The organism is Limnohabitans lacus (genome assembly GCF_030053395.1).
Lineage (GTDB): Bacteria > Pseudomonadota > Gammaproteobacteria > Burkholderiales > Burkholderiaceae_C > Limnohabitans_A > Limnohabitans_A lacus.
In genome coordinates this window covers 111094-167733 of sequence record NZ_JASGBH010000003.1, presented here as the reverse complement: position 1 = coordinate 167733, position 56640 = coordinate 111094, and the positions used below count along the sequence as shown (strand labels likewise).

Here is a 56640-nt window from a genome sequence, read left to right as displayed (position 1 = left end):
GTTTTTACACCAGCCTGGTGGGGCCACAAAACCAGTTTGTGCACCTGTGGGGCTACGACGATTTGACGGACTATGAACGCCGTGGCCGTGCACGTGACACCCATCCCGACTTCCCTGCGTATTTGCAAGCATCGGCGCACCTGATCACGGCGCAAGAGACCCGCCTGATCCGTTCAGCCCCCATGCCCTGCTGGAGCACTGCATGAGCAGCAGCCCATTGGCCATCGTGACCGGCGCTGCCGAGGGCATTGGCTGGGCCACGGCCCAGCAGCTGGCCCAGGCGGGGTGGACGGTGGCCTTGTTCGACATGAACGGCCCACGGGTGGCCGAGCGGGCACGCGCCTTGGGCGCCCAGCACTCGGGCTGGGCCTGCGATGTGACCAACGCGGACGAGGTGAAAGCACGTGTGAGCGATGTGGTGGCCCAGCATGGCCGCATCGATGGACTGGTCAACAACGCCGGGATCGCTGACCAAACCGCGCCGACATTGCAGCAAGACATCCAAGCCTTTGACCAAGTGTTGGCGGTGCATTTGCGAGGGGCCTTTTTGATGTCTCAGCAAGTGATCGCGCAGATGGTCCAGCAGCCGCGTGATGCACACGGCAACCGTGGGGCCCTTGTGAACATCGGCTCTATCGCCAGCTTTGGCGGTATCCCAGGGCGCAATGCCTATTGCGCAGCCAAAGCCGGTGTGCTTGGCATGACCCGGGCACTGGCCAGCGAGTGGGCGCGCCAGGGCATCCGCGTGAATGCCGTGGCCCCTGGTTACGTGAAGACCGCCTTGGTGGCCAGCTTGGTCGATCGCGGCGCGATCGACGCACAGGCCATTGCCCGCCGAACGCCCATGGGTCGCATGGCCGCCCCCAAAGAAATTGCTCAGGTGATCGCCTTTTTGGCATCCCCCATGGCCAGCTACATCACCGGTGCGGTGTTGCCGGTGGACGGTGGCTGGACCGCCTTGGGTGCGCCAGAGGCGGCTCTGGGCCCCCTTGAAGAAAATTAAAAGGAGACAACACAGATGTTGACGATCAACTTGTTCAACGGCCTGGTCTACGGTGCTTTGCTCATCGTGATGTGCTCGGGACTGGCCCTGATTTATGGCTTGCGGCGGGTGGTGAACTTTGCCCATGGCTCGCTTTACATGCTGGGCGCTTACTTGGGTTATTCCATTTCCCTGCACAGCAACTTCTGGGTGGCTTTGGTGGCGGCACCCGCCATCATGGCTTTGTTCGGTGTGCTGCTGGACCGCTATGGCTTTCGCCTGCTGCAAGACCGCGATCCGCTGACGGTGGTGCTGGTCACTTTTGGCCTGCTGCTGGTGATTGAAGACCTGGTGCAAACCACCTGGGGCAAAAGCAATCTGTCGGTGCCCGTGCCCGAGGCGCTGGCCTTCAGTGTGGACTTGTTCGGCACCCCCGTTCCGGCCTACCGCTTGTCGGTGATCGTGATCGGCTTGATGGTGGCGCTGGGCTTGAGCCTGTGGTTGCGCTTTTCCAAAGTGGGTTTGTTCGTGCGGGCGGCCAGCACCGACCCGGTGACCACCTCCATGCAAGGCGTGAACACCGACTTTCTGAGCGCCGGCGTGGTGGGCTTGGGCACTGCGCTAGCGGGCCTGGCCGGTGTGGTGGCAGCGCCCTTCCTGTCCTTGTCACCGGCCATGAGTTCTGACGTGATCATCGACTCGTTTGTGGTGGTCGTGATCGGTGGCTTGGGCTCTTTGGCAGGCGCTTTCATCGCGGCCTTGGTGTTGGGCATGGTGCAGGCCATCGGTGCGGTGTACCTGCCCGATGCCGCCGTCTTGCTGCCCTTTGTTTTCATGATCGGCATCCTGATCTGGAAGCCCTCCGGCTTTGCCGGCAGCCGCACTTGAGTGTCGGGAGTAGATGCTGATGAACTTGAAATTTTCTTCTCTGGGCGCCGTACTGGCCCTGATCTTGGGCGCGGCAGTTGCCTTTGGCGTGAGCTCGAGCACCCTGTTGTCGCTGCTCACGCAATCCATCATCTATGCGGTGTTTGCCCTGGGTGTGGGCGTGCTGCTCAAGCAAAACGGCATGGTCAGCTTTGGGCATGCCCTGTTCTTTGGGGGTGCCAGTTACTTGGTGGGCATCTTGCTGCAGTTGCAGATCGTGTCGGCAGAGTTGGCCATTTTGGTGGCCTTGCTGGGCGTCACGGTGGCGGCCTTTCTGATCGGACTGGTCATCGTGCGCGTGCCTGGCGTGGCTTTTGGCATGTTGACCTTGGCCATTGGCCAAATGTTTTTTCTCACGGCCTCACGCGCCAGGGGTTTGACGGGCGGGGCCGACGGCATGAACATCGATTGGCCTTCGCGTCTGTTCGGCTTCCCGATGTCGCAGATGCTCAAACCGGCCACCATGTTCTTGATTTGCTGGACCACTTTGGTGGTGGTGATGTTCCTGTTGGCTTGGCTGATGCGCACACGTTTTGGCGCCATCACCGAGGCGGTTCGCGACAACGAGGAACGGGCCCGTTTCATCGGCATCACCACATTGCTACCACGCGCTGCGGTGTACGCCCTGTCGGCCCTGGTGACTTCGGTGGCAGGCGTTTTGTCTGCGCTGAACACCGGATTCGTCTCCCCTGAAAGCCTGCACTGGAGCTTGTCGGGCGTGGCTTTGATGATGGTCGTCGTCGGGGGCTTCAAAGCACTGTGGGGGCCTGCCGTGGGTGCGGTGGTGTATTTCATGTTCAAAGACATCTTGGGTGAGCACGCCACGCACTGGATGACGATCTTTGGCATGGCGCTGATCACGGTCATCGTCTTCTCCCCCACCGGGGTGGCTGGGCTGTTTGACCGTTGGGTCTTGGGCAAAAAGCCCTCGGTCAAGGTCGGTGGCCACTGAGCGGGAGAACAAGATGACACATTACGTATTGCAAGCAGAAGACGTGGCCATCCACTACGGCGGGGTCAAAGCCGTGGACGGCGTGGCCCTGACTTTGGAAAAAGGACAAATCCGCGGACTGATCGGCCCGAACGGGGCGGGCAAGTCCACGGTGATCGACGCTATCACCGGACGGCGCAGGCTCACGCGCGGCAAAGTCCAGTTGCTCGGCGAAGACGTTTCGGCCCTGGGTGTGGTCGAGCGGCGCATGCGGGGCTTGTCCCGCAGCTTTCAACGCACCAGCATCTTCGGCCAGATGACCGTGTACCGACAGATCGAACTGGCGTCCCACAAGATGGGCGTGAAGGACTCTGCCGCCGATGCGGAAGCGGTGCTCAAAGAGCTGGACCTGTGGCCCATGCGTGACACCGCCGCCGATGACCTGGGCTATGGCGAGCAACGCCGTCTGGATCTGGGACTGGCTTTGGTGGGGCGCCCCACGGTGCTGCTGTTGGACGAACCCATGGCGGGCTTGTCGGTCAAGGAATCGCTGGACCTGGCGCAGCACTTGAAAAAACTCACCTCCAGCTGGGATGTTTCGGTGTTGCTGGTGGAGCACGACATGGACGTGGTGTTTGGCATCTCCGATGTGGTGACCGTGTTCGAGTTAGGGCGCGTCATTGCCAGCGGGTCGCCGGCCGAGGTGCGCGCCAATCCACGCGTGCGTGAAGCTTATTTGGGGAGCGCAGCATGAGCGCCTTGTTGAATCTGAAAAACGTCCACGCCTACTACGGTGCGGCGCACATCCTGCACGGTCTTGACCTGCATGTGAACCCTGGCGAGCGCGTGGCGCTCATCGGGCGCAACGGGGTGGGCAAGACCACGGTGGTCAACACCATCTTGGGCCTGGCCAGTCTGCAAGATGGGCATGTGGCTTTTGGTGGCAAAGCACACACCAAGCTGCGCGCCTACATGGCCGCCCAGCATGGCATTGCCGTGATTCCCCAAGGCCGGCGGATTGTGGCCAACCTGAGCGTCGAAGAAAACCTGATCCTGGGCGCTGCCGTGGGGCGCAAAGGCCCGTGGACGGTGGCCGAAATTTACAAGCTCTTTCCCATCCTGCAAGAGCGTGCCCACACACCGGGCACAGCCCTGTCGGGGGGGCAGCAGCAAATGCTGGCTGTGGGCCGGGCCTTGATGGCCAACCCCGAGCTGATCTTGCTGGACGAGCCCACAGAGGGTTTGGCGCCGGTCATCGTGGACCAACTGGCCGTCATCTTCAACCAGGTCGCTGAGCAGGGCACCGCGCTTTTGCTGATCGAACAGAACATGAGTCTGGTCGTGCGTGTGGCCAAGCGTTACATGGCCATGGCCAAAGGCGCCATCGTGGCGCAAGGCGAGGTGGTCAATTCACGCGATGGTTTGCACGACCTTGAGCGCCACGTCATGGTCTGAATTTTTTCTCAAACCGATGTCCGGACGGTTTCCGGCAACTTTCCAACAAAAGGAGACAAGCATGTTCAAACTCAAAACCATCCAGCGTTCCCTCGCCGCTGCGGCGCTGATGGCTGCACTGCCCATGGCAGCTGTGGCCCAAGGCAAAGAGCCGGTCAAGGTCGGCTTGGTGTCGTCCAAGTCGGGCGTTTTTGCGCAGCAAGGCGAAGAGGTCATGCGCGCCATCAAGTTCGCCATCGATGAAGCCAACGCCAAAGGTGGCGTGGACGGTCGCAAGATCGAAGTAAAGGAAGCCGACGACGAAGGCACACCGGATGCCGGTCGCCGCGAGGCTGAAAAACTCGCCCGCGAAGGCTACAACCTCTTGATCGGTGCGATCCCCTCGTCCATTTCCCTGGCCATTGCACAGAACCTGGACCGTTGGGACGCGGCTTACTTTGTGGTCGCCAGCAAGTCTGACAAGTTGACCGGCGACACCTGCAAGCCACGGAGCTTCCGCACCAACCACTCGGATGCGATGGACATCGCGATGATCAACGCTTGGGCCAAGAACATCAAAGGCAACAAATTTGCCGTGATCGCCGCCGACTATGTGTGGGGCCGCGACTCTGGCGAGTCCTTCAAAAAAGCCGCTGAAGCTTCTGGCAAAACCGTTCCGCTGAGCCTGTACGTGCCCATGGGCACCAAGGACTTCTCGCCTTACATTGCCCAGCTCAAGGCCGCCAACGTGGATGGCATTTGGGTGGCCGAGGTCGGTCGTGACGCCATCGCCTTCGTCAAGCAAGCCGAAGAATTTGGCCTGATCCCCAAAACGCCGCTGATTGGCCACTCGCTGATCTTGAACTTCATGATCAATGCCACCGGCAAGGCCCTGGAAGGCACGCCCGGCACCACCGGCTACACGCCCGACATCGACACGCCCAAGAGCAAGGCCTTTGTGGCCGCCTGGAAAGCCAAGTTCAACCGTCTGCCCACCGACAACGAAGGTCAGGCCTACAACGGTGCGCAGGTCATGCTGGAAGGCGTCAAGCTGTCCAAGAGCAACAAACCTGAAGAGGTCAGCAAGGCCCTGCGTGGCGCTCAGCTCGACACCATTTATGGCAACGTGACCATGCGTGCCGCCGACAACCAATTGGTCTTGCCCAACTACGTGGGCCGCGCCAAGATGGCCGATGGTGTGTTGCGCCCCGTGGTGGAGCAAACCTTCCCAGCGTCCATCGTTCCCGCACCTTCGCCACTGTGCAAGATGTGAAGCGCTGAAGATGTGAAGACCAAGCCGCCTGCGCTTCATGCCCAGGCGGCTTTTTTACGGGAGATCCGTCATGCATATTTTGGTGACCGGCGCGACCGGGGGCATTGGCCGAGGCATCTGCGAGGTGCTGGCATTGCAAGCAATGCCCGAACTGCAGCTGACCGTGGCCAGCACTCAAAACGGCGAACGCCTGGAAGCCTTGCTTCAGGCCCTGCGTGACCTGGGCGTTCAGGCCCATGGCGTGGTGGGTGATGTGACCCGCCCCGAAGATGCGCAAGGCCTGGTGCACGAAGCGCTGGACCGGGGCGGCGACTTGGACGCCCTGGTCTGCGTGGCTGGTGCATCAGGGCCCGGCAAGCTGGCCGATTTATCGGTGGCGCAGTGGGATCAGACCTTCAACCTCAACACCCGCTCGGTGTTCCTGATGGCACAAGCGGCTTACCCTTCGCTCAAGCGCACAAGCGGCAGCATCACGGCCATCGCGTCCATGTCGGGTTTGCATCCGCATCCGGGCTACGGCGCTTACTCACCGGCCAAAGCCGCCCTCATCATGCTGTGCCGTCAACTGGCCCAAGAGTGGGGTCCCGAAGGCATTCGAACCAACACGGTGTGCCCCGGCATGGTCCGAACCCCACTCACCGAATCGGTCTACCAGGACGTTGACACCAAGGCGCGGCGTGAAGCGCTGGTGCCCATGGGGCGCATTGGCCGACCCGATGACATCGGGCACGCCGTGCATTACTTGATCAGCGCCCATGCAAGCTACGTCAACGGTCAAAACCTCGTGGTCGATGGCGGCGTCGCCGACCACATGCTGAGCATGATCCCGGGCCGCCCCGGAAAAGCACCCTTGAAAGCCTGACATGAATCCCCAATACCTCACCCAATCATTTGGCCTGCAAAGCCGCACCGCCTTGGTCACCGGCTCGGCCAGTGGCATTGGCTTGGCGATTGCCACCGCCTTGGGTCACGCCGGTGCGCGTGTGCTGATCAATGACCTTCGCACGCAAGCCGCAGACGAAGCCGTGCAATCACTCCGCGCCCAAGGCATCCAGGCGCGAGCCGTGTGTTTTGATGTCGCCGATATGGCGGCGGTTCAGGCTGCGGCACACCGCCTGGAACAGGACGCTTGGTCGGTCGACATCTTGGTGAGCAATGCCGGCAACCAAAACCGCAAAGCGCTGGTAGAGATGAGCCGGGAAGAATGGCAACAGATCCAGGATGTGCATGTGGGCGGTGCGTTCAACTGCTCAAGGGTGTTTTTGCCCGGCATGTGCGCGCGCGGTTTTGGCCGGGTCGTCATGACGTCCTCGGTCTCAGGTCAGTCGACCATGCCGCTCATTGGTGCGTACTCCACAGCCAAAGCGGCCTTGGGCGCCATGGCCCGCGCGATCGCGGTGGAATACGGCGCCCGCGGCATCACGGCCAATGCGATTGCTCCTGGCTTTGTCCGCACCGAATTCACAGCCGGTCTGCAACAACGCGAAGGTTTCGAGGATTTCTTGCGCCAAGAAGTGCCCCAAGCGCGTTGGGCCACACCCGAAGACATTGCCCCTGTGGTCTTGTTTCTGGTGTCTCCAGCCGCCTCGTATGTGAATGGTCAGACGCTGGCGATCGATGGCGGCTTGCTCGCCCAGATGTGAGCCCCACCCCAATTCGACCCTCCCTGCGTCAGAGGTGACAGGGCTTGCCCTCGGTATATTCGACACTCGAAGACTATCCCTTGGAGCAAGCATGAAAACAATCGGCATGATCGGCATCGGCATGATGGGCCACGGCATCGCGAGCAATTTGCTCAAGCACGGGCAAAGCCTGTCGGTGCTGGAGCACCCCGGCAACCAGCCTCTGGATGCGCTGTTGGCGGCGGGTGCTCGCACCTGCGCCACACCCCAGGCCCTGGCTGCGCAGTCGGATGTGGTCATTTTGTGCGTGACCGGCACGCCCCAGGTCGAAGCGGTTTTGCTGGGCGATGAAGGTGTTTTAAAGGGCATGCGCCCGGGCACCATCGTCATCGACTGCTCCACGGCCGTGCCCGCCTCGACCGAAAAAGTCGCGGCCCTGGTGATCGCCCAAGGCGGACAGTTTTTGGATTCGCCCATGACGCGCACCCCCAAAGAGGCCGCCGAAGGCCGATTGAACTTGCTGGTGGGTGGCGATGCGGCTTTGTTTGAAACCTGCAAACCCATTTTGGCCTGCTTTGCAGAGAACATCGTGCACACCGGCCCGATTGGTTCGGGCCACCGCATGAAGCTCTTGCACAACTACGTGTCGCTGGGCACCGTGACCTTGTTGGCCGAAGCGGCCGCCTGCGCCCAACTCGCGGGCGTGGATGCGGGCACCTTTGTGGAAGTCTTGTCCAAAGGCGGCGGCTGGGGCGCAGCGCTCGACCGCATCAAGCCCACGTTGGCCACGGGCGACACCTCGGGCCTGCGCTTTTCAATGAGCAATGCGCTCAAAGACCTGAGCTACTACAACCAAATGGCCCGTGACACCCAGGCCGACCACACCGTGGCGCAAGCGGTCAAAAGCACGCTGGAAGCCGCCTGCCAAGCGGGCGATCCGAACGCGCTGGTGCCCGAGTTGATTGGGCTGCTGGTCAAGCGCCAGGCCCACTGAAAAAAACCCCTCTCGAGGGGCTGGCGTCAGACCAATGGCACGGTGAGTTTGTCGATCACCGCTGCGGTGTCCGGGCGCACGCCACGCCACCATTCAAAAGCCTCGGCCGCTTGCTCGGCCAACATGCCCACACCGTCGGCCAAACGCGTCACGCCCGCTTGCTGCGCCAGCTTGAGGAATGGCGTCAAACCCTTGCCATAGGCCAACTCATAAGCCAGGCAGCCCGGCGCAAAAGCCGATGCGCTCAAGGGAGGCAACTCGGCCGAGAGGCTGGCCGATGTGGCGTTGAACACCACATCAAAGGACTGCGCACCCAGATCGGCATAGCCCACACCGCGCACCGGCACGCTGGCGCTTTGGTGCTTTCGGGCCAAAGCCGCCAGTTCTTGGGCCTTGGCCACCGTGCGGTTGACAATCACCACCTCGGCAGGGCCCTGCGCCAACATGGGCAACAAGGCACCGCGCGTGGCACCGCCTGCACCCAAAATCAAAACCCTGCGGCCTTGCAGCGGGCAGCCCAGGTTGTGCACCACATCGCGCACCAGGCCCACGCCGTCAAAGTTCTCGGCATAGACCTTGCCCCCCTCAAACTTCATGGCGTTGACGGCACCGGCCATCTGCGCGCTGGGCGCCAAGTCGGTCGCATAGGCAAACGCATCCAGCTTGAACGGCGCCGTCACATTCATGCCCCGGCCACCGGCCGCACGGAAAGCGTCCACCGTCTGGGCGAACGCACCCAAAGGGCTGAGCACCTTGGTGTATTCAATGTCCTGCCCGGTCACCTGGGCAAAAGCGGTGTGGATGAGCGGCGATTTGCTCTGCTCGATGGGGTTGCCGATCACGGCGTAGCGGTCTGTCATGGCATCGGTCCGAAAAACACTTGCGTCAAGGCCTGAATCTTAGCCGCCCGGGAATTCGCGCTTGTGCCCCACCCTGTGGCGGTCGATGCGCTGACACCCCCGCGTCAGCCCCAAGCGGCCAGACGCCGTAGATTGTCTCCTTCCCCTTTGGAGACAAACCATGACCATTGCCCAATCCCTTCGCCGCAGCCTGTGGGCGGTGACCTTGTGCACCGGCCTGAACGCCACGGCCCAAGAAACCCCGCAAAGCGGCAGCTGGGTCGTCAAAGACTTCAAGTTCCACACCGGCGAGGTGCTGCCCGAGCTGCGGCTGAACTACACCACCTTGGGCGATCCCAAAAACGAAGCGGTGCTGATCCTGCACGGCACCACCGGCTCGGGCGCGGGCATGCTGGGCGCCAATTTTGGTGGCGAGTTGTTTGGGCCCGGTCAAATCCTGGACGCCAAGCGCTACTTTGTGATCCTGCCGGATGCGATTGGCACCGGCAAATCCAGCAAGCCTTCGGACGGCTTGCGCGCCAAGTTCCCGGCCTACAACTACACTGACATGGTCTCGGCCCAACACCGCTTGGTGACCGAACACTTGGGCATTCGCCATTTGCGCCTCGTCTTGGGCAACTCCATGGGCGGCATGCAGACGTGGATGTGGGCCATGAACTACCCCGACATGATGGACATTGCGGTGCCCATGGCCTCCCTGCCCTCGGCCATGTCGGGCCGCAACTGGATGTTGCGCCGCATGCTGACCGAGTCGATCCGCAAAGACCCGCTGTGGATGGGTGGCAACTACAAAGAGCAGCCGCCCAGCTGGCAGTTCGCTTCGGTGTTTTATTCCACGGCCACCAGTGGCGGCAACCAGGGCCTGCAAAAAGTCGCGCCCAGCAGCGACAAGGGCGACGCCTTGCTCAAGCAACGCCTGACACCGCCCCTGGCCGGCGATGCCAATGACCACCTCTTCCAGTGGGAATCGTCCAAAGACTACGACCCTTCTGCAGGCCTTGAAAAAATCAAGGCCACGGTGCTGGTGATCAACTCGGCCGACGACGAGCGCAACCCGCCTGAGCTGGGTATTCTCGAAAAAGCTTTGCCCCGCATCGCCAAGGCCAAGGCGCTGATCATCCCCGGCAGCCCCGACACCTTCGGTCACGGCACCACCGGCAATGCCCGTTTCTGGAAAAAAGAAGTGGGCGAGCTGTTGCTATCCGCCCCCAAACTGGCCCGTTGAAAGGCCTCACCCGTTCGGAGCCCAGGCTCCGAACGGTCAAGCCCTGATCAGGGGCACGATGTTGTCGCCGCCTGTGGCACCGAAAGCCTGCTCCTTGAGAACGGTCAGCTGATCGCGCACCTGGGCGGCTTTTTCGAACTCCAGATTGCGGGCGTGTTCCATCATTTGCTTTTCCAGCTGTTTGATGGCCTTGGCGATGTCTTTTTCGCTCATGTCCTCGACCTTGGCCTTTTGCAGCGCCGCTTGCTCCAAGCGCTCGGCCTCTTTGCCTGACTTTTCGCTGTACACGCCGTCGATCAGATCGCGCACTTTCTTGACGATGCTCTTGGGCGTGATGCCGTTTTCTTCGTTGAACGCGATCTGCTTGGCGCGGCGGCGCTCGGTCTCGCCCATGGCTTTTTTCATGGACTCGGTGATGCGGTCGGCATACAAGATGGCCTTGCCGTTCAGGTTACGCGCGGCGCGGCCAATGGTCTGGATCAAGCTGCGCTCGGCCCGCAAGAAGCCTTCTTTGTCAGCGTCCAAAATCGCCACCAACGACACCTCGGGGATGTCGATGCCTTCGCGCAGCAGGTTGATGCCCACCAGCACATCGAAAACGCCCAAGCGCAAATCGCGCAAGATTTCCACCCGCTCCACCGTGTCCACATCGCTGTGCAGGTAGCGCACTTTGACGCCGTTGTCTGACAAGTAGTCGGTCAGCTGCTCGGCCATGCGTTTGGTGAGCGTCGTGATCAACACGCGTTCACTCTTGTCCACCCGGATGCGGATCTCTTGCAGCACATCGTCCACCTGGTGCGTGGCGGGGCGCACTTCCACCAGCGGGTCCACCAAGCCCGTGGGCCTCACCACCTGCTCGACCACCTGACCGGCGTGGGTCTTTTCGTAGTCAGCCGGCGTGGCCGACACGAAGATGCATTGGCGCATGCGCTTTTCAAACTCTTCGAACTTGAGCGGGCGGTTGTCCAGCGCGCTGGGCAAGCGAAAACCATACTCCACCAAGGTGGTCTTGCGCGCCTTGTCGCCGTTGTACATGGCGTTGAGCTGGCCGATCATCTGGTGGCTTTCGTCCAGAAACATGATGGCGTCGGGCGGCATGTAGTCGGTGAGCGTGCTGGGCGGATCGCCGGGCGCTGCGCCCGACAGATGCCGGGTGTAGTTTTCAATGCCCTTGCAGTGGCCCACTTCGGACAGCATTTCCAAATCAAACCGGGTGCGCTGCTCCAGGCGCTGGGCTTCCACCAGCTTGCCCATGCCCACCAGCTCTTTGAGGCGCTGGTCCAACTCGATCTTGATGGTCTCGACCGCGGCCAAAACCTTGTCTCGGGGCGTCACATAGTGGCTCGAAGGGTAGACCGTGAAACGGGGGATCTTCTGGCGAATGCGGCCGGTGAGCGGGTCGAACAATTGCAGGCTTTCGATCTCGTCGTCGAACAACTCGATGCGGATGGCCAATTCAGAATGTTCTGCTGGAAAAACGTCGATGGTGTCGCCGCGCACCCGAAACTTGCCGCGCGAGAACTCCATGTCGTTGCGCTGGTACTGCATGCGGATCAGCTGCGCGATCACATCGCGCTGGCCCAGCTTGTCGCCCGAGCGCAGCGTCATGATCATGCGGTGGTAGCTCTCGGGCTCGCCAATGCCGTAGATGGCCGACACGGTGGCCACGATCACCACATCGCGCCGCTCCATGATGCTTTTGGTGCACGACAGGCGCATTTGCTCGATGTGCTCGTTGATCGCAGAGTCTTTCTCGATGAACAAATCGCGCTGGGGCACGTAGGCCTCGGGCTGGTAGTAGTCGTAGTAGCTGACGAAATACTCGACCGCGTTCTTGGGGAAGAACTCGCGGAACTCGCTGTACAGCTGCGCCGCCAACGTCTTGTTGGGCGCAAACACGATGGCCGGGCGGCCCAGCTGCGCGATCACATTGGCCATGGTGAAGGTCTTGCCCGAGCCGGTCACACCCAACAGGGTCTGGAACACTTCACCGTCGTGCACACCTTCGACCAGCTGGGCAATGGCCGTGGGCTGATCGCCCGCCGGTGGGTAGGGCTGGAACAGCTCGAACGGCGAGTCTGGGTAGTGGACAAACAGGCCGGCGGCGGGTTCGGTGGAAACTTCAGTGAGCTCGGTCATCGGAGGGGCCGTGCAGGCCGTTAAAATCAGGGACAACCCGAAAGCCTAACCGAGGATCGGGATTCCCGCCACCACTGAACAATTCCGAGGACTTTTCATGTCTCTGTTTTCTGCCGTCGAAATGGCCCCCCGCGACCCGATCCTGGGTCTGAACGAGCAATACAACGCCGACACCAACCCCAACAAGGTCAACCTGGGCGTGGGTGTGTATTTCGACGACAACGGCAAACTGCCCCTGCTGCAGTGCGTGCAAGCCGCCGAAAAAACCATGATGGCCACCCCTTCGGCCCGTGGTTACCTGCCGATTGACGGCATCGTGGCCTACGACAACGCCGTCAAGGCCTTGGTGTTTGGCGCCGACTCCGACGTGGTCAAGTCGGGCCGCGTCTCCACCGTGCAAGCCATCGGCGGCACCGGCGGCCTGAAAATCGGCGCCGACTTCCTGAAGAAAGTCAGCCCCAACGCCAAGGTGATGATCTCCGACCCCAGCTGGGAGAACCACCGCGCGATTTTTGTAAACGCCGGTTTTGAAGTCGAGAGCTACGCCTACTACGACGCGGCCAAGCGCGGCGTGAACTTCGAAGGCATGCTGGCCAGCCTGAACGCCGCCGCTGCAGGCACCATCGTGGTGTTGCACGCCTGCTGCCACAACCCCACCGGCTACGACATCACCGACGCGCAGTGGGACCAGGTCATTGCCGTCGTCAAGGCCAAGGGCCTGACGGCTTTCCTGGACATGGCTTACCAAGGCTTTGGCCACGGCATTGCCGAAGACGGCGCCGTGATCGGCAAGTTCGTGGCTGCGGGCCTGAACATCTTCGTGTCCACGTCTTTTTCCAAGAGCTTCAGCCTGTACGGCGAGCGCGTGGGCGCCCTGTCGGTGGTGGCCTCTGACAAGGAAGAAGCGGCCCGCGTGTTGTCGCAACTGAAAATCGCGATCCGCACCAACTACTCCAACCCACCTATCCACGGCGGCGCTGTGGTGGCAGCCGTGTTGAACAACCCCGAGCTGCGCGCCCAGTGGGAAAGCGAATTGGCCGAAATGCGTGTGCGCATCAAAGCCATGCGCCAAAAACTGGTCGACGGCCTCAAGGCCGCAGGTGTGCAGCAAGACATGGGCTTCATCACCAGCCAAATCGGCATGTTCAGCTACTCGGGCCTGACCAAAGACCAAATGGTGCGCCTGCGCAGCGAGTTTGGCGTGTACGGCACCGACACCGGCCGGATGTGCGTGGCCGCCCTGAACAGCAAGAACATCGACTACGTTTGCCAGGCTATTGCCAAAGTGGTTTAAAAACCGTCAAAACCACCCCAAAAACCGCCCTCGTGGCGGTTTTTTCATGGGGTCTCTCACATGACACGTGATTAGGGTCAACTCTCGAAAATTTTCGAGCCAAGTCCTGTAGCATTGCTGCACCGCACCATATTTGGTCACGTCACCAGGGAAATCGCCACATGCTTTACCAGATCTTCGAAACACAGCGCTCGATCATGGAACCTTTTTCCGATCTCGCGCAGGCCGCAGCCAAGCTCTACAGCAACCCGCTGAGCCCCATTTCGCAGACCCCATTGGCGCAACGCGTCTCTGCCGCGTATGCCCTGATGCACCGCCTGGGCAAAGACTACGAGAAACCCGAATTCGGCATCCAAACCGTCAAGGTCAACAACACCGACGTGGCCATCCACGAGCGCATCGAGATCGACAAGCCCTTTTGCGAGCTGCGCCGCTTCAAGCGTTTCTCGGACGACCCGGCCACCCTGACCCAGCTCAAGGCTCAGCCTGCTGTGCTGATCGTGGCGCCGCTGTCGGGCCACTACGCCACCTTGCTGCGCGACACCGTCAAGACCATGTTGCAGGACCACAAGGTCTACATCACCGACTGGAAGAATGCCCGCTTGGTGCCCATGTCCGAAGGTGAATTCCACCTGGACGACTACATCAACTACGTGCAGGAATTCATCCGCCACCTGCAGTCCATCTATGGCAACTGCCACATCGTGAGCGTTTGCCAGCCCACCGTGCCGGTGATGGCCGCTGTGTCGCTGATGGCCAGCCGTGGCGAAAAGACCCCGCTGACCATGACCATGATGGGCGGCCCGATCGATGCACGCAAGTCGCCCACCTCGGTGAACAACTTGGCCACCAACAAGAGCTTTGAGTGGTTCGAGAACAACGTGATCTACCGCGTGCCAGCGAACTTCCCTGGCGCCGGTCGCCGCGTGTACCCCGGCTTCTTGCAATACACCGGCTTTGTGGCGATGAACCCCGACCGCCATGCCAACAGCCACTACGATTACTTCAAAGACCTGATCAAGGGTGACGACGCCAGCGCCGAAGCCCACCGCAAGTTTTACGACGAGTACAACGCGGTGCTCGACATGGATGCCGATTACTACCTGGAGACCATTCAGACCGTGTTCCAGGACTTCAAGCTGGTCAACGGCACCTGGGACGTCAAGGGTGTGGACGGCAAAGTCGAACGTGTGCGCCCACAAGACATCAAAGGCACCGCCTTGATGACCGTGGAAGGCGAGTTGGACGACATCTCTGGTTCGGGTCAAACCCGCGCGGCACAAGACATGTGCACCGGCGTGTCGGACAAAGACCGCCTGCACCTGGAAGTGCCCGGCGCAGGCCACTACGGCATTTTCAGCGGCAGCCGCTGGCGCAAGATTGTGTACCCGCAAGTGGTGCAGTTCATCCAAAGCCATGCAGCCCCCGGGGCCAAAGCGTCCTTGTCCGCTGCCGCGCCTGCCAAGGCTGCATCGGTTAAAGCCGCAACGGCCAAGACAGCGCCCGTCAAAGCCAAGGCCGTTGCCAAGCCCGTGAAGGCGCCCGCCAAAGTGGTTACGCAGTCCACAGCCAAAGCGGCGGTCAAGCCCGTAGCGAAAAAAGCAGCGCCTGCGCAAGCCAAGGCACAGGCAAAGCCTGCAGCCAAGGCCAGTGCGCCCGTCAAAACCACCTGGGTTCAAGCCCAGAAAAAAGCCTGAGGCCCATGCCCGCTTTGCCAGAAACAGCGCCTGAGACCCAGGCGCTTTTTCAATGCCTGAACGATGCACTGCCGCAAACGCAGTGCACGCGCTGTGGCTACCCCGACTGCGCCAGCTACGCAATGGCCATGGCCCGTGGAGAAGCGGCCATCAACCAATGCCCGCCAGGCGGCCAAGCTGGCATCGAACGTTTGGCGGCGCTGACCGGCCAAGCCGCCCTGCCCCTGAACCCAGAGCACGGGGTTGAAGGTCCACGCCAAATTGCCATCATCGACGAGGCCTGGTGCATCGGCTGCACCTTGTGCATCAAGGCCTGCCCCACCGACGCCATTTTGGGGGCCAACAAACTCATGCACACCGTGATCGAGCCCTGGTGCACCGGCTGCGAGTTGTGCATCCCGGTGTGCCCTGTCGATTGCATCCAACTCGACAACGTGACGGGCCAGCAAACCGGCTGGGCAGCTTGGTCAGCCGAACAAGCGGGCACCGCACGCCAGCGGTATGAATCGCGCCAAAAACGCCTGGTGCGCGAAGAGCAGGCGCATCAACAGCAGCTGCAAGCCAAAGCCGAGCACAAACTGGCCGATTTGGCAGCGCACACCCACGGCACAGCATACGCCCCCGAGGTGGACCGCAAACGCGCCATCATCGAAGCGGCATTGGCCAAAGCAAAAGCCCGCCAAGCAGGAGCCTGACGGGCTTTTTGACAGAAATATCGGAGCTCAAGCGCCGACCTACGAGGACCCAGTCATGGGCATGGGCAGGTCGGTGGCTTCAGACCCTGCAGGTCGGACCTTCAGGTCCGACAAAGATCAATGCGCGTTGGCCGCCAAAGCCGCAAAGGCCTTGACCACTTCAGCAGGCGCCTGCACCAACTCGATCAACACGCCTTCGCCACCGATGGGGAACTCTTCGTTCGCCTTGGGGTGCAAAAACGTGATGTCAAAACCGGCCGCACCCTTGCGGATGCCGCCTGGCGCAAAGCGCACGCCTTGCGCTGTGAGCCAGTCGACGGCAACCGGCAGATCATCGATCCACAAGCCGATGTGGTTCAGCGGCGTGGTGTGCACGGCAGGCTTTTTCTCGGGGTCCAGCGGCTGCATCAAATCGACCTCGACCTTGAAGGGGCCAGTGCCGATGGCGCAGATGTCTTCGTCCACGTTCTCGCGTTCGCTTTTGAAGGTGCCGGTCACTTCCAGGCCAAACATGTCGACCCAGAGTTTTTGCAGGCGGGCCTTGTCAGGTCCGCCAATGGCGATTTGCTGAACGCCCAAGACCTTGAAGGGACGAGTCATTTATTCGAACTCCACGATCATCTGGTCCACCGTGAGCGATTCACCTTTGGCAGCGACCACTTTCTTGACCACGCCGTCTGCAGCAGCGAACAGCACGTTTTCCATCTTCATGGCTTCGATCACGGCCACGCGCTCACCGGCTTGAACCTTCTGGCCTGGTTGCACCGACACCTCGACCAACAGGCCAGGCATGGGCGAGAGCACAAAGCGGCTCAGGTCTGGAGGTGCCTTGAAAGGCATGAGCTTGTGCAGCTCGGCCATGCGGGGCGACATGACCAGCGCTTCGATGCGGGTGCCGTTGTGCTGCACTTGCAAAGCCAAGGGGTTCTTCAAAGTGCCGCGCTCGACCTGGGCCGTGAAAGGCTGACCATTGCAGGTGCCTTCGATGCGGATGTCGTTCAAGCGGGAGTTGCTTTGGATCGCGTAGGTTTTGCCTGCGACGGTGATCTGGGCTTCGCCATGCTTGCCGGCCAACTCGGCCACATGCACTGGCACATAGCGGTTGTTGCCGCCTTGGCCCAACTCGACCACGGCGTAATCCTGGCCGACCTTGACGTCATAGCCTGGCAGCTGACCGCTCAGGCCGGCCGCACGTTCACGCGACTTGCGGCGCACGAAGGCGGCCAATGCGGCCAAAAAGTCGTGGTCGTCGTGGGGCACGTCTTCGGCACGGAAACCGTGGGCGTAGTGCTCAGCGATGAAGCCGGTGTTGAACTGGCCAGACACAAACTTGGGGTGGGCCAGCAAAGCGGCTTGGAATGGGATATTGGAGCTGATGCCACGGATGACAAAGCCGTTCAAGGCTTCACGCATTTTGGCGATCGCTTCGTTGCGGTCTTTGCCGTGCACGATGAGCTTGGCGATCATCGAGTCGTAGAACATCGGGATCTCGCCGCCGTCTTGCACGCCAGTGTCCACACGCACGCCTTGCAGGTCGGCGGTGTTGCCTTGGAACATGGTTTGCTTGGGCGTCTGAAAACGCACCAAACGACCGGTGGAGGGCAGGAAATTGCGGAAGGGGTCTTCGGCGTTGATGCGGCACTCGATGGCCCAGCCGTCGCGCTTGACGTCGGCTTGTGTGAACGAGAGCTTCTCGCCTGCAGCCACGCGGATCATCTGCTCCACCAAGTCCAAGCCGGTGATGGCTTCGGTCACAGGGTGTTCCACCTGCAAGCGGGTGTTCATCTCGAGGAAGTAGAAGTCCTGGTCTTTGCCGACCACGAACTCGACCGTGCCGGCCGATTGGTATTGCACCGCTTTGGCCAAGGCCACGGCTTGCTCGCCCATGGCTTTGCGGGTGGCCTCAGAGATGAAAGGCGATGGCGCTTCTTCGATCACTTTTTGGTGACGGCGCTGGATCGAGCACTCGCGCTCGTTCAGGTACACCACGTTGCCGTGGCTGTCGCCCAAGATCTGGATCTCGATGTGGCGGGGCTCGAGCACGTATTTTTCGATGAAGACGCGGTCGTCGCCAAAGCTGTTGCGCGCTTCGTTGCGGCAAGAGGTGAAGCCTTCGAAAGCTTCCTTGTCGTTGAAGGCCACGCGCAGGCCTTTGCCACCGCCACCGGCCGAAGCCTTGATCATGACGGGGTAGCCAATGCCCTTGGCGATCTCGACCGCTTGCTCAGCGGTGTCGATGGCGTCGTTGTAACCAGGGATGGTGTTGACCTTGGCTTCGTTGGCCAATTTCTTCGATGCGATCTTGTCGCCCATCGCCGCGATGGAGAAGTGGCGTGGACCGATGAAGGCGATGCCTTCGTCTTCGCAGCGCTTGGCGAACTCGGTGTTCTCGCTCAAGAAACCGTAGCCAGGGTGAATGGCTTGCGCACCGGTGGCCTTGGCGGCCGCGATGATCTTGTCAGCCACCAGATAAGACTCACGCGAAGGCGCGGGGCCGAGCAACACAGCTTCGTCGGCCAGCTGCACGTGGCGTGCTTCTTTGTCGGCTTCGGAGTAAACAGCCACGGTTTGGATGCCCATTTTGTGGGCGGTGGCGATGACACGGCAGGCGATTTCGCCGCGGTTGGCAATCAGGATTTTGGTAAACATCTTGTTCTTCTCCTTGGCAATCACAGTGGAATGTTCCCGTGCTTGCGCCATGGGTTTTCAATCTTCTTGTCTTTGAGCATGACCAGCGAGCGGGCAATGCGCTTGCGGGTTTCGTGGGGCTGGATGACGTCGTCAATGAAGCCACGGGCACCGGCCACAAAGGGGTTGGCAAAGCGGGCTTTGTATTCGGCTTCTTTGGCGGCCAGCTTTTCAGGGTCGCCCTTGTCTTCGCGGAAGATGATCTCCACCGCGCCCTTGGCACCCATCACCGCGATTTCGGCATTGGGCCAAGAGAAGTTCACGTCACCGCGCAGGTGCTTGGAGGCCATCACGTCGTACGCGCCGCCGTAGGCCTTGCGGGTGATGACGGTGATTTTGGGCACGGTGCACTCGGCGTATGCATACAAGAGCTTGGCGCCGTGCTTGATGATGCCGCCGTATTCTTGCGAGGTCCCGGGCATGAAGCCGGGCACGTCCACGAAGGTGATGACGGGGATGTTGAACGCATCGCAAAAACGCACAAAACGCGCGGCCTTGATGGAACTCTTGATGTCGAGGCAGCCGGCCAGCACCAAAGGCTGGTTGGCCACGATGCCGACGGTCTGGCCGTCCACACGGGCAAAACCGATCAAGATGTTCTTGGCGTAGTCGGGCTGCAGCTCGAAGAAGTCACCGTCATCCACCGTCTTGAGGATGAGTTCCTTCATGTCATAAGCCTTGTTGGGGTTCTCGGGCACCAAGGTGTCCAGGCTCATGTCCATGCGGTCGGTCGGGTCACCGCTCTTGCGAACAGGGGCTTTTTCCTTGTTGTTCAGAGGCAGGTAGTTGTAGAGGCGGCGCAGCATCAGCAGCGCTTCCACATCGTTTTCAAAGGCCATGTCGGCCACACCGCTCTTGGTGGTGTGGGTCACGGCGCCGCCCAGTTCTTCGGCGGTCACTTCTTCGTGGGTCACGGTTTTGACCACGTCAGGGCCGGTCACGAACATGTAGGACGTGTCTTTCACCATGAAGATGAAGTCGGTCAGGGCTGGCGAATACACCGCACCACCGGCCGAAGGGCCCATGATCATGCTGATCTGGGGCACCACACCGCTGGCCATCACGTTGCGCTGAAACACCTCGGCATAACCGCCGAGCGAGGCCACGCCTTCTTGAATGCGGGCACCGCCCGAGTCGTTCAGGCCGATCACGGGGGCGCCGACCTTCATGGCCTGGTCCATGACCTTGCAGATTTTCTCGGCATGGGTTTCGGACAAAGCGCCGCCGTAGACGGTGAAGTCTTGGCTGTACACAAACACCAAGCGGCCGTTGATCATGCCGTAGCCGGTGACCACGCCGTCGCCGGGGATCTTGTTGTCAGCCATACCGAAGTCGGTGCAACGGTGTTCCACGAACATGTCCCACTCTTCGAAGGTGCCCTCGTCCAGCAAGACTTCGATGCGCTCACGGGCCGTGAGCTTGCCTTTGGCGTGCTGCGCGTCAATGCGCTTTTGCCCGCCACCCAAGCGGGCCGCAGCGCGCTTTTGTTCCAGTTGTTCGATGATGTCTTGCATGGTTGCTCTCTCTTTTCTCCAGGAAGATTCAGGTTAACTCTGCGCTTGGTAAGCGCTGAGCAGTTGACGGGCAGCAGTCGATGCGGCCAGCTGGCCCGCTCCGACTTGTTGACTCAGTTGGGGCAGCAGGCTTTGCACACGCAGCTGCGCTCGGAAGTTTTGTTTCAGGCCGGCGTCGATGCGCTCCCACATCCACGACAAGGCTTGCTGTTGGCGACGGATGCCAAAGCGGCCGTTCTTGTTTTGTATCGCTTTGAATTCGCTCACCGCGGCCCAGAAGGTGTCCACGCCTTGGTTCAGCAAGGCACTGATTTGAACGACCTTGGGGTGCCAGACGCTGTCGTCGCCGTGCATGTGGCCAGAAGACGCGTGCATGCCCAACAATTGCAGGGCGCTGGTGATTTGCAGCTGCGCACGGGTGGCGGCGATGGCATCGATGTCGGCCTTGTTGATGACCACCAGATCGGCGATTTCCATCACGCCTTTTTTGATGGCCTGCAAATCGTCGCCTGCATTGGGCAGTTGCAAGAGCACAAACATGTCGCTCATATTGGCCACGGCGGTTTCGCTCTGGCCCACGCCCACGGTCTCAACGATCACCACGTCGTAACCAGCGGCCTCGCACACCAGCATGGACTCGCGGGTTTTCTCGGCCACGCCGCCCAGTGTTCCGCTGCTGGGGCTAGGGCGGATGTAGGCCTGCGGATGCACACTCAAATGCTCCATGCGGGTCTTGTCGCCCAAGATGGAGCCGCCCGACACGGTGCTGGACGGATCGACCGCGAGCACCGCCACGCGGTGGCCTTGGCCAATCAAATACAGGCCCAAGGCCTCGATGAAAGTGGACTTGCCCACACCGGGCACACCGCTGATGCCTAAGCGAAACGACTGGCCCGTGTGCGGCAGCATGGCCGTGAGCAGCTCGTCGGCCAAGGCGCGGTGGTCAGCGCGGGTGGACTCGAGCAACGTGATCGATTTGGCCATGGCTCGGCGCTGCACCGGCGCAGTGCCATGCAGCAAACCTTGCAACAACTGATCAGGCGTCACGCTGGCGTTCCGCTGCGACCGCTCAGGCCACGGCCTTCTTGATCTGCTCCAGCACGTCCTTGGCGCTGGCCGGAATCGGGGTGCCGGGGCCGTAGATGCCCTTGACGCCAGCGTCGTACAGCATCTCGTAGTCTTGGCGCGGGATCACGCCGCCCACAAACACGATGATGTCGTCCGCACCTTGCTTTTTCAGCTCGGCGATGATGGCGGGCACCAGTGTTTTGTGACCGGCGGCGAGTGTGGACACGCCCACGGCGTGCACGTCGTTTTCGATGGCTTGGCGAGCGCACTCTTCGGGGGTCTGGAACAAGGGGCCCATGTCCACGTCAAAGCCCAGGTCGGCATAGGCGGTGGCGACCACTTTGGCGCCACGGTCGTGGCCGTCTTGGCCCAGCTTGGCGATCATCACGCGGGGGCGACGGCCGTGCTGGTCGGCAAAACCAGCGATTTCTTTTTGCAGTTGTTCCCAGCCTTCGGCAGAGTCGTAGGCAGCGGCATACACGCCGGTCACCTTTTGGGTGTCGGCGCGGTGGCGGCCATAGGCTTTTTCCAGCGCATCGGACACTTCACCCACGGTGGCGCGCAGGCGGATGGCTTTGATCGACAGGTCCAGCAAGTTGCCCTGGCCGGATTCGGCCGAGGCGGTCAAAGCGTCCAATGCGGCTTGCACCGCAGCGCTGTCGCGGCTGGCGCGGATGGCTTTGAGGCGTTCGATCTGGCCGTCGCGCACCTTGACGTTGTCGATCGACAAGGTGTCCACCAGGTCTTCTTTGGCCAGCTTGTACTTGTTCACGCCCACGATGACGTCTTTGCCGGAGTCGATGCGGGCTTGCTTTTCAGCGGCGGCGGCTTCGATCTTGAGCTTGGCCCAGCCGCTGTCCACGGCCTTGGTCATGCCGCCCATGGCTTCGACTTCTTCGATGATGGCCCAGGCCTTGTCGGCCATCTCTTGCGTCAGGCTCTCCATCATGTAAGAACCGGCCCAGGGGTCGATCACGTTGGTGATGTGGGTTTCTTCCTGGATGATCAACTGGGTGTTGCGGGCAATGCGCGAGCTGAATTCGGTGGGCAGCGCAATCGCTTCGTCCAGCGAATTGGTGTGCAGCGACTGGGTACCGCCAAAGACGGCCGCCATGGCCTCAATGGTGGTGCGCACCACGTTGTTGTAGGGGTCTTGCTCGGTGAGCGACCAGCCAGAGGTCTGGCTGTGCGTGCGCAGCATGAGGCTCTTGGGGTTCTTGGCGTCGAAACCCTTCATGATGCGGCACCACAGCAAACGGGCTGCGCGCATCTTGGCGATTTCCAAGTAGAAGTTCATGCCCACCGCCCAGAAGAAGGACAGGCGGCCCGCGAAATCGTCCACGTCCATGCCCTTGGCAATGGCGGTCTTCACGTATTCCTTGCCGTCGGCCAAGGTGAAGGCCATCTCCAGCGCCTGGTTGGCACCGGCTTCTTGCATGTGGTAACCCGAGATCGAGATCGAGTTGAACTTGGGCATGTTCTTGGCCGTGTACTCGATGATGTCGCCAATGATCTTCATCGACGGCTCGGGCGGGTAGATGTAGGTGTTGCGCACCATGAACTCTTTCAGAATGTCGTTCTGAATCGTTCCGGAGAGTTTGTCCTGGCTCACGCCCTGCTCTTCAGCGGCCACCACATAACCGGCCAGCACGGGCAGCACCGCGCCGTTCATGGTCATGGAGACGCTGACTTTGTCGAGCGGGATTTCGTTGAACAAAATCTTCATGTCTTCGACCGAGTCGATCGCGACACCGGCCTTGCCCACATCGCCCTCGACACGGGGGTGGTCGGAGTCGTAGCCGCGGTGGGTGGCCAAGTCGAATGCCACCGACACACCTTGACCGCCAGCGGCCAGCGCCTTGCGGTAGAAGGCGTTGGATTCCTCGGCAGTCGAGAAACCGGCGTACTGGCGGATTGTCCAGGGGCGCACCGAATACATGGTCGCTTGTGGGCCGCGCAAGAAAGGCTCAAAGCCCGGCAGCGTGTTGGCGTAGGGCAAGTTGGCCGTGTCTTCGGCGGTGTAGAGCGGCTTGACGATGATGCCGTCAGGCGTCTTCCAGTTCAGGGCCGACACATCGCCACCGGGGGCAGATTTGGTCGCTGCTTTTTGCCAGGCTTCCAGGTTGGAGGCGTTGAATTCAAAGGATTGGGACGACATGGCTCACCACTTTCGAGACAAAAATAACTTGCACTGATTTTGGCAGCCTGATGCTGCAAAAGCCCTTACAAGCTTCGTGATTCATAATTATTGATGCAGAATATTTTAACCGGCTTACAATCCAAAGCCAGAATCTGACCTCCATTTGTCCATGTCCGCCTTGTCCCTCGCCCCTCGCGCCCTGTATGAAGAAGTTGCCGAACTGCTGAGGCAGCGCATCTTTGCCCGCGAGCTGGAGCCGGGCAGCTGGATAGACGAGCTGCGCATTGCCGAGGCTTTGGGCATCAGCCGCACGCCTTTGCGCGAGGCCCTGAAGGTGCTGGCAGCCGAAGGCTTGGTCACCATGAAGGTGCGGCGCGGCGCTTATGTGACCGAAGTCAGCGAAAAAGACCTGCGCGACGTGTACCACCTGCTGGCGCTGCTGGAGTCAGACGCTGCCCGTGTGGTGGCCACCCGCGCCAGCGACGCCCAAATGGACCAGATCCAAAAGCTGCAAAAAGACTTGGAAAACGCCACAGGCGACCGCGATCGCTTTTTTGAGATCAACGAAGCCTTCCACATGCTGCTGCTGGAGATCGCCGACAACCGCTGGCGCGACCAGATGGTGGCCGATCTGCGCAAGGTGATGAAGCTCAACCGCCACAGCTCGCTGTTCAAAGAGGGCCGCATCGAGCAGTCTTTGGCCGAACACCGCGCGATCGTTCAGGCTCTGGCCGACCACCAGCCCGAAGTGGCCGCCGAGCGCATGTCGGACCACTTCATGAGCGGATTGCAAGCGGCGCAATAAAGCTTCCCGAACCTGAGCCCGCGCAAGGGCTCATCGCCAGCCGGGCTGGCTCCTACTTCACAGCGTGTGCGCAGGTCGGCTGCTACAGACCCAACATCAGTCCGCAGCTCGGTGGCTGCAGCCCCGACTAGAAGCCTGCTCCAAAGCCGGTATCGTCGGCGCTGAAGTGCCGACCGTACACGGCGTCCTATTTCAGTCGCTCACCGCCGCGCCTCGGGCCAAGGCCTCACGCGCTTGCTGCCAAACCTCTCGCGGTGGCAAGGGCTTGAGCTTGTGGTTGCTCCAGACCTGACGCCAGTAGCGACCACCCCGCTGGCCGTGGTAAAGGCCCAGCATGTGGCGGGCGATGGCGTACCAAGGACAACCGTCTTCGGCAAAGGCGCGCTCCATGTAGGCCACCATGGTCTCCTCCACCGCTTCGCGGCTGGGGACCTCATGCGTGTCGCCATAAAACTCGGCATCCCAGGTGCTCAGCAACCAAGGGTTGTAATAGGCTTCACGCCCGATCATCACCCCATCGGCGTGCTGCAAATGCGCCGCGATTTCGGTGTTGGTTTTGATGCCGCCGTTCACGGCGATCAACAACCCCGGAAAGTCTTTTTTGAGCTGATAAGCCAGCTCGTAACGCAGCGGCGGGATTTCGCGGTTTTCTTTCGGGCTCAAACCATCGAGCCAGGCATTGCGAGCATGGACGATGAACACCTTGCAGCCTGCCTCACTCACGGTGCCCACAAAGTCACGCACAAAGTCGTAACTCTCGATCTTGTCGATGCCGATGCGGTGTTTAACGGTGACAGGCACATCCACCACATCGAGCATGGCCTTGACACCATCGGCCACGGTGCGCGGCTCGTTCATCAGGCAAGCGCCAAAAGCCCCGCGCTGCACGCGGTCTGAAGGGCAACCGCAGTTGAGGTTGATCTCGTCATAGCCCCATTCTTGGCCCAGCTTGGCCGCATAGGCCAGATCGGCCGCATCGCTGCCGCCCAGTTGCAGGGCCACAGGGTGCTCTTCGGCGTTGAAGCGCAAATGCCGTTGCACACTGCCGTGACGCAAAGCGCCCGTGGTCACCATCTCGGTGTACAGCAAAGTGTGCCGCGTCAGCAGGCGGTGGAAAAAACGGCAATGGCGATCGGTCCAATCCATCATCGGGGCCACGGACAGGCGCCAAGGATTGAACCGGGGTTGCGGCGGAGAAACTTCAGACATGGGTGAGATTATCCCAGTCACTGACACTGTCCCAAGCCCCAAAGACAAACCCCGCCGAAGCGGGGTTGGAGTCAGGACATCCGAGTGGAATTAGCCCATGTGCAAACCACCGTTGACCGAGAAGTCAGCGCCGGTGGCGTAACCGCCCTCTTCGCTGGCCAGCCAGGCGATGATGGAAGCGATCTCGCTGGGCTTGCCCAAACGCTTGACGGGCACGGTAGCCACGATTTTTTCCAGCACGTCAGGACGGATGGCGTTGACCATGTCGGTGCCGATGTAGCCAGGCGAGACGGTGTTCACGGTCACGCCTTTGGTGGCCATTTCTTGCGCCAAGGCCATCGAAAAACCGTGCATACCGGCTTTGGCGGCCGAGTAGTTGGTTTGACCGGCTTGGCCTTTTTCACCGTTGACCGACGAGATGTTGATGATGCGGCCCCAGCCACGTTCGACCATGTCGGGCACGACTTGTTTGGTCACATTGAACATGGAGTCCAGGTTGGTGTTCATCACCGCGTCCCAGTCTTCGCGGCTCATCTTCAAGAACATGCGGTCCTTGGTGATGCCAGCGTTGTTCACCAACACATCGATCGGGCCGTGTTCGGCCTTGGCTTTGCTGAAAGCTTCGACGGTGGAATCCCAATCGCCTACGTTGCCCACGGACGCGTAGAAGGTGTAGCCCAGCACTTTTTGCTCGTCGAGCCATTTGTTGAAGTCACGGGTTGGGCCGCAACCGGCGATGACTTTGAAACCCTCTTTGTGAAGGCGTTGGCAGATGGCGGTTCCGATGCCGCCCATGCCACCTGTGACGTAAGCTACTTTTTGACTCATGTTTGTCTCCTGAAGATGAGTGTTGTGGGATCAATGAAGTCCGCACTGAATGCACCGATGGGCTGCCCTTATACAGCTGGGCGATGTGCCCCTCGATGCGGCCAATGCGGCGCAGGTTTTTAAACGCGTTCGATGGCCAAGGACACGCCCATGCCACCGCCGATGCACAAAGCGGCCAGACCTTTCTTGGCCTGTGTGCGCTGCATTTCGTGCAGCAAGGTCACCAAAATGCGGCAACCGGATGCACCAATCGGATGACCGATGGCGATCGCACCGCCGTTGACGTTGACCTTGGCGGGATCGATGTCCAGCGCCTGATTCACGGCGCAAGCTTGCGCGGCAAAGGCTTCGTTCAATTCGAACAGGTCCACGTCTTGGGCTTTCCAGCCGGCGCGAGCCAAAGCTTTTTGCGAAGCGGGCACCGGGCCCATGCCCATGGTGGCCGGATCCAGGCCGCTGGTGCCAAAGGCTGCAATGCGTGCCAGAGGCTTGAGACCCAAAGCGGCCGCTTTCTTGGCGCTCATGACCATCACGGCAGCGGCGCCATCGTTGATGCCCGAGGCGTTGCCAGCGGTCACGCTGCCGGTCTTGTCAAAGGCGGGGCGCAGACCGGCCAAAGCTTCGGCGCTGGTTTTCTTGTTGATGAATTCGTCGGTGTTGAACACCAGCGGATCGCCTTTGCGCTGGGGGATCAGCACGTCCACGATCTCGTCCTTGAACTTGCCCGCGTCTTGTGCGGCAGAGGCTTTTTGCTGGCTGCCCAGCGCCAGGGCGTCTTGCATGTCGCGGGTGATGCCGTGGGCCTTGGCCACGTTTTCGGCGGTGATGCCCATGTGGTACTGGTTGTACACGTCCCACAGGCCGTCCACGATCATGGTGTCGGTCATCTTCCAGTCGCCCATGCGCTGGCCGTCTCGGCTGCCATTCAAGACATGGGGGCTGGCGCTCATGTTTTCCTGACCACCGGCGATCACGATCTCGCTGTCGCCCCAGGCCACGGCTTGTGCAGCCAACATCACGGCCTTCAGGCCCGAGCCGCACACGGCGTTGATGGTCAAAGCGGGGGTTTCCTTGGCCACACCGGCCTTCATCATGGCTTGGCGGGCAGGGTTTTGGCCCACACCTGCGGCCAGCACCTGGCCCATGATGACTTCACCGATGGCATCAACGGGCAAGCCGCTGCGCTCGAGCAGGCCTTTGATGACGATGCTGCCCAACTCGGTGGCGGGCGTCTTGGCCAGTGAACCACCAAACTTGCCGACGGCGGTGCGGGCGGCTGAAACGATGACGATGTCTTCCATTTTTGTCTCCAATAAAAAATCAATCAGGCCTTGGCCTTCACATAGCGGCCTGGTGCCGCCTCGATGGCTTTGAACTTGCTGCCCTTGCCATAGGTTTTAGGCGATGCAATTTGCTTGCCAGCATGGCTTTTGAGCCAATCGGACCAATCGGTCCACCAGCTGCCAGGCTGCTCTTTGGCAGCCGCGATCCAGTCGTTCACGTCGGCTGGGAATTTGCTGCCTTCGCTGAGCCAGTGGCTGCGTTTTTTGGCGGCAGGCGGGTTGATCACACCGGCAATGTGGCCCGAGGCGCCCATGACGAAACGCTTTTTGCCCGGCAGCACTTGGGTGCTGGCATAGGCACCGCCAATCGGCACGATGTGGTCTTCGCGCGAGCCGTAGATGTAAACAGGCATGTCGACTTGGCCCAAATCAATACTCTCGCCGCACACGGTGACCTTGCGCGGTTTGACCAGGTTGTTTTCCAAATACGTGTTGCGCAGATACCAGGCGTAAAAGGGACCGGGCAAATTGGTCGAGTCGCTGTTCCAGTAGAGCAAGTCAAAAGGCGGTGGGGTTTCGCCCTTGAGGTAATTGCCCACCACATAGTTCCAGACCAGGTCGTTGGGGCGCAAAAAGCTGAAAGTGGAGGCCAAGTCCTGACCTTTGAGCAAACCACCTTGGCCCATTTGCATCTCGCGGAACTTGACGAAGTTCTCGTCGATGAACACGTCCAAGATGCCGGTGTCGGTGAAGTTGATCAAGGTGGTGAGGAAGGTGGCACTGGCCACGGGCTTTTCGCCTCGGGCATCCAGCACGGCCAGCGCGGTCGACAAGATCGTGCCGCCGACACAAAAACCCAGGGCATTGATCTTGGGGGCCCCGGTGATCTCTTGCACTGTGCTGATGGCTTTGATCGCGGCTTGCTCGATGTAGTCGTCCCAGGTCTTGTCCTGCATGGACTCGTCGGGGTTGCGCCAGCTGACCACAAACGTGCGGTGGCCTTGGCTCACCGCATAGCGGATCAGTGAGTTTTCAGGCTGCAGGTCCAAGATGTAAAACTTGTTGATGCAAGGCGGGATCAACAAAAACGGCTTTTCATAGACCTTGGCGGTCAGCGGTTTGTATTCGATCAGTTGGAAAAACGCGTTTTCAAAGACCACAGCCCCTTCGGTGGTGGCCACGTTCTTGCCCACCTCGAACAGGCTTTCGTCCGTCATGGACACATGGCCTTGCTGCATGTCGTGCATCAGGTTTTGCACGCCTTTGGCAATGCTCTCACCCTTGGTTTCGACGGCTTTCTTTTGGGCTTCGGCATTGAAAGCCAAGAAGTTGCTGGGCGCGGCAGCGGCCACCCACTGCTCGATCGCAAAGCGCACACGGTTGCGGGTTTTGTCATCCGCGTCCACCGCATCGGCCAGGCCCATCAGGGTGCGGGCATTGAGCAAATAGGTGGCGGCGTTGAAGGCGGCCACCGGGTTGGATGCCCAGGCATCGCCAGAAAAACGGCGGTCTTTGACTTGCAAGCTGTTGTGCAGGCTTTGATTCCACAACTCAGATGCGTCTTTGAAGTACTGGCCTTGCAGCGCCTGGAGCTTTTCAGGCGAGAATTTGAGGGCGGGTGCTGCGGCCTCGGGCTTGGCTTGGAGCCCGCCCAGATCCATGGTTTGAAAGTGCTGCATGGCCTGGCCCCAGCTTTTGGTGAGGTTCTGCTGGAACCCTTCGGACATTTGGGTCCAAAATTCGGGGGAAGAAGCGCTCATCCATGTCTCCTGATTGACTGCATTTATTGATTTCTGCTGGAGTCAGTATCTGTCAATTTGATGTCTCCTAAATTACAAGGCCACAACAAAATGTATTTGATCGTCATCGCTTGGCTGTACGTGACCTTGCTCATGGCATTGGCCGAAGCCTTTAGTACCCAAGGAACTGTCTTGGGGGCCATCATCACTTTTGTGCTTTATGGCGTGCTGCCCATGTCGCTGGTGGTGTATCTGGCCGGCACGCCTTTGCGCCGCAAAGAAATCCGCCGCCAAGAAGCCGCCGAGATGCCATCGGCATCTGCACCATCACCGGTCCAACCAGATGCAAGCGGCCATGCGGCCGGATTGACCGAGGACGCGACGGTCTCGGCGGTGCGAAAAGAACCTTGATGCCTGGCTGACAGTGCACCATGACGCTTGGCTGTCATTGCCAAAAATCTGAGTGATCCCCCAACGGTTCAAACGCAGCCGCGCCAAGCCCGCCAAGTCAGCCAGGTATTGACCGCCAGCTTGAGGGGCAAAAAACGCCTCGGCTTGGGGGTCAGCTTCACAAAAAGCGTGGCGCACTTCCGGCCCGACTTCAAAAGCCTGCGGCCCAATGCAAGGGCCCAACCATGCCAGGATGTCGCCGCGCACCAAGGAGGCAACTGCAAATTCGTCTGCGAGAGCGCCTGGCAGCGATGTCAACAATTGTTCGAGCACCCCCACCCCGCCCTGCCCCGCCAAACCGCGCCAACCCGCGTGGGCTGCGGCCACCCACTGGCCTGTGGCATCACACAGCAAGACAGGCAAACAATCGGCCACCATGATGGTGCAGGCCACCGCTGGACTTGTAGAGATGCACGCATCGGCGGCTGTGCCATCCGGTGTGTCCGCGTGCAGCGCCACATTGTGGATGCCGTGCACTTGTTGCAAAAAAACGGGGCGGCGGTTCAGCGCCGTTTGCAATAGCGCGCGGTTGTGTTGGACCGCATGCGCTTGATCGCCTACATGGTCGCCCAAATTCATGCGGTCGTAGGGGCGCTCGGACACGCCGCCATGACGGTCGGTCATCACGGCCTGAACGTTCGCGGGAGCTGGCCATTCAGGGCGCAGCCAAGACTGGGGAAAGTCAGGTTTCAATCATCGCTCCAATGGCCGAAAAGCTTCTTGGCAAAACGGTTCGGCATTGCCCAAAGTAACGGTCTCAGCATAAACCGAAAAACCAACGATGTCGGCACACAGAGGCGGTCAGCACCGCCATTTATTGTGTAATCAGCACATGCCCCAACGCTCCGAACCCGAACTGCCCTGGATACAAGAAGGCGAGCCCTTGCCGCCGGCGTCGCAAGCCTGGGGTCACGATTCGTCTGCGCCGGGCTTGTTGGCCGCAGGGCAAGACCTCACCGCGGGCCGCTTGATCGAAGCCTATGGGCAGGGGATTTTTCCGTGGTTCAGTCCGGGCCAACCGGTGTTGTGGTGGAGCCCGGACCCGCGCATGGTGCTGCCTGTGCAGCAATTTCGTTTCCACCGGTCCTTGCGCCAAAGCCTCAAACGCCATTTGATCAACCCCGGTTTTGAGTTGTGCTTTGACCGAGACTTTGCCCAGGTAATGCAGCGCTGCGCCCAGGCACCGCGCCGAGGGCAAAACGGCACCTGGATCGTGCCCGAGATGATCGCGGCCTATAAAAGCCTGCACCGCCTGGGCCATGCGCACAGTGCAGAGGTCTGGGTCGATGGGCAGCTGGTGGCCGGCCTGTATTTCGTGGCCTTGGGCCATGCGGTGTTTGGCGAGTCGATGTTCACCACCATCACAGACGGGTCCAAGCTGGCCCTGGCTGCCTTGGTCAGCGCATGCCTGCAGCACGGTGTGCCCTTGATCGATTGCCAACAAAACACGCGCCATCTGGCTTCGATGGGTGCCCACGAGATCACCCGCGCAGCGTTTGTGCAAAACCTTCAGGCGCAGCGTCAGCACAGTGACATCGACTGGGCCCATCAATCTCTATACTGGGACGCGTTGATGGCCTTGGACACACCGGATTGACGCACCTGAACGACCTCCCCTTGCAGGCCTTGCAGTTTTATGCAACGGCGCCCTACGAATGCAGCTATTTACCGCAGCGTTTGGCACGCTCGCAGGTGGCCACGCCCAGCCACCTGATCCAAAACGAGGTGTATTCCGAGCTGGTGGATCAAGGCTTTCGCCGCAGTGGCATGTTCACCTACCGCCCCTATTGCGATGGTTGCCAAGCCTGCCTGCCCCTGCGTGTGCGGGTACGAGAGTTCCAACCCGATCGCAGCCAACGCCGCGCATTCAAGCAGCATCAACATCTGCAGACACGGGTGCTGGATCTGCAGTTTGACCCTGAGCACTACGCTTTGTATTTGCGCTACCAAACGGCACGCCATGTGGGCGGCGGCATGGACCAAGACAGCGTGGACCAGTACAGCCAGTTTCTGCTGCAAAGCCGTGTGAATTCACGCATCGTTGAATTCAGGGAGCCCCCCGCAGCCGATGGACTCGGGGCTTTGAAAATGATCAGCATTGTGGATGTGCTCAACCAAGGCTTGTCCGCCGTGTACACCTTTTATGAGCCTGAAGACAAGGCCAGTTACGGCACCTATGGCGTGTTGTGGCAAATCGAACAAGCCCGCCAATTGGCCCTGCCCTATGTTTATTTGGGCTACTGGATCAACAGCAGTCCGAAGATGAACTACAAATCGCGCTTTTTGCCCTGCGACATTCGCTCTGAGGGACATTGGCAAGCTCTGGAATGACCACCTTGGCTTTTCACAGTATAAAATCAGTCGGACTTGGCAAGCCCCATGAAAAAAGAACAAACCCTCGCTCCTACCCCCACGATCCAGGTGATTGAACGCATGTTCTCGCTGATCGATGTGCTCGCCTCACGCGAGGAGGCCATCTCACTCAAAGAGATCAGCGAGAAAACCGGTTTGCACCCCTCCACAGCGCACCGGATCTTGAACGACTTGGCCACGGGCCGTTTTGTAGACCGGCCCGAAGCCGGCAGTTACCGATTGGGCATGCGCCTGCTGGAGTTGGGCAACTTGGTCAAAGGACGCCTGAACGTGCGCGATGCGGCCTTGGCGCCCATGCGAGAGTTGCACAAGCTGATCCAGCAACCGGTCAACTTGAGCATGCGACAAGGCGACGAGATCGTCTACATCGAACGGGCCTACAGCGAGCGATCTGGCATGCAGGTGGTGCGCGCGATCGGTGGCCGTGCGCCTTTGCATTTGACGTCGGTGGGCAAATTGTTTTTGGCCGCCGATGACCCGCTGCGGGTGCGCTCTTACGCCACACGCACCGGCCTGTCGGGCCAAACCCGCAACAGCATCACCCAGTTGCAAGTCCTCGAGCGCGAGCTGTCCCGCGTCAAGCAGTACGGCATTGCCCGCGACAACGAAGAGCTGGAACTGGGCGTGCGCTGCATCGCTGCGGGCATCTACGACGACCAAGGCAAATTGCTGGCAGGCTTGTCAATCTCGGCCCCAGCGGACCGCTTGGATGAAGGGTGGCTGCCCAAACTGCAAACGGCCGCCCGAGAGATCTCGGCCACACTGGGCTACAGCGAGGGACGTTAAACCCTCTCCCACAAAAAAAGGCCTCGCAAGAGGCCTTTTTTTGTGGGAGATGCGCGATCAGCTGGGCAACTGATCGGTCAGCGCCAGGTGCTTGGAGCCAGACAAAGAAGGCGATTTTTCCACCCAACGGCGCACACGCTCAGCATCGGCAATACGGCTGAGTTTGCCTGCTGAATCCAGGAACACCATGATCAGCTTGCGGCCTGACACTTGGGCTTGCATGACCAAGCACTGACCGGCTTCGTTGATGAAGCCTGTTTTTTGCAAACCGATGTCCCACTGCGGACTTTTGACCAAACGGTTGGTGTTGTTGTATTGCAAGGTGCGGTGACCCACGGCAATTTCACGGCCAGGCGAGGTGGACAGCTCACGCAAAACTGGTTCTTTGTAGGCGGCACCTACCAGCGTGGCCAGGTCATGGGCGCTGGACTGGTTGTTGCTCGACAAGCCTGTGGGCTCGACGTAACGCGTGTCTTTCATGCCCAAGGCCTTGGCGCGAGCGTTCATGCGAGAGACAAAAACATCCAGACCGCCAGGAAATGTTCGGCCCAATGCATGGGAAGCACGGTTTTCACTCGACATGAGGGCCAAATGCAGGAGATCACCTCGGCTAAGGACGCTGCCCACCGCCAAACGGGAAGAACTGCCTTTTTCGGTGTCCACATCGTCCTGGGTAATGGTGATCATCTCCGACATGGGCAATTGGGCCTCAGAAATGACCAGGCCGGTCATCAACTTGGTCAAAGACGCGATAGGCAAGACGGCTTGGTCGTTCTTGCGCAGCAAAACTTCACGCGTGTCTTGGTCAATCACCAAGGCCACGCTGGAGCGCAAATCCAAGGGGTCAGAAGTGGCATGCAAGCCCGCCTTTTGACCAAAAGACGCCCGCATGGGTGCTGCGGCGACCGAGCGTGCAGGGGCAAAACGTTTGGCGTTGGCCGAGCTGACCGTTGCTTTTTTGGCGACTTTGGCCTGCTTGGGCGCACTGGCAGTCACTGGTTTGGATTTTGTCGGTTGAGCTGATGCGTTGGCCAAAGCTGGCGCGCTCAACAAAACGCTCAACAAGCCTGCGCTCAACATCACAACAATTCGTGGTGTTGAGTGGCTGGAGAAGGAGGAAAAAACAGTGGGGATCAGGCGCATTGCAATGGTTTTAACAGCATTCACATTGAATATTACCTCAGAGTTTAATCAAATAAAAAAAGTCACGCAAGAACAATAACTTGCGTGACTTTTGTAAAGTTGAATAGTACTCCCTAAGGTTTCATTTCAACCTTGTGCGGCCACCCTGTCGGCCTTGCTTTGCAGTTTGTTGAGCGCGCTCAGATACGCTTTGGCTGAAGCCACCACAATGTCGGGGTCCGAGCCCACCCCGTTGACGACCCGGCCGCTGTTTTGCAAACGCACCGTCACTTCACCCTGGCTTTCGGTCGACCCGCTGATGGCATTGACCGAATACAGCACCATTTCGGCACCGCTTTTGACGATGGCCTCGATGGCTTTAAGGGAAGCATCGACCGGGCCGTTGCCGTCGGATTGACCATGCATTTCTTTGCCAGCCACGGTGAAGACCACCGACGCCTGAGGGCGTTCGCCGGTTTCGCTGTGCTGGGACATGGAGACAAAGCCAAACTGCTCTTTCTCGGCGGTGACGCTTTCATCGCTCACCAGGGCCAAGATGTCTTCGTCAAAAATTTCACTCTTGCGGTCGGCCAATTCCTTGAATTTGGCGAAGGCGTTGTTGATTTCGGTTTCGCTTTCCAGAACGACGCCCAAATCCTGCAAGCGCTGCTTGAAGGCATTGCGCCCGCTGAGTTTGCCCAACACGATCTTGTTGGTCGTCCAGCCCACATCTTCGGCACGCATGATTTCGTAGGTGTCGCGTGCCTTGAGCACGCCGTCTTGGTGAATGCCGGATGCATGCGCAAAGGCATTGGCCCCCACCACCGCCTTGTTGGGCTGGACCACAAAACCGGTGGTCTGACTGACCATGCGGCTGGCTGCCACGATGTGGCTGGCATCAATGCCCACGTCCAGACCAAAATAATCGCGGCGGGTTTTGACCGCCATGACCACCTCTTCGAGTGAGCAGTTGCCTGCGCGTTCACCCAGCCCGTTGATGGTGCACTCCACTTGGCGGGCTCCACCGATCTTCACGCCAGCCAAAGAGTTGGCCACCGCCATGCCCAAATCGTTGTGGCAATGCACCGACCAAATGGCTTTGTCAGAGTTGGGGATGCGCTCACGCAAGGTTTTGATGAAATTGCCGTACAACTCAGGCACGGCATAGCCCACGGTGTCGGGCACGTTGATGGTGGTGGCACCCTCCGCGATCACGGCTTCGAGCACGCGGCACAGGAAATCCATGTCACTGCGGTAACCGTCTTCGGGGCTGAACTCGATGTCCCCCACCAAATTGCGGGCAAAACGCACCGATTGCTTGGCTTGCTCAAACACCTGGTCGGGCGTCATGCGCAGCTTCTTTTCCATGTGCAAAGGCGACGTGGCGATGAAGGTGTGAATGCGGCCACTGTTGGCGCCTTTGAGGGCTTCGGCCGCGCGAGCGATGTCGCGGTCGTTGGCGCGCGACAAAGAACAAATGGTCGAGTCTTTGATCGCGTTGGCGATGGTTTGCACGGCTTCGAAGTCGCCGTTGGAGCTGGCTGCAAAACCGGCTTCGATGACATCCACGCGCAGGCGTTCCAGTTGACGGGCGATGCGCAACTTTTCGTCGCGGGTCATGGAGGCGCCGGGCGACTGCTCGCCATCGCGCAAGGTGGTGTCAAAAATGATCAATTTGTCAGACATATTCGCTCCTGGTCAAAACCCGCAATTCCATGCACCAATGCAAAAGGCCCGTTGCGGATGGCATACGGGCCTTTGAGGACAATGTTCGCGTGCGCTACACATCCCGCCCGTGAGGCGTTAGCAGTAGTGCCAGCAAAGATTTGTTCATGGGTTCACTTTAGCACAGAAAAATCAGCCACCTGTCATGGGCATGACATCACTGATGAAGGCCCCGCTCTTCGGGCTCGTCGGTCGAGGTGCTGATCATGCTGGTCGGCTGGCCTTTGGCTTTGCGCCAGATGTAGATGGCGTAGCCACTGAGGCCATAACCCACAAAAATTGCAAACAGCACCGTGGGCGGATCAATGTTGACCACCGCAATCCCCAGCGCCACCAAAACCAGTGAGACGAAGGGCACTGTCTTCTTCATGTGCATGTCTTTGAAGCTGTAAAACGGCACGTTGGTCACCATGGTCAGGCCGGAGAAAAGTGCCACAGCGAACATCCACCAAGCCACGCTTTGCGGATCAATGGCGTTTTCCATCATGATCCAGATGAAACCCGTCACCAAAGCAGCTGCCGCAGGTGAAGGGAGACCTTGGAAATAACGCTTGTCCACCACTGCCGTGTTGACGTTGAACCGCGCCAGGCGAAGCGCGGCGCAAGCGCAGTAAACAAACGCCGCAATCCAACCCCAACGCCCCAAACCCTTGAGGCCCCAGACGTAGGCAATCAGCGCGGGGGCCGCACCAAAGGAAACCATATCGGAAAGGGAATCCATTTGCTCGCCAAACGCGCTTTGCGTATTGGTCATGCGGGCCACGCGACCGTCCAGACTGTCGAGCACCATGGCGCACAAAATGCCCACAGTGGCCAAATCAAAACGGCCATTCATGGCCATAACGATGGCGTAAAAACCGCCAAACAGTGCGGCCAAGGTGATCATGTTGGGCAACATGTAGATGCCCTTGGATGGCTTGCGCGATGCCGCCGCGGTGTCGGCATCTTCGGATTTATCGATATCGTTGTTCATCATCCATTCCTGTCCTGATGCGAGTGGCGTTTTGCCCCAAGCCCTCAGTTTAAGCGAGTCTGCCAGCCATGAAAAAAGGCCACCGCAGTGGCCTTTTTCAGTTTTGCCCAGGGCAAATCAGTTGCGGGTTTGGTCAACCAGCTTGTTCTTGGCAATCCAAGGCATCATGGCGCGCAGTTGAGCGCCGACTTGCTCGATCGAGTGCTCGGCGTTCAAGCGACGGCGAGCCGTCATGCTGGGGTAGTTGGTGCGGCCTTCCAAGATGAACATCTTGGCGTATTCACCAGTCTGGATGCGCTTCAAGGCGTTGCGCATGGCTTCGCGCGACTTCTCGTTGATGACTTCGGTGCCGGTCACGTACTCACCATACTCCGCGTTGTTGGAGATGGAGTAGTTCATGTTGGCGATACCGCCTTCGTACATGAGGTCAACGATCAACTTGAGTTCGTGCAAGCACTCGAAGTAAGCCATTTCAGGGGCGTAGCCAGCTTCGGTCAATGTCTCGAAGCCCATCTTCACCAGTTCCACCGCGCCGCCGCACAGAACGGCTTGCTCGCCGAACAAGTCGGTTTCGGTTTCTTCTTTGAAGTTGGTCTCGATGATGCCGCCTTTGCCGCCACCGTTGGCCATGGCGTAGGACAGGGCCAGGTCACGGGCTTTGCCGGACTTGTCCTGGTACACAGCGATCAAAGAGGGCACGCCGCCGCCTTTGAGGTATTCCGAGCGCACGGTGTGGCCTGGGCCCTTGGGGGCAACCATGATCACGTCCAAATCAGCGCGGGGCACGACCTGGTTGTAATGCACGTTGAAGCCGTGAGCAAAAGCCAAGGTGGCGCCTTGCTTCATGTTGGGAGCTACGTTGTTTTGGTAGACCTCAGGGATGTTCTCGTCAGGCAACAAGATCATGACCACGTCAGCGGCTTTGACAGCGTCGTTGACTTCCATGACGGTGAGGCCAGCTTTGGCCACTTTGTCCCACGATGCGCCACCTTTGCGCAGACCGACGACGACTTTCACGCCGCTTTCGTTCAGGTTCTGGGCGTGTGCGTGACCTTGCGAGCCGTAGCCAATGATGGCGACGGTTTTGCCTTTGATCAGGGACAGATCACAGTCTTTGTCGTAAAAAACTTTCATGGGGGTTCTCCTTAGGAATAAACAGGTCAGTGAGTGGGTTTAGACGCGCAGGATGCGCTCGCCGCGCCCGATACCGCATGCACCCGTGCGCACGGTCTCCAAAATGGCACTGCGGTCGATCGCCTCCAAAAAGGCGTCGTTCTTGGTCTGGTCACCGGTCAGCTCAATGGTGTAGCTCTTGTCGGTGACGTCGATCACGCGGCCGCGGAAGATGTCGGCCATGCGTTTCATTTCTTCGCGTTCCTTGCCCACGGCACGCACCTTCACGAGCATCAACTCGCGCTCGGTGTAAGCGCCTTCGGTCAGGTCAACCACCTTCACCACCTCGATCAGGCGGTTCAGGTGCTTGGTGATTTGCTCGATCACGTCGTCCGACCCTGCGGTCTGGATGGTCATGCGCGACAGGCTCGGGTCTTCGGTGGGGGCCACGGTCAGAGACTCGATGTTGTAGCCACGCGCCGAGAACAAGCCCACCACGCGGGACAAAGCGCCCGCTTCGTTTTCAATCAGTACAGCGATGATGTGTTTCATGATTACAGGTCCTCCACGCCCAAAAGCATCTCGGTGATGCCCTTGCCGGCCTGCACCATCGGGAACACGTTTTCAGTCGGGTCCGTGCGGATGTCCAAGAAAACCGTGCGGTCCTTGAGTCTGCGAGCTTCGCGCAAGGCGGGCTCTACATCTTCCGGTTTTTCAACCAAGATGCCGACGTGACCGTAAGCCTCTGCCAATTTGACGAAATTGGGCAAGGCGTCCATGTAGCTGTGGCTGTAACGACCGGAGTAATCAATCTCCTGCCACTGGCGCACCATACCCAAGAAACCATTGTTCAGTGCCACCACTTTGATGGGTGTGTTGTACTGCAGGCAGGTCGAGAGTTCCTGGATGCACATCTGCACCGAGCCCTCACCCGTGACGCAGAACACTTCGCTGTCTGGTTTGGCCAGTTTGATGCCCATGGCGTAGGGAATGCCCACGCCCATGGTGCCCAAACCACCAGAGTTGATCCAGCGGCGTGGTTCGTTGAACTTGTAATACTGAGCGGCCCACATCTGGTGCTGCCCCACATCGGATGTGATGTACGCATCTGCATCCTTGGTCATGTCCCACAAGGTCTCAATGACTTTTTGGGGCTTGATGACTTGCGAATTGCTGTTGTCGTACTTCATGCAATCGCGTTTACGCCAGCCTTCAACCGTTTCCCACCACTGGGCCAAGGCCTGTGGATCGGGCTTTTGGCCAGACTCACGGATCATGCCCATGAGCTCGGTCAGGACGTCTTTCACGTCGCCCACGATGGGCACATCAACCTTGACACGCTTGGAGATGCTCGAGGGGTCAATGTCAATGTGGATGATCTTGCGGTCCACCGAAGCGAAGTGCTTGGGGTTGCCGATGACGCGGTCGTCAAACCGGGCGCCCACGGCCAGCAAAACATCACAGTTCTGCATGGCGTTGTTGGCCTCGAGCGTGCCGTGCATGCCCAGCATGCCCAAAAACCGGCGGTCGGTCGCGGGGAAAGCTCCCAGACCCATCAAGGTGTTGGTGACCGGCACGTTGAGCATGTCCACCAAAGCACGCAGTTCAGCGCTGGCGTTGCTCAGCAAAACACCGCCGCCGGTGTAAATGTAAGGACGCTTGGCCCCCATCAACAACTGCAAGGCCTTGCGAATTTGACCACCGTGACCTTTGCGCACGGGGTTGTAAGAGCGCATCTCAACAGACTCGGGGTAACCCGTGTAAAGGGTCTTGTTGAATGAAACGTCTTTCGGAATGTCCACCACCACAGGACCGGGACGACCGCTGCGTGCGATGTGGAAAGCCTTTTTCATGGTCTCGGCCATGTCTTTGGCATCCTTGACCAAGAAGTTGTGCTTGACGATGGGGCGGGTGATGCCCACGGTGTCACACTCTTGGAAGGCATCGAGACCGATGGCAGCAGTCGGCACCTGGCCGCTGATGATCACCATGGGGATGCTGTCCATGTAAGCCGTGGCGATGCCGGTCACGGCGTTGGTCAGGCCAGGACCCGAAGTCACCAATGCCACGCCCACTTCACCGGTGGCGCGGGCAAAGCCGTCCGCAGCGTGCACGGCGGCTTGCTCGTGTCGCACCAAAACGTGCTGAATCGTGTCTTGTTTGTAAAAAGCGTCGTAGATGTGGAGCACGGCTCCACCGGGATAGCCCCAGATGTATTGCACGTTCTCAGCTTGGAGCGCTTTGACCAGAATTTCTGCGCCGCGAAGCTCTTGTCCGCTGGCCGCGGGCTTTGCCGTTTCGGCTTTGTTCATGTCCATATTCAACCTTTGTGAATTTCTCTAACGAAAAACCTTGGGTGCCCCTGGGCTCGACTCTTTTGAAGTGGCTTTGGGACTTGAGACCACCGACATGGGCACCAAACTGTAAATGTGCCGGACGGTGATCCGTTTGCTTTTTTTCAATTGCAATCGCGCATTATCGCATTTGTACAGCCGGTTTCCAAAAACGCAGGTGATCAGCACAAAGCCTGACCCGCCCGGTGACATAATCGCCTCGTCTTCATGCAAGGCCCAAGCTGCGGCACTGCATGATCATTTCATTACAAACAGGCAACGGCCTCGTCAGTGCGAAGGCTGAACAATTTTGGCATCCGACTCAGAACTTTCAGATTTTCTGAAAAACGTGGAAAAAAAGGCGTTTAAACGCGCCTACTACCATGTTCGCGATGAAGATGCGGCCTTGGATATTCTCCAGGACAGCATGATCAAGCTGTGCACCAACTACGCAGACAAGCCCTTGGCCGAACTGCCCTTGTTGTTCCAACGCATTCTGTCCAACACGGTTTTGGACTGGTTTCGCAGGCAAAAAACCAAAAATGCGCTGTTTTCTAATTTGAGTGACTTTGACTCCGACGATGGTGGCGGGGATTTTGACCTTCTGGAAGTCAGCGCCAACAGCCAGGAGGCCGGCGCCGAGAGCGCTGAACAGTGGATTGGCAGGGTACAAACCCTCGAACACATCGAAAGTGCCATCATGACCTTGCCTCCTCGTCAACGGGAAGCCTTCCTGCTGCGTTATTGGGAGGAGTTGGACGTGGCAGAGACCGCGGCCGTGATGGGCTGCTCAGAAGGCAGTGTCAAAACCCATTGTTCTCGGGCCATTCAGGCGCTGAGTCAAACTTTGGAAAACCAGGGATTGAGACCATGAAAAACCAAAAAACTGCTGCAGAAATGAACATGGACCGCTTGGGACGACAACTTTCCGCCCAACTGAGCTTGGCCACGCCTGGCCTGCCCCACGACATTTCTGAACGCTTGCGGGTTGCCCGCCATTTGGCCATGGCGCAACGCAAGCCCGCCGTGCAACTGGGATTTGCCAAAAACACCCAGATCAACAGCAATGGCACCTTGACCGGATCCGGTGACGAGGGCCTGAACCTCTGGAGCTTTTTGGCGTCTGCCTTGCCCGTGCTGGCCTTGGTCATTGGACTGGGCGCGATCCAGTGGATCCAACAAGACAACCGCACCAACGAGTTGGCCGCCATTGACTCGGCGTTATTGACCGATGAATTACCCCCAGATGCCTATGCCGATGCAGGTTTTGTTAAGTTTTTGAAACAAGGGCTCAGCGACAGTGGCAAAAATGACTGAGATCCATCGACTTTCGTGGTCTTGGGCGGCCCTGCGCTTGGCGGCTTGCGGCATGCTCTTGGGCGCATGGCTGCTCACGGCCACTGCGCAATCACCCACCAGTTCTGCAGCGAGCGCCCCTGTCCTGTCGTCGGCCAGCAGCTGGCAACAATTGACACCACAACAAAAAAAGGCGCTCTCACCTCTGGCCAGTCAATGGGGCCAATTGACGCCGCAGCAGCAAAGCAAATGGCTGGCCATTTCGCAAAATTTCTCTCAATGGCCGGCCAGCGAGCAAGCCACCATGCACACCCGCATGGCCGATTGGGTGGCCTTAAGCCCTCAGCAGCGCAACCAGGCCCGGTTCAACTTCAATACGGTCCAAAGTCTGCCCAAAGAGGACAAAAAAGCTAAATGGGAAGCCTATCAAGCCTTGTCCGCTGAAGACAAACGCACGCTCGCCGTCGGCACACCTGCACCGTCCAAAAGTGCCGCCACCATCTCCAAGCCAGCAGACGCGGTTCGCTTGGTCGCGCCAACCACACGCAACATTGACAGCGCCAAGGACATCACCCGTCCTGCCGCCAGCGCTCAGCCTTTGGACCGCAAGACCCTCTTGCCACAGGCCCCCAAAGCGGTTGAATTACCGGCACCCACAGGCCCCGTGTCGAACACTGAAGGCTCATCCTCTTGACGAAGTCTGCTTCTGGGACAGCCGTCCCCACGAATTTGCGCGCCCCCTCCCTGAAACGAAGAATGGCTTGCTGGCTCTATGAAGGCATGCTGCTGTTTGGCGTTGTTTTCATTTCAGCTTATCTCTTCAGCGCCCTCAGCCAAACCCGACATGCCATGGATCACCGTCCAGGCTTGCAAGCCTTTGTTTTCTTGATTCTGGGCATTTACTTCACCTGGTTTTGGTCGCGTGGCCAAACCCTGGCCATGAAAACCTGGCACATCCGCGCTGTGGACACGCAAGGGCTGCCGCTCACCCAAAGCCGAGCCCTTCTGCGGTACTTGCTGAGTTGGTTTTGGTTCTTTCCGCCTCTGCTGATCACTTACCCCTTTGCTCTGCCAGCACTGGAAGTGGGCGTCATCACCTTGGGTTGGGTGGCGGTCTGGGCCTTGCTCAGTCGTTTTCACCCCCAAGACCAGTTTTGGCATGATGCATGGGCGGGCACCCGCCTGATTTCCGCCCAATAAAGATTTTTCTCCATGTCCGAAAACCCAACGCCCCCAGAGTCCGTCAACCCACAAAAAGCAAGAAGAGGTCTAAACCGCGTGCTTCATGCGGGCGGCTATTCGATCGAAGGGCTCAAGGCAGGATGGCACGAAACCGCCTTTCGACAAGAAGCCTTGGCGGCCGTCGTGATGCTCCCCCTGGCCTTTTGGCTGGGACAAAGCTGGGTAGAAACCGCCCTCTTGGCCGGATCGGTTTTGCTGGTCATGATTGTTGAATTGCTCAACACCAGCGTGGAGTCGGCGATTGACCGGATCGGGCCCGAATGGCACGACCTGTCCAAACGGGCCAAAGACATGGGCAGCGCCGCCGTCTTGCTGAGCCTGCTTTTGTGCCTGGGCATTTGGGCCGCCGCGCTCAAGCCCATCTTGGTGGGCTGAACCGAGACATGTCGCCCCCTAATTTTTCCATCTGCGTATATTGCGGCTCCCGTCCAGGAGACGATCCGCGCTTTGCCCAAGTCGCGCGCCAAGTCGGCCAATGGATAGGGTCGCATGGCGGCCAGTTGGTTTACGGAGGCGGTCGCAATGGCCTCATGGGCATCGTGGCTCAAGCCACGCTCGCCGCGGGCGGTCAGGTGGTGGGCATCATCCCCAGCGCCTTGGTCGAAAAAGAATGGGCACACCACGGCCTGACCGAGTTGCATGTGGTGGACACCATGCACGAGCGCAAACGGATGATGGCCGAGCGGGCCGATGCGTTCTTGGCCTTGCCAGGCGGGATCGGCACCTTCGAAGAGTTGTTTGAAGTGTGGACCTGGCGCCAACTGGGCTACCACGACAAGCCCATTGGCATCCTCAATTGCCATGGCTACTACGACGGCCTGACGGCTTTCATCGCCCAAGTCGTTCGGCACGACTTCATGGGTCAGTGGCAAAACGAGCTGGTCAGCGTTCAAAGCGATGCAGCGGCATTGCTGACTTCGCTGGTGGAGCAATCCGGCTTGAGTCTTCCTTCTCGGACAGAACTGATCTGAAGAAATAGACCCGGTTTGTGGCGCATCGCCAAGCCGGGTCAGCGTCCATCAGACGGCGGTATCGTCCTCTTCGCCGGTACGGATACGCACCACGCGTTCCACCGAAGTCACAAAAATCTTGCCGTCACCAATTTTGCCTGTGCGAGCGGCCTTGATGATGGCGTCCACGCAACGATCAACATCGTCGTCTTTCACGACCACTTCCACTTTCACTTTGGGCAAGAAATCCACCACGTATTCGGCACCACGGTACAACTCGGTGTGGCCTTTTTGACGACCAAAACCCTTGACTTCGGTGACGGTGAGACCGGTCACGCCACATTCGGCCAGGCCTTCGCGGACTTCTTCCAGCTTGAATGGTTTGATGACGGCGGTGATCTGTTTCATGGGAACATCCTCTGAGAAAAGTTAAGCGCGAAATTGATTGGTCATAGGATAACGCCAATCCTTGCCAAAACTGCGGTGGGTGACGCGAATCCCCACGGGCGCTTGACGGCGCTTGTACTCGTTGAGCTTGATCAGGCGGGTGACCTTTTCCACATCGGCCCGCTCAAAACCATCTGCGATCAAAGCTTCAACGCCCTCATCGTTTTCCATGTAACGCTCAATGATTGCGTCCAGCACCTCATACGCAGGCAAGCTGTCCTGGTCTTTTTGATCAGGTCGCAGCTCGGCGCTCGGTGGCCGGGTGATGATCCGCTCCGGAATGGGCTGGCTGCCGGTGCCGTAAGGGTCATTCAGATTGCGCCAGCGGGCCAAGTCAAACACTCGGGTTTTGACCACGTCCTTGATCACGGCGAAACCGCCCGCCATGTCGCCATACAGGGTGCAGTAGCCAGTGGCCATTTCGCTTTTGTTGCCGGTGGTCAGCACAATGGCGCCGGTTTTATTGGACAAGGCCATCAGCAAGGTGCCACGGATGCGGGCCTGAATGTTCTCTTCGGTCGTGTCTTCTTTCAAGCCCGCAAACTGGCTGGACAAGGCTTGCTTGAAGCCATCAAACAATGGCGAAATCGCGATCTCGTCGTAGCGCACACCCAGACGCTTGACCATGTCGCGTGAATCGATCCAGCTGATGTCTGCTGTGTACGGCGAAGGCATCATGACCGCGTGGATCTTGTCCGCACCGAGGGCATCCACCGCGATGGCCAATACCAGGGCCGAATCGATGCCGCCGGACAAACCCAAAATCGCGCCCTTGAAACCGTTTTTGCCCAAGTAGTCACGCACGCCCAGGACCAAAGCGTCCCAAAGTTCGGCCTCTGTGGATGGCAAAGCCTCTACGGACTGGCCCGCACCGGTCAAGGCCACACGGCCCTGGCGCCAATCGGCTTGCACCACCATCTTCGCTTCACGAAAGCCCGCCGCTCTGGCCACCACTTGACCAGCGCCATCCAGAGCGAAAGAGCGGCCTTCAAAAATCACCTCGTCCTGCCCACCCACCAAATGGGCGTAGACCAAAGGCAGGCCACAGTCGGTCACGCGCTCGCGCATGCGTTGCTCGCGCTCGGCGCTCTTGCCCGCATGAAAGGGCGAGGCATTGAGCACCGCCAGGACCTGGGCCCCAGCGTCCCGCGCCAGTCGGGCGGGCTCATCAAACCAGGCATCCTCACAAATGAGCAAGCCCACGCGAATGCCATCGATCTCGAACACCCCCACGCCATCGCCGGGCGTGAAATAACGCCGCTCATCAAACACTTGGTAATTGGGCAATTCGCGCTTGTCGTAGCAGGCGACCACCTGACCTTCGCACAGCACCGATGCGCGGTTGTGGCGACGCGTCACGGCCACACTGCGCGAGCGCAGGCCACCGCCTTCGGGGTGACCCACCACCACGTGCAAGCCTTTTAACCCAGCCAGCCCCTGGGCCACTGTTTTCAAGGCATCATCACAGGCATCGATGAAGGCGGGGCGCAGCAGCAAATCTTCGGCGGCATAGCCGCAAATGGAAAGCTCAGGCGTGAGCACCAAGCGGGCGCCTTGAGCATAGGCCTCGGAAGCGGCATCGATGATCTTGCGGGCATTGCCCGGCATGTCGCCCACGACGAAATTGAGCTGAGCCACACAAATTTGGAGAGTCATACAGGTGCAAGAAGTGAGCTTGAATTATGTCATCCGGGTGCTCGATGATCTGGATGCCATCGACGCCTGCGCTTGGGACGCTTTGCTGGCCATTCAAGACGCCCCCACACCTTTCATGCGCCATGCCTATTTGTCGGCCATGCAGCGCAGCGGCTCAGCCTGCCCCGAGACCGGCTGGACCTTGAGGGTCATCACCCTGTGGCAAGCCAGCGCCAAGGGCGATACGCTGGCAGCAGCGTGTGCGGTTTATTTGAAAACCCATTCCCGTGGCGAATACGTGTTCGACTTTGCTTGGGCCGATGCTTACGAACGCCACGGCCTGGCTTATTACCCCAAGGCCTTGGTGGCCTGCCCATTCACGCCTGTGCCAGGCTCTCGCTTGCTGGCGGAATCGCCTCATGCGCGGCAAGCCCTGATGAGTGCCCTGCGCCAATGGTGCGAAGGGCAAGAATTGCCCTCCTTGCACATTTTGTTTGCCAGTGACGACGACCTCAAAGCCTGCCAACAAGCGGGCATGCTCGAGCGCAGCCAGGTGCAGTTTCACTGGCAAAACCAAGGCTGGCGAGACTTTGATGACTTCTTGGGCAGCCTGAACCAGGAAAAGCGCAAAAAAATCCGCCAAGAGCGGCGCAAAGTCCAACAAGCTGGCGTGACGTTTCGCGCCGTGCGAGGCCCCGACATGCAAGCCGATGACTGGGCCTTGCTGGTGCGTTGCTACCAGCAGACCTATTGGGAACACGGCAATCCGCCCTACCTGCAACCCGGCTTTTTCGAAGCCATGCAAAAAGAGATGCCCGAAAACTGGCTGCTCTTTGTGGCCGAACACGGTTCACAAGCGATTGGGATCAGCCTGATCGGCCTGCGACTGGACGCACAGGGCCAGCCCGATGTGGCCTACGGCCGCTATTGGGGGGCCTTGGCGCGGGTGGACTGCCTGCACTTTGAGGCTTGTTATTACCAGCCCATAGCGTGGTGCATCGCGCAAGGCGTGAAACGTTTTGAAGGGGGCGCACAAGGCGAGCACAAAATGGCGCGGGCGCTGTTGCCCACCCCCACGCACAGCGCCCATTGGCTGGCGCACCCAGACTTTTCAGACGCGGTTGAGCGCTATCTGGCGCGTGAATCGCAAGGTGTGTCCCATTACATGGACGAATTGCAAGCGCACTCACCCCTGAAGAAGGGCTGAAAACAAAAATGCCTGCAGGGCAAACCGTGCAGGCATTAGGGACTGCTCAGGGCTTGGCGCCCCGAGCCTGAAGGCATCAAGCCTTGTTGTAGTTGGCGATACCGTCCAGGATTTCCTGGTGTGCAGCGTCTTTGCCTTCCCAGCCTTTGACCTTGACCCACTTGCCTTTTTCAAGGTCTTTGTAGTGTTCAAAGAAGTGGGCGATTTGCTTGAGTTGCAGTTCGTGGATGTCGTCCAGGGTCTTGATGTTGGCATAGCTGGCCAGGATTTTTTCAGTCGGCACAGCCAACACCTTGCCGTCCATACCGCCTTCGTCTTCCATCAACAAAATGCCCAAAGCACGGCAAGGGACGACCACGCCAGGTGGCAGCGGGAATGGGGTCATCACCAGCACGTCCACGGGGTCGCCATCGCCTGCAATGGTTTGGGGCACATAACCGTAGTTGGTGGGGTAATGCATGGCCGTACCCATGAAACGGTCCACAAACAGAGCACCAGAATCTTTATCGACTTCGTACTTCACGGGATCGGAGTTCATCGGGATTTCAATGATCACGTTGAACGCTTCAGGAACTTTGCTGCCTGGGGTGACTTTGTTCAGGGACATGGGTGTCTCGTTGGAAAAGTTGAGGGAATGGAAATCCTAGGGATTAACCCCGATTTTACTTTCACAGGGCTTGCGCGACAGACGCAACCGAATCAAGGCTGCTGCCCGAGCTGTCTCGGGCGTGATTTTTCTGGTGCGCATCACGGCGCACAATGGCCCCATGCCATTGAACTTCATAGCCAACCAATCCGCGCCCGCCCTGAATGGGCAAACACTGGACGTCATCGACCCTTCGGACGGACAGGTGTTTGAACAAATTCCGCGCAGCCAAGCCGCAGACATTGACCAAGCCGTGACGGCCGCACGCGCCGCCTACAACGGCCCGTGGGGGCGCTTGTCGGCCGTGGAGCGTGGACGTTTGCTGATGGCACTGTCACGCAAAGTGAGCGAACACGCGCTTGAGCTGACCGCCCTGGAGCAACGCGACTGCGGCAAACCCACCAAGCAAGCAGCGGCCGATGCGGTGGCGCTGGCGCGGTATTTTGAGTTTTATGCCGGCGCCTGTGACAAGTTTCACGGTGAGACCCTGCCCTACCAAAACGGCTACAGCGTGATGACCTGGCGCGAACCGCATGGCGTCACCGGCCATGTGATCCCTTGGAACTACCCCATGCAGATCTTTGGTCGCAGCGTGGGCGGTGCTTTGGCGGCGGGCAATGCCTGTGTGGTCAAGCCCGCAGAAGATGCCTGCCTGAGCCTGATCCGCGTGGCGCAATTGGCCGCCGAAGTGGGCTTTCCTGCTGGCACCATCAACATCGTCACCGGCTACGGCCACGAAGTGGGCGATGCGCTGGCACGTCACCCGGGCATCGACCACATCAGCTTCACCGGCAGCCCCCGCGTGGGCACCTTGATCCAGCAGGTCGCGGCCGAGCGGCATTGCCCTGTGACCTTGGAGTTGGGCGGCAAAAGCCCGCAAATCATTTTTGAAGACGCCGATCTGGACGCGGCCATTCCGGTGGTGGTCAACGCCATCGTGCAAAACGCAGGCCAAACCTGCAGCGCTGGCTCACGGGTGCTGATTCAGCAAGGCATTTACGAGCCTCTGCTCAAACGCTTGGGACAAGCCTTCAGTGCCCTGCAAGTGGGCTCGGCCAGCATGAACCTGGACCTCGGACCTCTGATCCGTGCCAGCCAACTCGAGCGGGTCAAGGGCTTCTTGGACCAAGCCGCGGCCGATGGCATCGCCACCGTGGCGCACGGCCGCATCACCGACGGCGTGCCTGCGGGGGGCTATTACCAGGCCCCCACTTTGCTGCGCGATGTGCCTGTGCAACACCGCCTGGCTCAAGAGGAGGTTTTTGGACCCGTCCTTGCGGCCATGGCCTTCACCGACGAGGACCATGCCGTCCAATTGGCCAACGCCACCGAATTTGGCTTGGTCGCGGGCATCTGGACACGCGATGGCGCACGCCAGTTCCGCATGGCCAAACGCGTGCGCAGTGGCCAAGTTTTCATCAACAACTATGGCGCGGGTGGCGGCGTAGAGCTGCCTTTTGGTGGGGTCAAATCCTCGGGCTATGGCCGCGAAAAAGGCTTTGAAGCCCTGCTGGGCTTTACCACCCTCAAAACCGTGGCCATTCAGCACGGCTGAAAACCGTGATGGCGCCAAGGCTGGTGCTTGCCCGAGGGCCCTTGGGGTCTGGCCTCGGGCACAATCGAGCCCATGTCTGAACGCGTCATTCCGCTGGTTGACCAGCGCCACCCCAGCTTGCCCTTGCCCACCGTGGCCAGCCACGCCTTGAGCGCCACCCCTTTGGATGGTCTGCGCCGTCCTTTGACGGACCTGCGCATCAGCGTCACCGACCGCTGCAACTTCCGATGCAGCTACTGCATGCCCAAGGAAGTCTTTGACAAGGACTACGCTTACCTGCCGCAAAGCCATTTGCTCAGCTTTGAGGAAATCACCCGATTGGCCAAAGTGTTTGTGGGCCGTGGCGTGCGCAAAATCCGCTTGACGGGCGGCGAGCCCTTGCTGCGCAAGAACATCGAGATCCTGATCGCCCAATTGGCCGCCCTGCGCACACCGGACGGCCAGCCCCTGGACCTGACCTTGACGACCAACGGCTCTTTGCTGGCGCGCAAGGCCCAAAGCCTCAAAGACGCTGGGCTGCAACGCGTGACCGTCAGTTTGGACGGGCTCGATGACGCCGTCTTCCGCAAAATGAACGATGTCGACTTCCCTGTCGACGAAGTGCTCCAAGGCATTGAGGCCGCCAAAGCCGCAGGCCTGGGGCCGATCAAAGTCAACATGGTGGTCAAACGCGGTACCAACGAACACGAAATCTTGCCGATGGCTCGGCACTTTCAGGGCACCGGTGTGGTCTTGCGCTTCATCGAATACATGGACGTGGGTGCCACCAACGGCTGGTGCATGGACGAGGTGCTGCCCAGTGCAGAGGTCGTCCAACGCATCCACGCCGAACTGCCTTTGGTGCAACTGGGCCACTCGGCACCCGGCGAAACCGCCGAGCGCTGGGGTTTTGCCAATGCGCAAGGCCTGCACGACCCCAGCTTGGGCGAAATCGGTGTGATCAGCAGCGTGACCCAGGCTTTTTGCGGCGACTGCAACCGCGCCCGGCTGTCGACCGAAGGCCGTTTGTACCTGTGCCTGTTTGCCAGCCAAGGCTATGACTTGCGCCAGCTGCTGCGCGACCCGAGCCAAACCGACGAGGTCCTGGCGGCCACGGTCGATGCCATTTGGCAAGGTCGCACCGACCAGTACTCGGTGTTGCGCAGCCTGCGCGGCCCCGACACCGCCAGCGGCCCCGGCCGCCGTGTGGAAATGAGTTACATCGGAGGCTGATGGCCATGAACGCACACCCTCCTGCCATCACGGCGCTGATATTGGCCGGCGGTCGCGGCTCACGCATGGGCGGCATCGACAAGGGCCTGCAGAACTTTCGCGGCTTGCCTTTGGCCCTGCAAACCCTGATGCGTCTGCAAATGCAAAGCCTCCCGCCAGAGGAGATCCTCCTCAACGCCAACCGAAATTTGTCCGCCTACGAGTCACTGGGCGTGCCCGTCTGGCCCGACACCATCGATGGTTTTGCAGGCCCCTTGGCCGGTTTTCTGACGGGTCTGGAGCGTTGCGAAACGCCGCTGTTGCTCACCGTGCCGTGTGACTCCCCCCTGTTTCCGTTGGACCTGATCGAGCGGCTTTGCCAAGCGCTGGACGAACAAGACGCTGATCTGGCCATGGCCGCAGCGCCTGAAAGCGATGGCCAAGTTCGGGCACAACCGGTGTTTTGCCTGCTCAAAGTCTCGCTCTTGGAGAGCCTGGTGAGCTTCACCCACGCCGGTGGTCGCAAGATCGATGCATGGACAGGTCAGCACCGCTGTGCCTTGGTGCCCTTCAACGAAGATGGTGACGAGCCCCATGCATTTGCCAATGCCAACACCTTGCCAGAATTGCTGCAACTGGAATCCCTTTGAATTGCGGTGCCCATCTGGCACCGCTGACTGCCCATGACACAGCCTTCCTCACTCGCCGAGATTGCGCAACGCCTGCAAGGCTATGACCCACAAGCCCTGCCTGCGGGCCACGTCAACGCCTTTCTGGCGGAATTGGTCCAACCGGTCGCGCAGCAAGAAACCCTGCCTTTGATGCAAGCGCTGGGCCGCATCCTGGCGCAAGACGTGGTCTCGCCCATCAGCGTGCCCCCGCACGACAACTCGGCCATGGACGGCTATGCTTTTCGCGGCAGTGAACTCCATTCCGATCAGCCCACGCCTTTGAAGGTGGTGGGCACCGCCTTCGCAGGAGCCGCCTGGCAAGGCCAAGTGCAGGCGGGTGAATGCGTGCGCATCATGACGGGCGCCATCATGCCGGCAGGCCTGAACACCGTGGCGCCGCAAGAGCTGGTCAAAACCGAGGGCGATGCGGTGCTCGTGCCTGCGGGCCTCTTGCAAGCGGGCGACAACCGCCGTTTGTTGGGTGAAGACTTGATGGCCGGCCAAGTGGCCTTGTCCGCGGGCTCCCGCCTGAGCCCGGCGGCCTGTGGCCTCTTGGCCAGTTTGGGCCTGCCCACCATTCACGTCTGGCGCCAACCCAAGGTGGCGTATTTTTCCACCGGCGATGAAATCTTGAGCCTGGGCGAAGCGCCCCGCGAAGGCGCTGTGTATGACAGCAACCGCTACACCGTGGCGGGCATGGTGCAGGCGCTGGGTTGCGAGCTGATCGACATGGGTGTCGTGCGTGACGAACCCGCCGCGTTAGAACAAGCCTTTCGCCAAGCGGCACAGCAAGCCGATGCCGTCATCACCAGCGGTGGTGTGAGCGTGGGGGAGGCCGACTTCACCAAAGCCATGATGAAAAAACTCGGTGATGTGGCCTTCTGGCGCATCGCCATGCGCCCGGGCCGGCCCATGGCCGTGGGCCGCATCAGCGAAGCGGGCCATTCGGCCGTGTTGTTTGGTTTGCCCGGCAACCCGGTGGCGGTCATGGTCACCTTTGCCGCTTTTGTGCGCCCTGCCCTGCAACAACTCATGGGCTGGAAAGCGCCGGCTTTGCCGCTGCTCAAAGCGCGCAGCATGGAGGCCTTGCGCAAAAAACCGGGACGCACCGAATACCAGCGCGGCACCGTGAGCCGTAACGCCGAGGGCCAATTGGTGGTCAGCATCACCGGCAACCAGGGCTCAGGCGTGCTCAGCTCCATGGTGCAAGCCAATGGGCTGATCGTGTTGGGTCACGATCAGGGCCATGTGGCTGCCGGCGATGAGGTCGACGTGATGATGTTTGACGGGCACCTGTAAGCGCCCAACTCCGAAAGCAAAAAGGGGCTGAATTTCTTCAGCCCCTTTTCCATTGGAACAGCACACCGGATCAGTGGGCCGCGCCTGCAGGTTCGTCGTGCGCCACGGCTTTGTTGGGGCCGGGCACACTCTTGCGGGCCAGCAGAGAGTACATGGTGGGCACCACAAAAATGGTGAGCAATGTCCCGAGGCTCATGCCCCCCACAATGACCCAACCGATTTGCGTGCGGCTTTCTGCACCCGCCCCCTTGGCCAAGGCCAAAGGCACCGCGCCCAGCACCATGGCACCCGTGGTCATCAAGATGGGGCGCAAACGCTGGCCACTGGCTTTGACCAAGGCCTCCATGGTCTCAACGCCCTGCTCGCGCAGCTGGTTGGTGAACTCCACAATCAAGATGCCGTGCTTGGTGATCAGCCCGACCAAGGTGATCAGACCGATTTGCGAATACACGTTCAGCGAACCGCCCGTCCACTTGAGCGCCAGCAAAGCGCCGATCATGGACAAGGGCACCGAAAGCATGATGATGAAAGGGTCGATGAAACTTTCAAACTGCGCCGCCAGCACCAAGAAGATGAAGAACATGGCCAACACGAACACGATGACCAAGGCGCCTTGTGAGTTGCGGAATTCACGCGATGTGCCATTCAGTTCGGTGGTGTAACCGGGCTTGAGCACTTTGGCGGCGGTGGCATCCAGGAACTTGAGCGCTTCGCCCAAGGAGTATTCGGGCGACAAGTTGGCCGTGATCGATACCGAGCGGCGTTGACCGAAGTGGTTCAACTCACGCGGCGAAACACTCTCGCGAATTTTCACCAGCGCCGACAAGGGGATCATCGCTTCGTTGCGGCCCCGGATGTAGATGTTCTCCACATCATCGGGCGTGTTGCGTCCCGTGGCTTGGGTTTGCACGATCACGTCGTACTGTTCGGCATCCCGCTTGTAGCGGGTCACCACGCGACCACCGAGCATGGTCTCCAGCGCTTTGGCCACGGCATCGACGCCAATGCCCAACTCGGCCGCTTTGGCGCGATCGACTTCAATGCGCAATTCAGGCTTGTTCAAACGCAAGTCCACGTCGGGGGCGATGATGCCGGGGTTTTTGGCGATCTCGTCCATGATTTCCCGGGTCACCGCGTTCAGGTTTTGGTAGCTGTCCGAGGTCTGAATCACGAAGTTCACCGGGCGCTCACGGAAACCTTGACCCAATGAAGGGGGCGTGATGGCAAAGGCGTTCACCCCTGGCAGGCCACCAAATTTGGGGCCCAATTCGCGGGCAATTTCCAGCGTGGTGCGCGAGCGCTTCTCCCAATCCACCGCGCGGTAGATCACGGAGCCTTGGGCCACCGTGGGGTTACCGATGTTGGCAAATATGCGGTCAAACTCGGGGTAAGCCTCGCCCATGCGCTCGAGCACTCTGGCGTAGCGGTCGGTGTAGTCCAGGGTGGAACCATCGGGCGCGGTGACCGTGGCCAGCAAGGTGCCGCGGTCTTCCAAGGGGGCCAATTCCTGCTTCATGCTGGGGTACACCACAGCGATCGCCACACCACTGCCCACCATCACCAGCACGACAAGCCAACGCGCTTTGCGCAGCACCCAACTGAGCAAACGCTCATAAGCACTGGACATGGCGGTCAACAAACGTTCCATGGTGCGGTCAAACCAACCCGGATTGGGGTTGTGCTTGAGCAGCTTGGAACTCATCATGGGGGAAAGCGTCAAGGCCACGAAACCCGACACGATCACCGACCCGGCCAAGGCCAGCGCAAATTCGGTGAACAATTTGCCGGTGCGCCCTGGCGTGAAGGCCAAAGGCGCGAAAACCGCCGCCAAGGTCATGGTCATAGCCACCACGGCAAAACCGATTTCACGCGAGCCTTTGATGGCCGCAGAGAAAGGATCAAGCCCTTCTTCGATGTGGCGGTATATGTTTTCCAGCACCACGATCGCATCGTCCACCACCAGGCCAATGGCCAGCACCAGCGCCAAGAGCGTCAAAGTGTTGATGGTGAAACCCGCCAAAGCCATCATGGCAAAGGTGCCGATCAAACTGACCGGGATGGTGATGATCGGGATGATCGAAGCACGGAAGGTGCGCAAGAACACGAAGATCACCAAGGCCACCAACACCACCGCTTCCACAATGGTCTGGAACACGCTCTTGATGGACCGGTCAATGAACACCGAGTTGTCGTTGGCCACGGTGATGGTGATGCCGGGTGGCAAATCAGCCTCTAGGCGAGGCATCATGTCGCGCACACCTTTGGACAGCTCCAAGGGGTTGGCCGTGGCCTGTCGGATCACACCAGCAGCCACAGCATTTTGTCCACCCAAGCGCACATTGCTGCGGACATCGGCCGCCGCCTCTTCGACCTTGGCCACATCACGGATCTTGACTGGAAAGCCATTGACCGTCTTGATCACGATGTCGGCAAATTGACCGGCACGGGTCAAGTCGGTTTGCGAGGTGACCGTGAATTCACGGTTGCTCGACTCGATCCGGCCAGCAGGCAACTCCAAGTTGCTGCGGCGAATCGCATCTTCCACGTCTTGCGGGGTGAGCTTGAAGCCCGCCAAACGCTCGGCCTCCAGCCAAACGCGCATGGCGTATTTGCGCTCGCCATAAATGCGCACATCGGCCACACCCGTCACGGTTTGCAAGCGCGGTTTGACGACGCGGTTGATCATGTCGTTGATTTGCAGCGGGCTGAGCGTGTCGCTCGAAAACGCCAACCAAATCACGGGAAAGGCATCGGCCTCCACCTTGGCGATCACCGGCTCTTCGATCGCTTGCGGCAATCGGTTGCGTACGCGCGAGGTGCGGTCACGCACTTCGGCGGCCGCCGTGTCGGCATCTTTTTCCAGGCGAAAACGCACCGTGATCTGCGACTGCTCGGCTCGGCTGATGGAGGTGATGACATCGACCGCATCGATGCCCGCGATCGAGTCTTCCAGAGGCTTGGACACCTGAGACTCGATCACCTCGGCCGAAGCGCCGGGGTATTTGACACTCACGGTGACCGTGGGCTCATCGATTTTGGGGTACTCGCGCACCGACAAGCGGTCGAAACTGACGGCGCCGATCAGCAAAATCAGCAGCGACATGACGACGGCCAGAACCGGCCGGCGGATGGAGGTCTCAGCGAGTTGCATCTGCACCTCGCAGGCAAGGGTTAGGGCCAGTCACAGGTTGGGCGGCAGGCGCTGTCTTGGCCGGTGCAACAGGTGCAGAAATGGCTGCCGCTGCAGCTGTTGCGCCTGGGGGTGTCGATGCTGCAGGTGCCGATGCGGGCGCAGATGAAGCAGGCGCCGAGGCAGCTATCGCAGGCGCACCAGACGGCGCAGCGCCTGGTTTGGCACCCCCGGGTTTGGACATGTCCACCACCCGAACTGCCGTGCCATCTTTTTGCAAGCGCTGGTGGCCCGCAATCACCACGGTGTCGTCCAGCTCCAAGCCTTCCAGAATTTCCACTTTGCCGGGCTGGCGCAAACCCACTTTGACAGCGACGCGCTGCGACACGAGGGTGTCGGGCTTGTCACCGGGCACCACCTTGACCACAAAGGTGCGGCCGCCTTGCGGCACGATGGCTTCTTCTGGAATGACCAAGGCCGATGGGCGAGAGCCAAACACGGCATTGACCCGGGCAAACATGCCAGGGCGCAATTGTTGCTGGCGGTTGTCCACGCAGCCACGCACGCCGACCGAGCGGCCGTTGGCATCGATCAGGGGGTCCACCGCTTGCACAATGGCCGCAAAAGGACGACCGGGCAAGGCATCGACGGTCAGCTGTGCTTTTTGACCTGGGCGAACCTTGGACTGAAAACGCTCAGGCAAACGGAAATCCACCAAAACCGCATCGATGTCTTCGATGTTGACCACATCCGTGCCGTCTTTGAGGTAATCGCCCACGTTGACCTGTCGCAAGCCAGTGACGCCGTCAAAGGGCGCCACGATCTTCAAGCGATTCAAGGTGGCCGTGGCCAGATCCAATTTAGCCTGGGACACCTCAAGTGCCGCAGCACTTTCATCCAGCGAGCGTTTGCTGATGAAGTTCTGAGCCACCAGTTCCTGGTTGCGTTTGTGGTTGGCCGCAGCGATCGACATTTCGGCTTTCGCCTGAGAGACCTGAGCAGCCTGCAACTGATCGTCAAACTGCACCAGCAACTGGCCTTTGCGCACGCGCTGGCCGTCGTTGAACAAAATCTTAGAGACGCGGCCGGCCACCTCAGGGCGCAGCATCACCCCTTGGCGCGATCGCAAACTGCCCACCGCTTGGGTTT

General features: G+C 59.8%; 54 protein-coding genes (2 of these 54 cut by a window edge). 31 read left to right on the top strand and 23 right to left on the bottom strand.

Annotated elements, in window-relative coordinates:
- The 10 genes from QLQ16_RS05370 to QLQ16_RS05325 all read left to right on the top strand — a co-directional run.
- Positions 1 to 206: the 3' portion of an NIPSNAP family protein gene (locus QLQ16_RS05370; RefSeq protein WP_283223665.1), read on the top strand. It extends 133 nt beyond the left edge of the window; the window shows 206 of its 339 coding nt (coding positions 134-339); its start codon lies off the left edge, out of view; the stop codon is at positions 204 to 206.
- Positions 203 to 1003, top strand: a complete 801-nt coding sequence (locus QLQ16_RS05365; protein ID WP_283223664.1) for an SDR family NAD(P)-dependent oxidoreductase — start codon at positions 203 to 205, stop codon at positions 1001 to 1003. The genes QLQ16_RS05370 and QLQ16_RS05365 overlap by 4 nt, the downstream gene beginning before the upstream one ends.
- A gap of 15 nt (positions 1004 to 1018) precedes the next feature.
- The gene (locus QLQ16_RS05360; RefSeq protein WP_283223663.1) at positions 1019 to 1870 is read left to right on the top strand and encodes a branched-chain amino acid ABC transporter permease; all 852 of its coding nucleotides are present in this window, start codon (positions 1019 to 1021) and stop codon (positions 1868 to 1870) included.
- 19 nt (positions 1871 to 1889) lie between these two features.
- Complete coding sequence (locus tag QLQ16_RS05355; RefSeq protein ID WP_283223662.1) at positions 1890 to 2861, top strand: branched-chain amino acid ABC transporter permease; 972 nt, start codon at positions 1890 to 1892, stop codon at positions 2859 to 2861.
- A 13-nt stretch (positions 2862 to 2874) separates the two neighbouring features.
- Positions 2875 to 3594, top strand: coding sequence for an ABC transporter ATP-binding protein (locus QLQ16_RS05350; protein ID WP_283223661.1), 720 nt, complete (start codon positions 2875 to 2877; stop codon positions 3592 to 3594).
- The gene (locus QLQ16_RS05345; protein WP_283223660.1) at positions 3591 to 4295 is read left to right on the top strand and encodes an ABC transporter ATP-binding protein; all 705 of its coding nucleotides are present in this window, start codon (positions 3591 to 3593) and stop codon (positions 4293 to 4295) included. The genes QLQ16_RS05350 and QLQ16_RS05345 overlap by 4 nt, the downstream gene beginning before the upstream one ends.
- Before the next feature lie 61 nt (positions 4296 to 4356).
- Positions 4357 to 5547, top strand: a complete 1191-nt coding sequence (locus QLQ16_RS05340) for an ABC transporter substrate-binding protein (protein ID WP_283223659.1) — start codon at positions 4357 to 4359, stop codon at positions 5545 to 5547.
- Positions 5548 to 5617: 70 nt separating this feature from the next.
- Positions 5618 to 6409 carry an SDR family NAD(P)-dependent oxidoreductase gene (locus tag QLQ16_RS05335; RefSeq protein ID WP_283223658.1) on the top strand — a complete coding sequence of 264 codons (792 nt, stop codon included), beginning with the start codon at positions 5618 to 5620 and terminating at the stop codon, positions 6407 to 6409.
- Position 6410: 1 nt separating this feature from the next.
- Positions 6411 to 7190, top strand: a complete 780-nt coding sequence (locus QLQ16_RS05330; RefSeq protein ID WP_283223657.1) for an SDR family NAD(P)-dependent oxidoreductase — start codon at positions 6411 to 6413, stop codon at positions 7188 to 7190.
- Positions 7191 to 7281: 91 nt separating this feature from the next.
- The gene (locus QLQ16_RS05325) at positions 7282 to 8163 is read left to right on the top strand and encodes an NAD(P)-dependent oxidoreductase (protein WP_283223656.1); all 882 of its coding nucleotides are present in this window, start codon (positions 7282 to 7284) and stop codon (positions 8161 to 8163) included.
- A 26-nt stretch (positions 8164 to 8189) separates the two neighbouring features.
- Here the strand turns inward: QLQ16_RS05325 and aroE are convergent, their stop codons facing one another.
- Positions 8190 to 9023 carry a shikimate dehydrogenase gene (aroE, locus tag QLQ16_RS05320; RefSeq protein ID WP_283223655.1) on the bottom strand — a complete coding sequence of 278 codons (834 nt, stop codon included), beginning with the start codon at positions 9021 to 9023 and terminating at the stop codon, positions 8190 to 8192.
- Positions 9024 to 9183: 160 nt separating this feature from the next.
- Between aroE and QLQ16_RS05315 the strand changes: the two genes are divergently transcribed.
- The gene (locus QLQ16_RS05315) at positions 9184 to 10248 is read left to right on the top strand and encodes an alpha/beta fold hydrolase (protein WP_283223654.1); all 1065 of its coding nucleotides are present in this window, start codon (positions 9184 to 9186) and stop codon (positions 10246 to 10248) included.
- Positions 10249 to 10284: 36 nt separating this feature from the next.
- Here the strand turns inward: QLQ16_RS05315 and uvrB are convergent, their stop codons facing one another.
- Positions 10285 to 12387: an excinuclease ABC subunit UvrB gene (uvrB, locus tag QLQ16_RS05310; protein ID WP_283223653.1), complete on the bottom strand. Its 2103-nt coding sequence runs from the start codon at positions 12385 to 12387 to the stop codon at positions 10285 to 10287.
- A 97-nt stretch (positions 12388 to 12484) separates the two neighbouring features.
- Here uvrB and QLQ16_RS05305 point away from each other — a divergent pair, with 97 nt between their 5' ends.
- From QLQ16_RS05305 to rsxB, 3 genes are all read left to right on the top strand, one after another.
- Positions 12485 to 13681, top strand: a complete 1197-nt coding sequence (locus tag QLQ16_RS05305; protein WP_283223652.1) for an amino acid aminotransferase — start codon at positions 12485 to 12487, stop codon at positions 13679 to 13681.
- A 161-nt stretch (positions 13682 to 13842) separates the two neighbouring features.
- A complete protein-coding gene (locus QLQ16_RS05300) occupies positions 13843 to 15378 on the top strand; it encodes a polyhydroxyalkanoate depolymerase (protein ID WP_283223651.1) in 1536 nt (511 codons plus the stop codon).
- Positions 15379 to 15383: 5 nt separating this feature from the next.
- Positions 15384 to 16073 carry an electron transport complex subunit RsxB gene (gene rsxB, locus QLQ16_RS05295; protein WP_283223650.1) on the top strand — a complete coding sequence of 230 codons (690 nt, stop codon included), beginning with the start codon at positions 15384 to 15386 and terminating at the stop codon, positions 16071 to 16073.
- 117 nt (positions 16074 to 16190) lie between these two features.
- On the opposite strand, the gene QLQ16_RS05290 is transcribed toward rsxB, so the two are convergent.
- The 5 genes from QLQ16_RS05290 to scpA are packed head-to-tail and all read right to left on the bottom strand — an operon-like array spanning position 16191 to position 23501.
- The gene (locus tag QLQ16_RS05290) at positions 16191 to 16673 is read right to left on the bottom strand and encodes a VOC family protein (protein ID WP_283223649.1); all 483 of its coding nucleotides are present in this window, start codon (positions 16671 to 16673) and stop codon (positions 16191 to 16193) included.
- Positions 16674 to 18722 (bottom strand): acetyl-CoA carboxylase biotin carboxylase subunit, encoded by a 2049-nt coding sequence (locus QLQ16_RS05285; RefSeq protein ID WP_283223648.1) that lies wholly within the window; start codon positions 18720 to 18722, stop codon positions 16674 to 16676.
- Positions 18723 to 18742: 20 nt separating this feature from the next.
- The gene (locus QLQ16_RS05280; protein WP_283223647.1) at positions 18743 to 20275 is read right to left on the bottom strand and encodes an acyl-CoA carboxylase subunit beta; all 1533 of its coding nucleotides are present in this window, start codon (positions 20273 to 20275) and stop codon (positions 18743 to 18745) included.
- Between the two features lie 33 nt (positions 20276 to 20308).
- Positions 20309 to 21322, bottom strand: a complete 1014-nt coding sequence (gene meaB, locus QLQ16_RS05275; RefSeq protein WP_283223646.1) for a methylmalonyl Co-A mutase-associated GTPase MeaB — start codon at positions 21320 to 21322, stop codon at positions 20309 to 20311.
- 22 nt (positions 21323 to 21344) lie between these two features.
- The gene (scpA, locus tag QLQ16_RS05270; RefSeq protein ID WP_283223645.1) at positions 21345 to 23501 is read right to left on the bottom strand and encodes a methylmalonyl-CoA mutase; all 2157 of its coding nucleotides are present in this window, start codon (positions 23499 to 23501) and stop codon (positions 21345 to 21347) included.
- Positions 23502 to 23652: 151 nt separating this feature from the next.
- Between scpA and QLQ16_RS05265 the strand changes: the two genes are divergently transcribed.
- Entirely contained in the window at positions 23653 to 24288 is a 636-nt protein-coding gene (locus QLQ16_RS05265; protein WP_283223644.1) for a GntR family transcriptional regulator, read from the top strand.
- Positions 24289 to 24480: 192 nt separating this feature from the next.
- On the opposite strand, the gene dusA is transcribed toward QLQ16_RS05265, so the two are convergent.
- From dusA to QLQ16_RS05245, 4 genes are all read right to left on the bottom strand, one after another.
- Complete coding sequence (gene dusA / locus QLQ16_RS05260) at positions 24481 to 25497, bottom strand: tRNA dihydrouridine(20/20a) synthase DusA (protein WP_283223643.1); 1017 nt, start codon at positions 25495 to 25497, stop codon at positions 24481 to 24483.
- 90 nt (positions 25498 to 25587) lie between these two features.
- Positions 25588 to 26325, bottom strand: a complete 738-nt coding sequence (gene phbB, locus QLQ16_RS05255) for an acetoacetyl-CoA reductase (protein ID WP_283223642.1) — start codon at positions 26323 to 26325, stop codon at positions 25588 to 25590.
- 119 nt (positions 26326 to 26444) lie between these two features.
- Positions 26445 to 27626: an acetyl-CoA C-acetyltransferase gene (locus QLQ16_RS05250; protein WP_283223641.1), complete on the bottom strand. Its 1182-nt coding sequence runs from the start codon at positions 27624 to 27626 to the stop codon at positions 26445 to 26447.
- Positions 27627 to 27649: 23 nt separating this feature from the next.
- The gene (locus tag QLQ16_RS05245; protein ID WP_283223640.1) at positions 27650 to 29368 is read right to left on the bottom strand and encodes a PHA/PHB synthase family protein; all 1719 of its coding nucleotides are present in this window, start codon (positions 29366 to 29368) and stop codon (positions 27650 to 27652) included.
- A gap of 90 nt (positions 29369 to 29458) precedes the next feature.
- Between QLQ16_RS05245 and QLQ16_RS05240 the strand changes: the two genes are divergently transcribed.
- Positions 29459 to 29758 carry a hypothetical protein gene (locus QLQ16_RS05240; protein ID WP_283223639.1) on the top strand — a complete coding sequence of 100 codons (300 nt, stop codon included), beginning with the start codon at positions 29459 to 29461 and terminating at the stop codon, positions 29756 to 29758.
- On the opposite strand, the gene pgeF is transcribed toward QLQ16_RS05240, so the two are convergent.
- Entirely contained in the window at positions 29675 to 30421 is a 747-nt protein-coding gene (gene pgeF / locus QLQ16_RS05235) for a peptidoglycan editing factor PgeF (RefSeq protein WP_283223638.1), read from the bottom strand. The two genes, QLQ16_RS05240 and pgeF, sit on opposite strands and share 84 nt — an antisense overlap.
- Before the next feature lie 208 nt (positions 30422 to 30629).
- Between pgeF and aat the strand changes: the two genes are divergently transcribed.
- The 3 genes from aat to QLQ16_RS05220 are packed head-to-tail and all read left to right on the top strand — an operon-like array spanning position 30630 to position 32956.
- Positions 30630 to 31394, top strand: a complete 765-nt coding sequence (gene aat / locus QLQ16_RS05230) for a leucyl/phenylalanyl-tRNA--protein transferase (RefSeq protein WP_283223637.1) — start codon at positions 30630 to 30632, stop codon at positions 31392 to 31394.
- A complete protein-coding gene (locus QLQ16_RS05225) occupies positions 31391 to 32128 on the top strand; it encodes an arginyltransferase (RefSeq protein ID WP_283223636.1) in 738 nt (245 codons plus the stop codon). The genes aat and QLQ16_RS05225 overlap by 4 nt, the downstream gene beginning before the upstream one ends.
- 48 nt (positions 32129 to 32176) lie before the next feature.
- Positions 32177 to 32956: an IclR family transcriptional regulator gene (locus QLQ16_RS05220; protein WP_283223635.1), complete on the top strand. Its 780-nt coding sequence runs from the start codon at positions 32177 to 32179 to the stop codon at positions 32954 to 32956.
- Positions 32957 to 33013: 57 nt separating this feature from the next.
- Here QLQ16_RS05220 and QLQ16_RS05215 read toward each other — a convergent pair whose 3' ends face one another.
- Positions 33014 to 34036 (bottom strand): serine hydrolase, encoded by a 1023-nt coding sequence (locus QLQ16_RS05215; protein ID WP_283223634.1) that lies wholly within the window; start codon positions 34034 to 34036, stop codon positions 33014 to 33016.
- Between QLQ16_RS05215 and QLQ16_RS05210 the strand changes: the two genes are divergently transcribed.
- Positions 33984 to 34178, top strand: a complete 195-nt coding sequence (locus tag QLQ16_RS05210) for a hypothetical protein (RefSeq protein WP_283223881.1) — start codon at positions 33984 to 33986, stop codon at positions 34176 to 34178. The two genes, QLQ16_RS05215 and QLQ16_RS05210, sit on opposite strands and share 53 nt — an antisense overlap.
- Positions 34179 to 34225: 47 nt before the next feature.
- Here the strand turns inward: QLQ16_RS05210 and QLQ16_RS05205 are convergent, their stop codons facing one another.
- The 5 genes from QLQ16_RS05205 to QLQ16_RS05185 all read right to left on the bottom strand — a co-directional run bounded on the left by QLQ16_RS05205 (position 34226) and on the right by QLQ16_RS05185 (position 40207).
- On the bottom strand, positions 34226 to 35764 hold the full coding sequence (locus QLQ16_RS05205) for a 2-isopropylmalate synthase (RefSeq protein ID WP_283223633.1): 1539 nt from the start codon (positions 35762 to 35764) through the stop codon (positions 34226 to 34228).
- Positions 35765 to 35960: 196 nt separating this feature from the next.
- On the bottom strand, positions 35961 to 36776 hold the full coding sequence (gene pssA, locus QLQ16_RS05200; protein WP_431310380.1) for a CDP-diacylglycerol--serine O-phosphatidyltransferase: 816 nt from the start codon (positions 36774 to 36776) through the stop codon (positions 35961 to 35963).
- Positions 36777 to 36893: 117 nt separating this feature from the next.
- Positions 36894 to 37910: a ketol-acid reductoisomerase gene (gene ilvC, locus QLQ16_RS05195; protein ID WP_283223632.1), complete on the bottom strand. Its 1017-nt coding sequence runs from the start codon at positions 37908 to 37910 to the stop codon at positions 36894 to 36896.
- Between the two features lie 39 nt (positions 37911 to 37949).
- Positions 37950 to 38441 carry an acetolactate synthase small subunit gene (ilvN, locus tag QLQ16_RS05190; protein WP_283223631.1) on the bottom strand — a complete coding sequence of 164 codons (492 nt, stop codon included), beginning with the start codon at positions 38439 to 38441 and terminating at the stop codon, positions 37950 to 37952.
- A gap of 2 nt (positions 38442 to 38443) precedes the next feature.
- On the bottom strand, positions 38444 to 40207 hold the full coding sequence (locus QLQ16_RS05185; RefSeq protein ID WP_283223630.1) for an acetolactate synthase 3 catalytic subunit: 1764 nt from the start codon (positions 40205 to 40207) through the stop codon (positions 38444 to 38446).
- Between the two features lie 325 nt (positions 40208 to 40532).
- Between QLQ16_RS05185 and QLQ16_RS05180 the strand changes: the two genes are divergently transcribed.
- From QLQ16_RS05180 to QLQ16_RS05155, 6 genes are read left to right on the top strand one after another with little or no spacing between them, the layout of a single operon-like run.
- Positions 40533 to 41096: an RNA polymerase sigma factor gene (locus QLQ16_RS05180; RefSeq protein WP_283223629.1), complete on the top strand. Its 564-nt coding sequence runs from the start codon at positions 40533 to 40535 to the stop codon at positions 41094 to 41096.
- Entirely contained in the window at positions 41093 to 41539 is a 447-nt protein-coding gene (locus QLQ16_RS05175; RefSeq protein ID WP_283223628.1) for a DUF3619 family protein, read from the top strand. The genes QLQ16_RS05180 and QLQ16_RS05175 overlap by 4 nt, the downstream gene beginning before the upstream one ends.
- Positions 41532 to 42212 (top strand): DUF3106 domain-containing protein, encoded by a 681-nt coding sequence (locus QLQ16_RS05170; protein WP_283223627.1) that lies wholly within the window; start codon positions 41532 to 41534, stop codon positions 42210 to 42212. Before QLQ16_RS05175 ends, QLQ16_RS05170 begins: the two co-directional genes overlap by 8 nt.
- A gap of 50 nt (positions 42213 to 42262) precedes the next feature.
- Positions 42263 to 42718 carry an RDD family protein gene (locus QLQ16_RS05165; protein ID WP_283223870.1) on the top strand — a complete coding sequence of 152 codons (456 nt, stop codon included), beginning with the start codon at positions 42263 to 42265 and terminating at the stop codon, positions 42716 to 42718.
- A gap of 12 nt (positions 42719 to 42730) precedes the next feature.
- The gene (locus QLQ16_RS05160; RefSeq protein WP_283223626.1) at positions 42731 to 43135 is read left to right on the top strand and encodes a diacylglycerol kinase; all 405 of its coding nucleotides are present in this window, start codon (positions 42731 to 42733) and stop codon (positions 43133 to 43135) included.
- A gap of 8 nt (positions 43136 to 43143) precedes the next feature.
- Positions 43144 to 43731 (top strand): LOG family protein, encoded by a 588-nt coding sequence (locus QLQ16_RS05155; protein ID WP_283223625.1) that lies wholly within the window; start codon positions 43144 to 43146, stop codon positions 43729 to 43731.
- 48 nt (positions 43732 to 43779) lie between these two features.
- On the opposite strand, the gene QLQ16_RS05150 is transcribed toward QLQ16_RS05155, so the two are convergent.
- Positions 43780 to 44118, bottom strand: a complete 339-nt coding sequence (locus tag QLQ16_RS05150; RefSeq protein ID WP_283223624.1) for a P-II family nitrogen regulator — start codon at positions 44116 to 44118, stop codon at positions 43780 to 43782.
- Positions 44119 to 44139: 21 nt separating this feature from the next.
- Positions 44140 to 45813 carry an NAD+ synthase gene (locus QLQ16_RS05145; RefSeq protein WP_283223623.1) on the bottom strand — a complete coding sequence of 558 codons (1674 nt, stop codon included), beginning with the start codon at positions 45811 to 45813 and terminating at the stop codon, positions 44140 to 44142.
- A gap of 13 nt (positions 45814 to 45826) precedes the next feature.
- On the opposite strand from QLQ16_RS05145, the gene QLQ16_RS05140 reads away from it, so the two are divergent.
- Positions 45827 to 46999, top strand: a complete 1173-nt coding sequence (locus QLQ16_RS05140) for a GNAT family N-acetyltransferase (RefSeq protein ID WP_431310379.1) — start codon at positions 45827 to 45829, stop codon at positions 46997 to 46999.
- A gap of 76 nt (positions 47000 to 47075) precedes the next feature.
- Here the strand turns inward: QLQ16_RS05140 and ppa are convergent, their stop codons facing one another.
- Positions 47076 to 47606, bottom strand: coding sequence for an inorganic diphosphatase (gene ppa / locus QLQ16_RS05135; protein ID WP_283223621.1), 531 nt, complete (start codon positions 47604 to 47606; stop codon positions 47076 to 47078).
- Between the two features lie 160 nt (positions 47607 to 47766).
- Between ppa and QLQ16_RS05130 the strand changes: the two genes are divergently transcribed.
- The 4 genes from QLQ16_RS05130 (at position 47767) to moeA (ending at position 52361) form a co-directional block, all read left to right on the top strand.
- Positions 47767 to 49200, top strand: a complete 1434-nt coding sequence (locus tag QLQ16_RS05130; RefSeq protein ID WP_283223620.1) for an aldehyde dehydrogenase family protein — start codon at positions 47767 to 47769, stop codon at positions 49198 to 49200.
- Positions 49201 to 49272: 72 nt separating this feature from the next.
- A complete protein-coding gene (gene moaA, locus QLQ16_RS05125; RefSeq protein ID WP_283223619.1) occupies positions 49273 to 50412 on the top strand; it encodes a GTP 3',8-cyclase MoaA in 1140 nt (379 codons plus the stop codon).
- 5 nt (positions 50413 to 50417) lie between these two features.
- Complete coding sequence (gene mobA / locus QLQ16_RS05120) at positions 50418 to 51041, top strand: molybdenum cofactor guanylyltransferase MobA (RefSeq protein ID WP_283223618.1); 624 nt, start codon at positions 50418 to 50420, stop codon at positions 51039 to 51041.
- 33 nt (positions 51042 to 51074) lie between these two features.
- Positions 51075 to 52361 carry a molybdopterin molybdotransferase MoeA gene (gene moeA, locus QLQ16_RS05115; RefSeq protein WP_283223617.1) on the top strand — a complete coding sequence of 429 codons (1287 nt, stop codon included), beginning with the start codon at positions 51075 to 51077 and terminating at the stop codon, positions 52359 to 52361.
- Between the two features lie 70 nt (positions 52362 to 52431).
- Here moeA and QLQ16_RS05110 read toward each other — a convergent pair whose 3' ends face one another.
- On the bottom strand, positions 52432 to 55512 hold the full coding sequence (locus QLQ16_RS05110) for an efflux RND transporter permease subunit (RefSeq protein WP_283223616.1): 3081 nt from the start codon (positions 55510 to 55512) through the stop codon (positions 52432 to 52434).
- Positions 55499 to 56640, bottom strand: the 3' portion of a protein-coding gene (locus QLQ16_RS05105; RefSeq protein ID WP_283223615.1) for an efflux RND transporter periplasmic adaptor subunit. The gene runs 181 nt beyond the window's last position; only the last 1142 of its 1323 coding nucleotides appear in the window; its start codon lies beyond the right edge, outside the window — the gene reads right to left on this strand; it ends in the stop codon at positions 55499 to 55501. Before QLQ16_RS05105 ends, QLQ16_RS05110 begins: the two co-directional genes overlap by 14 nt.

Coding starts and splice junctions, on each gene's coding strand:
- QLQ16_RS05365 (WP_283223664.1), top strand. CDS start 203: ATGAGCAGCAGCCCATTGGCCATCGTGACCGGCGCTGCCGAGGGCATT.
- QLQ16_RS05360 (WP_283223663.1), top strand. CDS start 1,019: ATGTTGACGATCAACTTGTTCAACGGCCTGGTCTACGGTGCTTTGCTC.
- QLQ16_RS05355 (WP_283223662.1), top strand. CDS start 1,890: ATGAACTTGAAATTTTCTTCTCTGGGCGCCGTACTGGCCCTGATCTTG.
- QLQ16_RS05350 (WP_283223661.1), top strand. CDS start 2,875: ATGACACATTACGTATTGCAAGCAGAAGACGTGGCCATCCACTACGGC.
- QLQ16_RS05345 (WP_283223660.1), top strand. CDS start 3,591: ATGAGCGCCTTGTTGAATCTGAAAAACGTCCACGCCTACTACGGTGCG.
- QLQ16_RS05340 (WP_283223659.1), top strand. CDS start 4,357: ATGTTCAAACTCAAAACCATCCAGCGTTCCCTCGCCGCTGCGGCGCTG.
- QLQ16_RS05335 (WP_283223658.1), top strand. CDS start 5,618: ATGCATATTTTGGTGACCGGCGCGACCGGGGGCATTGGCCGAGGCATC.
- QLQ16_RS05330 (WP_283223657.1), top strand. CDS start 6,411: ATGAATCCCCAATACCTCACCCAATCATTTGGCCTGCAAAGCCGCACC.
- QLQ16_RS05325 (WP_283223656.1), top strand. CDS start 7,282: ATGAAAACAATCGGCATGATCGGCATCGGCATGATGGGCCACGGCATC.
- aroE (WP_283223655.1), bottom strand. CDS start 9,023: ATGACAGACCGCTACGCCGTGATCGGCAACCCCATCGAGCAGAGCAAA.
- QLQ16_RS05315 (WP_283223654.1), top strand. CDS start 9,184: ATGACCATTGCCCAATCCCTTCGCCGCAGCCTGTGGGCGGTGACCTTG.
- uvrB (WP_283223653.1), bottom strand. CDS start 12,387: ATGACCGAGCTCACTGAAGTTTCCACCGAACCCGCCGCCGGCCTGTTT.
- QLQ16_RS05305 (WP_283223652.1), top strand. CDS start 12,485: ATGTCTCTGTTTTCTGCCGTCGAAATGGCCCCCCGCGACCCGATCCTG.
- QLQ16_RS05300 (WP_283223651.1), top strand. CDS start 13,843: ATGCTTTACCAGATCTTCGAAACACAGCGCTCGATCATGGAACCTTTT.
- rsxB (WP_283223650.1), top strand. CDS start 15,384: ATGCCCGCTTTGCCAGAAACAGCGCCTGAGACCCAGGCGCTTTTTCAA.
- QLQ16_RS05290 (WP_283223649.1), bottom strand. CDS start 16,673: ATGACTCGTCCCTTCAAGGTCTTGGGCGTTCAGCAAATCGCCATTGGC.
- QLQ16_RS05285 (WP_283223648.1), bottom strand. CDS start 18,722: ATGTTTACCAAAATCCTGATTGCCAACCGCGGCGAAATCGCCTGCCGT.
- QLQ16_RS05280 (WP_283223647.1), bottom strand. CDS start 20,275: ATGCAAGACATCATCGAACAACTGGAACAAAAGCGCGCTGCGGCCCGC.
- scpA (WP_283223645.1), bottom strand. CDS start 23,501: ATGTCGTCCCAATCCTTTGAATTCAACGCCTCCAACCTGGAAGCCTGG.
- QLQ16_RS05265 (WP_283223644.1), top strand. CDS start 23,653: ATGTCCGCCTTGTCCCTCGCCCCTCGCGCCCTGTATGAAGAAGTTGCC.
- dusA (WP_283223643.1), bottom strand. CDS start 25,497: ATGTCTGAAGTTTCTCCGCCGCAACCCCGGTTCAATCCTTGGCGCCTG.
- phbB (WP_283223642.1), bottom strand. CDS start 26,325: ATGAGTCAAAAAGTAGCTTACGTCACAGGTGGCATGGGCGGCATCGGA.
- QLQ16_RS05250 (WP_283223641.1), bottom strand. CDS start 27,626: ATGGAAGACATCGTCATCGTTTCAGCCGCCCGCACCGCCGTCGGCAAG.
- QLQ16_RS05245 (WP_283223640.1), bottom strand. CDS start 29,368: ATGAGCGCTTCTTCCCCCGAATTTTGGACCCAAATGTCCGAAGGGTTC.
- QLQ16_RS05240 (WP_283223639.1), top strand. CDS start 29,459: ATGTATTTGATCGTCATCGCTTGGCTGTACGTGACCTTGCTCATGGCA.
- pgeF (WP_283223638.1), bottom strand. CDS start 30,421: ATGACCGACCGTCATGGCGGCGTGTCCGAGCGCCCCTACGACCGCATG.
- aat (WP_283223637.1), top strand. CDS start 30,630: ATGCCCCAACGCTCCGAACCCGAACTGCCCTGGATACAAGAAGGCGAG.
- QLQ16_RS05220 (WP_283223635.1), top strand. CDS start 32,177: ATGAAAAAAGAACAAACCCTCGCTCCTACCCCCACGATCCAGGTGATT.
- QLQ16_RS05215 (WP_283223634.1), bottom strand. CDS start 34,036: ATGTTGAGCGCAGGCTTGTTGAGCGTTTTGTTGAGCGCGCCAGCTTTG.
- QLQ16_RS05205 (WP_283223633.1), bottom strand. CDS start 35,764: ATGTCTGACAAATTGATCATTTTTGACACCACCTTGCGCGATGGCGAG.
- pssA (WP_431310380.1), bottom strand. CDS start 36,776: ATGAACAACGATATCGATAAATCCGAAGATGCCGACACCGCGGCGGCA.
- ilvC (WP_283223632.1), bottom strand. CDS start 37,910: ATGAAAGTTTTTTACGACAAAGACTGTGATCTGTCCCTGATCAAAGGC.
- ilvN (WP_283223631.1), bottom strand. CDS start 38,441: ATGAAACACATCATCGCTGTACTGATTGAAAACGAAGCGGGCGCTTTG.
- QLQ16_RS05185 (WP_283223630.1), bottom strand. CDS start 40,207: ATGGACATGAACAAAGCCGAAACGGCAAAGCCCGCGGCCAGCGGACAA.
- QLQ16_RS05175 (WP_283223628.1), top strand. CDS start 41,093: ATGAAAAACCAAAAAACTGCTGCAGAAATGAACATGGACCGCTTGGGA.
- QLQ16_RS05170 (WP_283223627.1), top strand. CDS start 41,532: ATGACTGAGATCCATCGACTTTCGTGGTCTTGGGCGGCCCTGCGCTTG.
- QLQ16_RS05160 (WP_283223626.1), top strand. CDS start 42,731: ATGTCCGAAAACCCAACGCCCCCAGAGTCCGTCAACCCACAAAAAGCA.
- QLQ16_RS05155 (WP_283223625.1), top strand. CDS start 43,144: ATGTCGCCCCCTAATTTTTCCATCTGCGTATATTGCGGCTCCCGTCCA.
- QLQ16_RS05150 (WP_283223624.1), bottom strand. CDS start 44,118: ATGAAACAGATCACCGCCGTCATCAAACCATTCAAGCTGGAAGAAGTC.
- QLQ16_RS05145 (WP_283223623.1), bottom strand. CDS start 45,813: ATGACTCTCCAAATTTGTGTGGCTCAGCTCAATTTCGTCGTGGGCGAC.
- ppa (WP_283223621.1), bottom strand. CDS start 47,606: ATGTCCCTGAACAAAGTCACCCCAGGCAGCAAAGTTCCTGAAGCGTTC.
- QLQ16_RS05130 (WP_283223620.1), top strand. CDS start 47,767: ATGCCATTGAACTTCATAGCCAACCAATCCGCGCCCGCCCTGAATGGG.
- moaA (WP_283223619.1), top strand. CDS start 49,273: ATGTCTGAACGCGTCATTCCGCTGGTTGACCAGCGCCACCCCAGCTTG.
- mobA (WP_283223618.1), top strand. CDS start 50,418: ATGAACGCACACCCTCCTGCCATCACGGCGCTGATATTGGCCGGCGGT.
- moeA (WP_283223617.1), top strand. CDS start 51,075: ATGACACAGCCTTCCTCACTCGCCGAGATTGCGCAACGCCTGCAAGGC.
- QLQ16_RS05110 (WP_283223616.1), bottom strand. CDS start 55,512: ATGCAACTCGCTGAGACCTCCATCCGCCGGCCGGTTCTGGCCGTCGTC.